Raw genomic sequence first — 56,130 nt, 5'->3', positions numbered from 1 at the left:
CCGCAACCGACACGAAGTCCCCGCAACACCAACGTCGCAGCCGCCTTTCTCCGGCCTTCGCATCGCAGCTCACGACGATCAGGGTGTTGTCCCGCACGCCATGGAGCGGTTCCTTGGCCTGACCCGGGCATCAGAGGCGCGGGCGGCCATGAGGGAGGTGTATCGCGAGCTGATTTGCGCGCCGCACTTCCTTCGGATGACCGGCAGCTATCTCCATTCCCTCGCCGACGCGGACGGCCCAACCCTGGTGCATTGCGTTGCCGGCAAGGACCGTACCGGGCTGGCGGTGGCGCTGTTTCAGTCGCTCCTGGAGGTTGAACCAGAGGCGATCAAGCGCGAATACTTGCTCACAAATGCGGGCGGGCAAGCCCGGATCGAATATCTCCTGTCGGCGCTATCAGGGCATGCGGCGATGTCGACACTTCCGCAGGACGTTATAACTGAGATGTGCGGCGTGCGAGAGGAGTACCTCGAGGCGGCCTTAGCTGTCATCTCCACCCAGTCTGACGGGACAGCGGATTACCTGCGTCGCCATGCCGGGATCGACGAAGATCTCATTACCCGATTGCGCCGAGCCTATCTCGTCCCGCATGCGCTCAAGCCGAATAGATGACCAATACCCCGGCCAGTACCATCGCGATGCCGATCGTTTCGCGTATGTCGAAGCCTTTGCTGTAGAATAGATAGTCTATCACCACGAGCGCGACGATCCCTACGCCCGACCAAACCGCATAGGCGACGCCCAATGGTACCTCGCGCATCGCGCGGGCAAGGCAAAAAAAGGCGATGCCATAGCCTACGAGCGCTAGGATGGTGGGAGTCAGCCGCGACATCCCGTCGCTAGCTTTCAGCGCAGATGTGGCGGCGACCTCAAACAGGATCGCGATGCTCAGGTAGATCCAGCCAGCACTCACTCGCGATAGCTACTGCATTGCGGATAGGGTTGGAACTGGGCCAGGTGCTGCCGCGCAAAGTCAAGATAGTTCCGGTTCCAGCAGAACTCGCACCAGCCAGTTCCCTCTTCTTCGCCCATCCGTACGCGGATTGCCGATTCCTTGAGCGCGATCATCGGATCGGCGCGAAATTCGAACTTGGCGAAGCGTTCGCATTCGATCAGCGTCGAACGACCCAGGTCGTCATGCACGGTGGCATTGATGACATCGTGGTGCATCTCTTCATCATAGTGGAATTCGTGACTGACGCGGGTTACCTGCGCCATGGCACCATCGCGGAACACGAAGCCGCGCAGATGCACCGCCCCGAACGAGTGCAGCTCGAAAAAATGCACCGCCTGCGTCGGCGTGGTAGCATGAAACCACTTATAGTGCTGGTTCAGCCCCCAGATCCGGTTGCCCCAGGCATGGTCGCGCTGGCCCAGCGTTTCGAAATCGAACGCCTCGCCATCGATTTCCATCTGCCCGCGGATCCAGCCATGCTGTTCAGTGCGATCGTCAGCATAGTATTGTGGACAACCGTCAGGGTGGGCGCTGAAGGGAAAGACCGGATGGAAGGCTTCGAAACGGCAGGCGATCTTCACCCGTTCGCCTTCAAATCTGTAATCGGCGCTGCGGTGGGGCTCATCGATCCTGTAGGTAAGGCCAGCCACTTGCCAGTCATAGAAATCCATCTCGGCCGGAACCGGCTCCGCTTCGAAGCGCTCCTCGATCGCTTCTGGAAGACCCGGGCCGAAGAGGCTGATCGATGCTCCAGCCGTGCCATCGGCATTGATCCAGGGATAGATGAATCCGGCGATCCCGCGCTCGGGCAATTGCAGCATGAGCGCAATCGCTTCACGAGAGTGCGGCTCCGAACGCAATTTGTGACGGTTGTCATGCGCAATATCGAACGCAGGGATCGTGGATTTGATCGATTCGAAAACCATCATTGTTGTCCTGTGTCAGGTGAAGCCTGTGCAAGGCGCGAGAGTTTGCGCGATAGTGTCGTCACGCCGATCACATCGGTAACGTTGCTGAAGCCGACGCGCTTGCCCATGGTCCAGCGGTAGAGGCTCTGGAAGGAAATGAAGCTGGGATAGGCCGAATGCCACGGTGCGGCGGCAATGGCAGCACCCGTCATTTCCCATTTCCGACCGTGCTCGTCAGTCAGCCTGATGACACGATGTATCCCCAGCATGCCAAGACTCTCTGCCTCCACTTCGGCGGCCACGATGGCACAGGATTGACCATCCACCACGGCATAACCGAAGCGGAAAGTGGTATAGACCTGTTGCCCACCGACTATGTCTAGGCTCACCACAAGGTGGAACGCCAGATCGTCACCGAAGGTCATGTGCATCCACGAAACCGGCGCACTGTTCCATTCGGCGCGCGGCCCCCAGCTGCGGTCAAGCCCGTCCACGCAATCGATGGCGAAAGTCTGGCCGTAGAGCGAAATCTCTCCGGTGATCCGGCCGACAAGATCGTAATGCCCCTTTGTCCAGGAATCGCCTGCGCCGGTCGATGCTTCGGGATCATTGTCGAAAACCTGAAGCATGGGGTTCTGCGCGGGGTCGAGCGGATCGAACGGATCCATCAGGCCCTTGAAATCGAGTTCGAACCGGCAAATGTCATCGCGCCCTTCATACCGCATGTAGTAGTCACGAGCATTGTTGCTGCCGCGCACGAACAGACCATTAGACAAGGTAAAATCGGCCATCGTTTCCGGGCATTTCACATGCATGGGCGCGTCGGAATAGTCTGCCGTCCAGGCATTGGCATGGAAGCCCTGGTGAACGTAGATGGATGACAGGCACACTCCGGCGTTGGGGCGGCACAGCACATAGGCATTGCCGCTTATCCGCGCTTCCGGAACGCTGAAGATCAGGAATAGCGTTTCCGCATGGTCGAATGCAGGTGAATCCGCGTGATGGAATTCAAGATCTCGATCGGTGATCATGCCGTCTCCGCCATCACCACGCGGGCGCTGGCAATTCCTCTGGCTTGGGCTCTAGTCCGAAAGGTAACGCCCATTGGCGGTACTGCGCCAACAATTCGCCGCTCGTGTCGAGCACGAGCCGGTCCAGGGCGGCACGATCTTCGCCCTCCGTCCGGCTGGCGAGCGCGGCCACCTCTTCCCGTAGGCGGCGAGTGATCTCGATATAGTTGCCGATGTCGGCCTCCGCATCGCGAAGCGCAGCCTCTCCGTCGCGGACCGCCGCATCGAGTGCGGCATCCTCGCCAGTCATCCGAGCCGCTGCCTCCGCGAGGTCGATGAAATGGCGAAGCTCCATTCGATAATAGCGGCGCGCTTCTGGCAGCCGGGTCTTGACGAAGGAGATCGTGGCCACCGCAAGGTGGAGCTGCTCGACAACGTGTTTTTCGGCCCCCTCGCCAAGCGCCGGCGCAACGACATCGGTGAGCGCACGCAACGCAACCTGGAGCTGGACGTCAAAATCGAGGTTCATCGTACCTCCTCCAGAAAGGCCTCGTGCAGATCGGCGAGGCCTACGTATCCGACCCCCACCACGTAGTTCACCAGCACGTCTTGGTGGGTGCCGCCGATCCGCGAAGCCCGCGCCGAGGCGGCCAGTGTAAGCACGCATAGCAGATAGCGATTGAAGATCTGATAGTATGCCAGCCGCGCGGGGTCGACGGGCAATCCCGATGCCTTTTCATACGCGGCATAGAGATCAGGTTCTGACATCATTCCCGAGGCGAGCAAGGTGCTGTCGTCTTCGGCGAAATGTGAGAATGACGGCATGCCGGCATAAGTCAGATCCTGGTGGCGGTCCCCTAGGGTTGCGCCCTCCCAATCCAGCCAAGCGGTGATCCGCCCGGCATCTTCGTCGAAGAGGAAGTTACCACTCCGATAGTCACCATGCACGATCGAGACATGATCGAGCGGCGGTGCGTTCTGGACCAACCAGCGATACACCACTTCGAGCAACGGCTCCTCTTCCACCCGATCTTCCTCCCACACCCTGCGGTAGGCGTTGACCTGGCGGATCACCGATGCGTTGGATCCGACTTCGGGCCGCTCGAAATGCTCGAGCCCATCCAGACTGGAAACGTCGATGGTGTGAAGGGCAGCGAGCATCCGGACGAAATCAGGTGCCAGCTTTGTCCGCAACTCTGGTCCGAAGTTTTGTCCAAGACCCGATACCTTGCCTGAGTCATAAGATGGCTTGGCGGCGCCGGTGACGAAGTCGTAGATCATCGCCGGGTAGGGAAGATACTTGGCATCGGCGTCGACCCAGTAAGGCTTTGGCGCAGGGATGATCCCTTCTACCGCGCGCAACACCTCGAACTCGCGGTTGCGACTCGATTCGGTCACCGATGCCGCCGGCTCCATGCGCAGGACCATCGTGTCACGCCGCTCGCCGGCCCCGTTTTCGCCGCGCCAGACGAGCTCGAACAGAACCTGCAGCTTTGACGCGCCGCCCGATAACCAACGGGCATTCTCGATCGAGACCGCGCCGCCGACCTCAGATTCTATAAGCGCTTTGCTCCCTTCTACGAGAAGGTCGAGAGTCACGCCCTGATAGCCTGGCCCATGCCGACGCCTCATCTTACGCGAATAGACAGCGTCGTGTTCGGCTTCGACAGGGTATCGAGCGCGAATGCTCGCGATCGTTTCCTCGTCGGGCAAGCGCCGCTGTTTCTCCGTGACGATTTGATATTCGCCAGCTTGGCTCACTCCCCGCTCCTCATTCATAGAGTTCGTCGGCCATCGCCTGGGAAAGTGCATACATCCCGACGAAATCGGCAATGTGACCGTGCCCCACGCCCTGCTTTCCTTCCCAGCGCAGGAGCACTTGATAACCACAGCTCGAAGGATTGAAATTATACCACGGACCTGCGGCGATTGTTGTGCCTCGCGCGGAGTAGACTTCGCCCCGATCGTCCTCGAACCGGGCGTTGGCGCTCGTAACCAGCATCGCGTAGCGTTTGGCGATCAGTTCGCCGGACAGCAGCGGTCGGCGTTCACCATTCACTAGGACGTAACCGTAGCGAAGTCCCCCATAGACCATTGCGCGGTCCTTGAAGTCGATGTCCAACACCATGAAGGCGCGCATCCCTTCGCCAAGGTCGACATGTACCCAGGTCGCGCCCTTGTTGCCCCAATCGTTGCGCGGGCCCCAACTCTTGTTGACCCCTTCCACGCAATTGACCCGATAGGTCTTGTCGCGCAAGCGCAGCGTTCCCTTGACCATGCCCTTGCCTTCCAAATGGCCGTTGTTCCACCCACTGTATCCTTGGACCTTGCTGTCACCGGCTTGCGGCACCTGCGCAGGGTCACGCGCGTCGGTCGGTTCGCAGATCGCAGTGTAATCAAGTTCGAGCGCACAGACTCCGTCGCGCGATTCATAACGCCACTCGTGCTCGCGTTCGTTGTGCGCCTTGAAGCTCAGGCCATTGGAAAGCGTGAAATCCGAATAGTCGTCCGGACAACGCAGATGCATCTGGGCGTCGTTGTGATGGAGTTGCCAGGGATGGAGGCACAAGCCTTGATGGATCTCGACCGAGCAGTGGGTCACGCCGAGATTGGGGCGCGATAGCACGTAAAGATTGCCGCTGATCGCCGCTTCGGGCACCGAGAAGATCTGGAAGATGGTCTCGGTCCAAGTATCGTCGCCTGGATCGCGTTCGTGGAAACGATAATCCTCTGCGGTGATCATCGGGTTGCTCCCCGAGAATCGCCAGCCCGAATGCTGCACCAGCCAATCGTTGGTTTTTCGATCATCCGTCCTCTCCGATCACATCCAGCCGGACGCACCCAACCGATATGCGCAAGCAATATAATAAACAAGTTTATTAGTTTGGCAAGCTATTTTCCGAGATCTCGGCAGCAGCAAGCCGCCCTCGTTGGCTCTGCCGCTGTCGGGCGATGATCCTGATGTCATCGAACTATGCCTGCGTACGCCGCAGTGATCGGCGACTACATCTTCTCTGTTGGCCTCGTTGAGAATGTCGTGGCACGCGCAGGTAGATTCGGCTCTCGATTGCAAGACCGGCCGCACGATATCGTTCGATCAGCGGCTGCAGCGCGCCGAGCATTTGGAGCAGGGGATCGGCATCGCCCGACGCTATCCAGATCGGCGGATCTTTCGGCAAGGCGGCGATCCGTACGGCATCGGCAAGCGTCTCGCCCTGCCCGAACAGTTCCTCCATCGATCCCGACTGAATCGAAAAGCCGCGCAGCGGGTCGGCAGCTTAGCGTTCCACCTCGGCCTGGTTGCGGCTCAAACAATCGAACTCAGTAGGGCCGGGCTCAAACGGAGTGTTCATCGCACCAAATCGGTCAGGCGTTTCCGCGCCCTTGGCCGCCACCACATCGACTGCGGCGGAGCCCGAAAGCACCAGCGCGTCGACAAGATGCGGGTAATCGAGGAGGAAAGCCTGAACAATCACCGAGCCCATCGAGTGTTCGAATAGGCCTAGCGGCACTCGTGGATTTTCCGAACGAGCCGCGCGCACCAAGGTAAGGAGATCGCCCATCATCCCAATCAGCAGAGCCATGACCGCCGCTAGGTCACGCCGGGTTGCGCCGAGCCAAGCAGGCTCAGGTAGGTCAGGCCCGAGACAGTAAGCGGGGTAGTCCGGTTGGCCTCGATCGCGATCTGAAAGGCGACTCTCGCGAGCGGCATCCGGTCGCTTGGCTCGGGTGCTTTACTCAGCACTACTGGCTGCCCGAGATCGACTCGCATTTGTCCCGTCGGCCGACGCAAGCTGCCTAGGTATCCGAGCAACCAGATTGCCGACTTAGGCTTCTTCAGCCGCCCGCGCTGCTCAAGCACATATTCGTCGACATCGTGGATCGGGTCCATGCTGGTGACGAAGGAGGCAATCTGGAGGTTTTCGATCCCTCAATAGTGCGCGGCTTCCAGCACGTACTTGAGCAATCCCTAAGGGGGCGGCATCAGCTTTCCAGGGCGTGAGCGCCTGCCCTAGAACGCCCAAGACATCGGAAAACGATTCTCGAGAAGATAGGCAAGGTGCCGGCAAAGAACGAGTTTATAGACCGGGTTATTCTGGAACGCCCAACGATTGAAGATCGAACCTGAACGGCGACAAGGGAACCCAAGTCCAAAGAAGGCCATGTTGATGCCGCCGATGGTGTGCGGCATCGGCAGATCGTTGTGATAGAAATAGAGCGTCGGCGCCGTGCCGTCGACAAAGGTCTGATGCATGAACAGCACGATCGTGGGAAAGCGACGGAAGGTTTCGCGCATCGCGCCACGTCCGATCCGTCTTGGCGCAGGCCTTGGTAACCCAACCTCATTATGAAGCGATCAAACCGCGCGCAGATCGATCATGAACCGCGTCGGACAGGGGATAAGCCCTCGGCAATACTTTCGGGCCTTCCCTTTCACTTCCGTTTAGGAGCACCCGAGATTGGGGGCCAGATGGCGTATTCGTTCCTGAAGGACCGAAGGCTGCTCTACCCGGCTTTTCACATCGAGAACGAACAGCAATTGGACGGCGCGTAATCGGACAACGGCCATGAAGAGCCTCCTAAGACACCGACCGCCGGCGAGCGCAAGGTGTCGGCGCTGCGCACTAACCGCCGGCCACCTTTTCTCGAAGAACTGCCATCACCATGCCGACTCCATAAATATAAACTAGTTATCTACCTTGGCGATAAAGCTAATGCGGTACCCGGAGGGGTCTCGGGCCGTCGGCCTCGCGCATTGGGTGAAAAGGCCAAGAATGTGGCCTGTTAGCGCGTCTCTCCGACTGGGCGAAATGATAAAGAGGTTGACGAATTTAAGGTCTGCTGTATTCCGAGACTAAAGTCAGGAAGCCATCGCGTAGGCCGGATAGGGGTGCGCGAGTCACGGTGGGAGAGAAAAATTGGATGACTTCAGGCACGCGGTCTACCTCGCGTTGGGCGTCGCAGCGTTTTTCCTGACCTGGCCGCATGCGATCGACTGGATGCGCGATGGTGGAAATATTCTTAACCCGTTAGACTTCTTCGGCGACGCCGTCGTTCACGGGGGAACTGCTGCATTTCTGAGCCTCGACATCCTCTTCATGTGGGTCACATTTATGATCTGGGTCGTTGTGGACGCCGGCAGGATTGGGCTGGGATACAGGTGGGGCATCTTCTTTGTATTCTTTTCCTATGTCGGGGTGTCGCTGGCATTCCCGGTGTATTTGGTTGTGCGCGAAAGATTCATTGATCGTCGCGACCAGTCTTCGGTCTGAGCGGTTGGTCCCGACGCCAATGCGTTTGTAGAGCGGCGCCAGGACGGTGGCATGGAGGAAAAATGATGTACCAAAAGGTAAGCTTGGTTACCAACGCGACGGGTTATGCGGGGCCCGGCGCGACCATGGGGCTGCATGAGGATAAGTGGATTGTCGCCGCCGCTGACCCCTCGTTCGTTGACCCGAACGAGGCGGCCTCTTTCGTCGCCGGGCGTGCCGACCTTCACACATTCTACGAAACGGACCCGCTTGCGCTGGTGGCAGCGGTGCTCAAGCGGTTCGGCAGGATAGACGCTCTGATCTCCAACGACATCGTCCCCGATCCGATCCGGCCGATTGACGGCTCAAGCGCGTCGGAGCTGCGGGAGGTGCTGGAACAAGGCGTTGTATATCCGTTCGAGTTGAGTCAGGCAGTACTGCCCCACATGCGTGAGCGAGGTTCCGGCGCCATTATCTTCGTGACGTCGACGACAGCGCGGTTTCCTATGGCTCAGGTCGGAATTTATGGGGCCGCGCGCGCCGCAGCCACCGGCTATGCGATTTCACTGGGCCAAGCGGTCGGGCCAGAAAACATCCAGGTGAACGTCGTCGGACCCAACTGGATGAAGAACCCGACCTATTTTCCCGATGGCTGGGAAGAATTGATGCCTGGCTTCAAGCCAAAACTCGATAACGAGGTTCCGTTGCGCCGTCTCGGACGACCCGATGAATTGGGTGCGCTTATTGCCCTCCTCGCGAGCCAGAAGGCCATGCCGCTGACAGCCCAGTACATCAACTTCGCGGCAGGGGCATATCCCTGACTCAGAGAGGACAGCCTACGCCGTCCACTCATTCCAAGCCCGGCATATGGCGCCGCCCCCGATCGGAGAGATTGAAATGAACCTTGAGCATGTGACCCGTTGGATCAAATCGTTCAGCCGGAGTGCGGACGAGGCCGTATCGTATTACGCGGAAGATTTCGACTTCGCCGATTATCCGCTCGAGCAGTTCATAAGGAATGACAAGGCCGCTCTGCGCCGGGCATTCCTACCATTTGCCAACCAGGACCCGTCGAGCGGCTTCGGAATTCACGAGTTCTCTGTCGACGAGTACATCGGCAATAAAGACGCGGGTCTTATTCTGTTCAGCTGGAAGGCGACGCACTGCGGCACGTTCTTCGGCCTGCCGGTCAAGGACGACCGCGAGATCGTGACCAATGGCATGACCTATCACATCTACCGCAATGGCAAAATCGCGCGGGAAATCGTGCACAGTGACCAGATTCATGTAGTCCAGCAACTCGGGTATCCAGTTGAAATCGCGCATTTTTGGGAAGATCCGGCTTTCGGGAGATAAGCCCACAGCGCCACATAAAAATAAACCAGTTGACTACTTGATAAACTAGTTTAGCATATTCCTCACGCCGGGCTATAGGGTGTCAATGTGCCCCCCTTGTGACCGGGCTGAAAACGGAGGTTCCGCGCCGGTTCGGTGGTCGGAAATGGGTGGAGGATTTCAAATGAATAAGCGCTTTGTACTTCTCGCCGGAGCTACGGCGATCGTGGCTGCAACTCCAGCATGGGCGCAGGATTCGAACGACACTGTCGTCGATGGGCCGGTAGTTGACGCGACCGAAATGTCGCTCGAGGAACCGGACAAGGTGAGTTCCTCTGACTACGCGGCGGGCGATATTCTCGTCACCGCCCGGCGGCGCGAAGAGTCGCTCCAGCGCACCCCCGTTTCGGTAGGCGTGCTTACATCAGACACTCTTGCCGAGCGTGCAATTGTCTCGGAATCCGATATACAGGTAGCGCTGCCCGGTGTGACCGTCCGCGCCTCGCAGAACTCGAACAACCTCAACTATTCGATTCGCGGTCAATCGCTGGATGTGTTCAGCAATATCCGTCCTGGCGTTCTACCTTATTTTAACGAAGTGCCCATCGCAGGGGGCATCGGCGGTTCGTCGGCATTCTATGATCTTGCCTCGATCCAGGTATTGAAGGGGCCGCAGGGAACACTGTTCGGCCGCAACGCGACAGGCGGTGCGGTACTTCTGACTACCGCAAAGCCAAATTCGGACTTCGGCGGTTATGTGCTGGGCCGACTCGGCAATTACGACCTGCGTTATATCGAGGGTGCGATTAACCTGCCCATCGCGGATACGATCCAGTTACGGTTCGCGGGTGTCCATCACGAGCGGGACGGTTTCCAGCGAAACGTCCATCCTTTCTGTGCCTCGCCGCGTCCCTTATTCCCGATTCCATCCGATCCAGTCGTGGGGCCGGTAACGCCTCCACCAGCGAAGGGATGTCGGGTTGGCGATGTTGATCGCACCGGCGCAAGAGCGACCTTGGCGATCCAGCCAACCGATGGGATCGAAAACACCCTAGTGGTCGATTACCTGAAGTCAGGCGGTTCATCCACCTCTGCTGTCCTCTATAGCCTTGATCCGACTGGAGCGATCCCTCTGATCGCGCTTACTGACGTCACTCCAAGCGGCGCACCGATTTTCGAGGCAATCATCAGCGGCTTCGTGGAGGGCGCCGGTGGCCCACCGAATGCGGGCGCCGGGACCGCCGCGCTCTATCGTTCGCTCACCCCGCACTTGCCCGATGGCGGATTGGCAGAGTTCCTCCCCATCCAGCAGGAGCGCGGGCCATACACGATCGATCTTGACGGACCGCAGGATTACGACGCGGAAAACTGGCTGGTGTCAAACGTCACGACAATCGACGTTGGCGGAGGCGCTCAGATCAAGAACGTATTTGGTTACATCGATACGACGAGCGTTATCTTTAACGATGTCGATGCCGTCCCATTCGGTATCGACAACAATGGCTTCTTCCCAACCAATGCGGCAGGTGAACCTTACGGCCGCATCGACAAGTTCAAGGCTATCTCCAACGAACTGCAAATCCTGGGTGAGGGTTTCAACGGCCAACTGGATTATGTCGCGGGCATCTTCTTCTCCGACGAGGAGTTCACCGCAATAACCGGAAGCGACTTTTTCGATTTCCCGATCATCCGCACGATCCAGATCAATGCGGCGGTGACGTCGAACAAAACCTATGCTGGCTTCGCACAGGGTACGCTTGACCTAAGTGAGATCTCGGGCGTCGAGGGACTCAGCTTCACCGCTGGCGCGAGATACACTGACGAGAAGGTCAATATCCGGTACCTACCGCGTGATCTTTCATTCTCGGATCCGCCAGCTTTGCAGGCGACATACGATCCCGATCAGACACGGAAATTCGGTTCGTGGAGCTGGACCTTGGGTCTCCAGTATCAAATCGATCCGGATACGCTTATTTACGCGGCCACTCGCCGCAGTACCCGGCACGGAGGCTTTAACTACTTCCAGAAACCTGTTCCGGGCTTTGGGGAAGACGGCGGCAATGCGTTCCGTACCGAAAAGGTTACCGATGTTGAGCTGGGTCTGAAAAAACAGGGCTATATCGGCATCCCTTATCGCTTCAACCTCGCTCTTTATCAGAGCTGGATCGACAACGCACAGCGGGTCGCTTACACACTGCGCGGCGGCGCGCCGGTAGCTATCACCGTGAACGTGCCGGGTGCGGAGGTTCGCGGGTTTGAGTTTGACGCGGATCTGTCACCCGCGGACTGGCTGAAATTGGGCGGGCAGGTCAATTACACCGATGCCAAGTTTACGGACGGCCTTGTTTCGGTGGGCGGATCCGCACCGGTTTTGTTCGGGAACTATCCCGATACCCCCGATTGGTCCGGATCCGTCTTTGCCGACGTCAAATTCCCTTTGACCGACACTCTCGACTTTTCTTTTAGGAGCGACGTCTATCACCAAACCCAGGTGTCGACGGCGGCAAAAGGTCCTCGCGATCCGATCACAACTCTGCCGAGTTACACCTTGGTCAACTTCCGCGTGGGGATTGAAAACGACGCGGCAGGCTGGTCAATCGCAGGTGTGCTGCGTAATGCGTTCAAGGAATTGTACTACGTCGGCGGCGTTCCGCTTGGCCAGCTCTTCCAGGTGAACACGGCCGTTCCGGGCGAGCCCCGGACCTTCATGGTCGAGGCGCGTTACAAGTTTTAGCGTGCATTGCGGACAGTCGCAGACTGATACCAGAGGCGGAGGAGGGGGCGATACCACCTCCTCCACCTTCTCATAGACAGACCACGCAGCCTGACAACTGTGCTCATCGATGAGAAAATCGAAGGCTTTTCGGTCTACTGATATAACTGAATCTATCGAGGTTTATGCGCGGCCGGCTTAACATTGCCCGATAATCAACATCCATGTTGCGAGTGCGTTTCCCGAGCGTTCCGTTTGCGCGATTGAAGATGGTGCAACAATTTCATCGGAGCAGATTCCGATAAAGATCGAGATGACGCTTCTACAAGACTGGACCGATGCAGATCTGGGCGAGAAAGCTGCTCCCCGAGTGAAGGTTGCGGCGAGGGACCTCAATCTTATCGTCGGCGAGTAAGATGCCGAGGACCGAGCCTGATTTTATATAAGACCCTACGAAAGTTCGAGGATCCACGCCGAAGCAACTCTCGTTGCGCTCTAGCTGGCCCAAAAGTTCCAAATCCTCCGGCAAAAGCTCGATGTCGAGCATAGCCAAATTCTCGCGCATGCGCTCTGCACGGCTCCACTTCACTACCGGCAAAACTCCTTGTTTCGCCAGTCACGCCAGAATAACCTTCGCCGCAGATGCCTCGGGGCTGTCGTCGCTTGAAGCGAGGCGCGGATCGGTTGGGTCCTTCCCTCTGCCAAGCGGGCTCGATGCCTGCGTGCAAAGGCCAAGCCTTCGGTACACCTCGCGCAAACCTGCGTGCTGGAACGAGGGATGAATTTCGACCCGGTTGAGTGCTGACACTGCGCCTGTTGCGTAGATGATCCCCTCTAAGTGCTCAGGCAGAGAGTTCATACCATCAGCAGCATTCTGGACACGCAGCCTTTCTCCATCCGACAGCCCACCATGGCTAGTGACTCTCCGATCGCTACGCACCTTCTGAAAGAGGCGGCACGCATCATCTCGCAATCCGGGATCGAGAGTTTGAAGCAACGCGGCTTTGCCAAGGCGGCTGGCACATCTCCTTCGGTGATTGCCTACCATTTCGAGGACATGGAAAACTTCCGTACTCAGGCCATCTGGCACGCGCTGGTCAATGGGATACCCAGCCAATTCGACATGGACATTCCAGCTTCACCCCCGCCAGCCAGCTTGGCGGAATGGCTGAAAACCTTGAATGGCCTGCTCAAACCCGGAACCGACGAACAGCCGGCTGGCTTCTACATCGGATTCGCCCGCCTGACCGGACAAACTTGCCTGCTAGCAACCCGCGACCCGAGCCTGCGCCCGCTTGTGCGTTACCTGAGGGAGCTCGAAGGGTGGGGCTTTTCGGGTCTTAAAGCAAATTCCACATTTCGCCGACAATGTGGGCAGGGCACATGCGGCGGCATTTGGCCTGTGGGTCAAGGCAGAGGCCTTGTTACGTCGAGGGAACAATCTGGAGGCTGAAATTGGGCTCTTGCGACTGGACCAGAGCGCCAGCACAATTTTTCGTTCGCCGCCATGTTTTGCAAAGGATGAGGCCGCCTAAGGCAGATCCAACTTCCACATCCCAAGTCCACGGTCAGAGGCTTTGGCGACCCATAAAATAAGACCTCCGGCAGGCACGTTAGCCCGCCGGAGGTCATGATAAAGCTTGAGAAATTCTGTAGGTTAGAGCTTCTCGGTCAGTTCCGGCACGGCCTTGAACAGGTCGGCGACGAGTCCGATGTCGGCCACCTGGAAGATCGGCGCGTCTTCGTCCTTGTTGATGGCGATGATGGTCTTGGAATCCTTCATGCCGGCAAGGTGCTGGATCGCGCCTGAGATGCCGACCGCGATATAGACTTCCGGTGCCACGATCTTGCCGGTCTGGCCGACCTGGTAATCGTTGGGCACATAGCCTGCGTCGACAGCGGCGCGCGATGCGCCGATCCCTGCGCCCAGCTTGTCTGCCAGCGGGGTGATTACCTGTTCGAAGGATTCCGCATCCTTCAGCGCGCGGCCACCCGATACGATCACCTTGGCGCTGGTGAGTTCGGGACGTTCGCTCTTGGCGATTTCCGAACCGACGAAGCTGGAGATGCCTGCATCGCCCGTGCCCGAAACCGCTTCGACCGTGCCGCTGCCGCCCTCGGTCGCGGCCTTTTCAAAGGCCGTGCCGCGTACGGTGATGACCAGCTTCGGATCCGAGCTTTCGACCGTTGCAATCGCGTTGCCGGCATAGATCGGGCGAGTGAAGGTCTTGGGCCCTTCGACCGAGAGAATGTCGGAGATCTGCATCACGTCGAGCAGCGCGGCGACGCGCGGCGCGATGTTCTTGCCGGTGGTGGTGGCGGGGCAGACGAAAGCATCGTGGCTGTCCATCAGGCCTGCGACCAGCGGTGCGACGTTTTCAGCCAGCGCGTGTTCGTAAGCGGCATCGTCTGCCAGGTGAACCTTGCCCACCCCGGCGATCTTTGCGGCTTCTTCGGCCACTGCGGCGCAGCCCTTGCCAGCAACCAGCAGATGCACTTCGCCCAACTGCGAAGCGGCAGTGACGGCCGCCAGCGTGGCATCCTTCACCGATGCGTTGTCATGTTCGACCCAAACGAGAGTTTTCATGTCTGAAATCCTTTTCTGGCTTGGCGCTTACGCGATCCCGAGAGCCTTGATCTTGGCGACCAGCGCATCGACGTCGGCCACCTTTTCGCCAGCCTGGCGAACCGGCGGTTCGGATACCTTGGTGGTGGTGAGGCGCGGCGTGATGTCGACGCCGTAATCGGCGGGCGACTTGGTATCGAGCGGCTTCTTCTTCGCCTTCATGATGTTGGGCAATGAAGCATAGCGCGGCTCGTTCAGGCGCAAATCGGTGGTGATGATCGCGGGGAGCGAAAGCTTCACGGTTTCAAGCCCGCCGTCAATCTCGCGCTTCACGGTCACGCTGTCGCCTTCGACTTCGACGGTATTGGCGAAGGTACCCTGCGGGCGGCCCATCAGCGCAGCGAGCATCTGTCCGGTCTGGTTGGAGTCGTCACTGATCGACTGCTTACCCAGCATCACGATGCCCGGCTGTTCCTCGTCGGCAATCGCCTTGAGGATCTTGGCAACAGCGAGCGGTTCGACATCGACGTCGTCATCGACCTGCACCAGGATCGCGCGGTCGGCGCCCATGGCGAGCGCAGTGCGCAGCGTTTCCTGGGCTTTCGCCGGGCCGATCGACACCGCGACGATCTCGCTCGCCTTGCCCGCTTCCTTGATGCGGATCGCTTCTTCCACCGCGATCTCGTCAAACGGGTTCATGCTCATCTTGACGTTGGCCAGGTCCACACCCGAACCATCCGCCTTCACCCGCGGCTTGACGTTGTAGTCGATCACCCGCTTGACGGGCACGAGGATCTTCATGCTGACACCCTATAGTAAACTGCTTTACCTTTTACGTGACTCGCTGACTTATGCAACAGGGAAAATCGCCCTCACGTTGCGGTTCTTGCGGAAAGCTCTTTGGCCCAAAAGATGCGTTGGCCTGTCACAGCGTCTTGATGATCGCGGAGAAATCCAGCGCGCCGTTTTCCTTGGCGAAGGCGTCGTAAAGCTCTTCCGCATGGCGCCCGAGCGGGGTCGAAGCGCCCGATGCCTGGGCCGCTTCCATCGCCAGCTTGAGGTCCTTCAGCATCAGCGCAGTGGCAAAGCCGCCTTGGTAGCCGTTGTCGGCCGGCGTGGTCGGCCCGACCCCGGGCACGGGGCAATAGCTGGTCATCGACCAGTTCTGGCCCGAGCTGACCGAGGAAATGTCATAGAATGTCTGCGCATTGAGCCCCAGCTTCTGCGCCATCTGGAACGCCTCGCAGGTGCCGATCATGTGGATCGCCAGCAGCATGTTGTTGCAGATCTTGGCGGCCTGCCCGTTACCGATGCCCCCTGCGTGGATCACCGCCTTGCCCATCGCCTGCAGGATCGGCTCCGCCGCCTCAAAGGCGTGGATTTCGCCGCCAACCATAAAGGTCAGCGTGCCGGCATTGGCTGCGGCAATCCCGCCCGAAACCGGCGCATCGACCATCTTGTAGCCCTCTGCGTGCGCGGCATCGGCCACTTCGCGCGCGGTCGCGACGTCAATGGTCGAACAATCGATCAGGGTTGCGGCATGCGGTGTGTGGCCGATCACGTCATTGGTGTAGACGCTCTTCACGATGGCGCCGTTGGGAAGCATGGTGACGACCGCTTCCACGTCTCGCACCGCATCGCGGATGTTGGAGAAAGTCTCGCACCCGGCTTCCCTGGCGCGCGCCAGCGCATCCTCGGACAGATCGAACGCGCGCACCGTGTGCCCCACCTTCACCAGGTTCGCGGCCATCCCGCCGCCCATATTGCCGAGGCCGATAAAGGCGATCTTCATGAATGATCCTTTTTCATTACCCTCAACCCTGCCGCAACAGGTCCCGTCCCACGATCATCCGCATCACCTGATTGGTGCCTTCGAGGATCGAATGCACGCGCAAATCGCGCCAGAAGCGTTCGATCGGGTAATCCCTGAGATAGCCATAGCCGCCGAACAGCTGCAGCGCGTTGTTGACCACGTTCGATCCGCTGTCAGTCGCAAGGCGCTTGGCCATGGCGGAAAAGCGCGACTTGTCCGGCGCGTTGGCCGTGACCTTGCACGCCGCGAGGTAAAGCAGCGCGCGCGCCGCCTCAAGCTCGGTCGCCATATCGGCCAGCATGAACTGGGTGTTCTGGAAATCGGCGATCGGCTGGCCGAACTGCTGGCGTTCCTTGGTGTATTTGATCGCTTCGTCGAGGCAACGCTGCGCCCCGCCCAGTGAACAGGCCCCGATGTTGAGGCGACCGCCGTCGAGCCCGGCCATGGCGAAGCGGAAACCTTCCCCCTCGGCGCCGACGCGGTTCTCCACCGGTACCCGCGCATCCTCGAAGATCACCTGCGCTGTGGGGCTGGCGTTCCAGCCGAGCTTCTTCTCGGGCGCGCCGAAGCTGACCCCTGGCGTGTCCTTGTCCACGACAAGGCAGGTTATGCCCTTGGACTTGTGATCGCCGGTGCGCACCATGGTGACATAGACGTCATTCACGCCGCCGCCGGAGATGAACTGCTTGGTGCCATTGAGCACGTAATGGTCGCCATCCAGCCGGGCCGTTGTTTTGAGTGCGGCCGCGTCCGAACCGGAACCGGGTTCAGTCAGGCAATAGCTGGCGATCTTATCCATGGTGATGAGATCGGGCAGGTACTTCGCCTTCACCTCTGCCCCGCCGAAGCAGTCGATCATCCACGCGGCCATGTTGTGGATCGAGATGAAGGCGCTGGTGGCGGGGCAGCCATAGGCCATCGCTTCCATGATCAGCGCGGCTTCGAGCCGGCCCAGGCCGATCCCGCCCGATTCCTCGGACACGTAGATCGCGCCAAAACCGAGCTCGGCGGTCTGCCTGATCACGTCGCGCGGGAAATGGTGCTTCTCGTCCCATTCAGCAGCATAAGGCGTGATGTTGTCGGCGGTGAAGCGCTGCGCCATCTCCTGGATGGCGAGCTGATCGTCGGTAAGCTGGAACTGGTCAGTCATGGCGTAAAGTGCGCCGTCGTCTTGGCGGCGATTTCCTCGGCGGTTACGCCGGGTGCCAGTTCGATCAGGCGGAACGGGCTGGAATGGTCGGGGCGGTGGAACACGCCGAGGTCAGTCACGATCATGTCGACCACGTTCTTCCCCGTCAGCGGCAGGGTGCATTCGGGGATGAACTTGGGGCTGCCGTCCTTGGCGTTGTGGTCCATCACCACGATGATCTTCTTGACTCCCGCGACGAGGTCCATCGCACCGCCCATTCCCTTGATCATCTTGCCCGGGATCATCCAGTTGGCGATGTCGCCGTTCTCGGCCACTTCCATCGCGCCCAGCACGGTCAGGTCGATATGCCCGCCGCGGATCATCGCAAAGCTTTGCGCGCTGTCGAAATAGGCGCTGTGCGGCAGCTCGCTGATGGTTTGCTTGCCAGCATTGATCAGGTCGGGATCAACCTCGTCGTCATAGGGGAATGGCCCGATCCCCAGCATGCCGTTCTCGCTCTGCAGCGTCACCTGCATGCCGGCCGGGATATGGTTGGCGACCAGCGTGGGAATGCCGATGCCCAGGTTGACGTAATAGCCGTCCTGCAGTTCCTGCGCCGCGCGCGCGGCCATCTGGTTGCGATCCCAGGGCATTATGCGATCTCCCTTTCACGGACCGTTCTGAACTCGATCTTCTTGTCGTACGGCGCACCCACGATCATCCGGTTCACATAAACGCCGGGCAGGTGAATACAGTCGGGATCGAGCGATCCGGCGGGCACCACTTCCTCCACCTCGACCACACAGACCTTGCCGCAAGTGGCAGCCGGCACGTTGAAATTACGCGCTGTCTTGCGGAACACGACATTGCCGGTTTCGTCCGCCTTCCACGCCTTCACGATCGACAAATCGGCGAAGATGCCGTGCTCGAGGATATAATCCTCGCCGTTGAACTGCTTCACTTCCTTGCCTTCGGCGACCTGGGTGCCGACACCGGTCTTGGTGTAGAAGCCGGGAATGCCCGCGCCGCCAGCACGCATGCGTTCGGCGAGCGTGCCTTGCGGGCAGAACTCGACCTCCAGCTCGCCCGACAGGAATTGCCGCTCGAATTCCTTGTTCTCGCCGACATAGGAGGAGATCATCTTCTTCACCTGCCGCGTGCGCAGCAACATGCCGATCCCCTCGTTGTCGATCCCAGCATTGTTGCTGGCGAAGGTCAGGCCCTTCACCCCGCTGTCGCGGATCGCAACCAGCAGCCGCTCAGGGATGCCGCACAGGCCAAAACCGCCGCTGGCAATCAGCATGTCGTCGCGCAGCAGGCCGTCAAGCGCGGCGGCGGCATCGGGGTAAAGCTTTTGCATGATTTCTTAGCCCATCGTGGGGATGATGAAAGCGTTGCTGCCGTCGCCGCCGCCATCGGGCCAGCGCTGGGTGACCTTCTTGGTCCTGGTCCAGAAGCGCAGGCCTTCCATGCCGTATTGGTCGATGTCGCCGAAGCCGCTGCGCTTCCATCCGCCAAAGCTGTGATAGGCCACCGGCACCGGGATCGGCACGTTGATGCCGACCATGCCGACATTGACGCGGGATGCGAACTCGCGCGCGGCATGGCCGTTGCGGGTGAAGATCGCGACACCGTTGCCGTACTGGTGCTCGCTGGGAAGGCGCAGCGCGTCCTCGAAGTCCTTCGCGCGGACGATCTGCAGCACGGGGCCGAAGATCTCTTCCTGATAGCTTTTCATCTGCGGGGTGACACGGTCGATCAGCGTCGGGCCGATGAAGAAGCCTTTCTCGTAACCCTGCAGGCTGAAGCCGCGCCCGTCGATCACGATCTCGCCGCCCTCTTCCTCGGCAGTGGTGATCCACTGCTCGACCCGTGCCTTGTGCTCGGGCGTGACGACCGGGCCGTAGTGGGCGTCGGGATCGGTCGAGACGCCGACGCGCAGTGCATTGATCGCCGGGATCAGCTTCTCGCGCAGCTTGTTCGCGGTATCCTCGCCCACCGGCACCACCACCGGCAGCGCCATGCAGCGCTCGCCCGCAGAGCCGAAGGCCGCGCCAGCCAGGTCATTCACCACCTGGTCGAGATCGGCGTCGGGCATCACGATGCCGTGGTTCTTGGCCCCGCCAAAGGCCTGCACGCGCTTCGCATTGGCCGTGCCGCGCGAGTAAATGTATTGCGCGATGTCGGACGAACCCACGAAGCTGATCGCGGCAATGTCAGGATGGTCGAGGATCGCATCGACCATTTCCTTGTCGCCATGGACAACCTGCAGCAGCCCTTCGGGCGCGCCTGCTTCGACGAAGAGTTCGGCGAGGCGCACCGGCACGCTGGGGTCACGCTCCGAAGGCTTGAGGATGAAGGCATTGCCCGCCGCGATCGCCATGCCGAACATCCACATCGGGATCATGGCCGGGAAGTTGAACGGCGTGATGCCGGCGCCGATGCCCAGCGGCTGGCGCATCGAATAGACATCGATGCCGGGGCCTGCGCCCTGTGTATATTCGCCTTTCAGCGCATGCGGGATGCCGCAGGCGAACTCGATCACTTCCAGCCCGCGCTGGATATCGCCATGCGCGTCTTCCACGACCTTGCCGTGCTCGCTCGCCAGCAGTTCGGCCAGCGCCTGCTTGTTCGCCTCGACCAGTTCCTTGAACCTGAACATCACCCGCGCGCGGCGCTGGGGATTGGTGGCGGCCCATTCCGGCTGCACCTTGCGCGCGGTGGCCATCGCCTCTTCAAGCAGGGCCGCATCGCCCAACACCACTTCCGCCTGCACTTCGCCCGTCGACGGGTTCCACACCTGGTGCTTGCGAGCCGAAGCAACGCCAGCCCCACCAACGATGAAATGATCAATCTGGCGCATCGGAATGTCCTTGAATGATTGCAATCTGGCAGTTTGATGCAGAGAAGCACAAATGCAGACAAGAGAGAAGAATGCAGCTATGAGCTGCAATTATGCATGATCTTAACTGGAACGATGTCAGAGTATTCCTTGCAGTCGCTCATGCGGGGCAGATCGGCCGTGCAGCGCAAACAATGAAACTCGATCCGACAACCCTGGGCCGGCGTCTCAAACGCCTCGAGCAACGGCTTGAAGTTACTTTGTTTGAACGCACGCGAGAGGGGCAGGTACTGACCGAGGCCGGGGAATTGTTGCTGACCAAGGCAGAGGGGATGGCGGAACTCGCAAGGCTCATCGACGATACCGCAGTGTCCCACTCTGGTTTGAGCGGCACTTTGCGAATTAGCGTTTCAGAAGGCTTCGGGAGCCAATTCCTCACGTCCTATCTCGGGAAATTTGCCGGTGCCCATCCGGCGCTGACTATCGAACTGGTGGCCAATAGCGGTTTTCTGAGCCCGTCTCGCCGCGAAGCGGATATCTCGGTAATGCTCTCCCGCCCGAAAGCCGGCCCGGTCCTCTGCCGCAAGCTGTCAGATTATCGCCTGAAGTTGTATGCGAGCAAATCCTACCTCGCAAAATACCAGAGGCCACGAGCGCCGGCCGACCTGCAGCATGGCCACACTTTGATCAGCTATGTCCCCGATCTGCTCTACGCACCTGAATTGAATTACCTCGACGATTTCGAGGCCGGTCTGAAGGCGCAGATCCGTTCTTCGAGCATAAATGCACAGGTTCGTCTGGTTGAAGAGGGTGCAGGCATAGGGGTCCTGCCGTGCTTCATCGCCGAGAAGTCGCTTGGCCTCGAAGCTGTTTGCCCGGAAATGGCGATCGAGCGCACCTTCTGGATTGTCACTCATCGCGACACGCAAAACCTTGCCAAGGTGAAGGCCGGAAAGGAATGGCTGCTGCAGTCAGTGCTGGATGGCAGAGAGCAACTCAGTCCAGTCGATTAGGTTCTGATATGCATGCTAATCGTACGAAAGTGACAGGCTGCAGTCTTATGCGACTTCAGATATCTCGCGGTTTTGAAGAGGCCGTTCTCATAGAAAGCAAAGCTGGCTGCTCAGTCGTGGTTGGCAATTGAAAGATGAATTTGTCGGCTTCGGGACCGCTGGCCTGAGTGCGGTTCCAGTCACGCTGGCTCAAACGCTTCTAGGGTTCGCGAAAGCTACCGCGTCATTCCCGTTAAGCGAGACACGGGAATTGGGCCTGTAAAACCGCAGAACTGCGCGGGGTTGGGCCCGGTAGATTGCCAGAGAACCGGTAAAAACAGGCAAAATTCCCGTTAGATTCCCGTTAAAACGCGAAAATGAACGACTGAGACGCGTTCGCGCAGAACTGCGTCGCCCACCATCCCCACTTCGAAATCGCCACCCAGCCAGCAAAAACTATTTTGCGCAGGCATGGCACAATTGTAGACCTTGCGCGTTGGGCGGTTTAGGGCGGAACTGCCCTGACAGAGATAGAAGGAAAGGGAGTATCGTGCGGAAGACAAATTATGGTCTCGGCGTAGTCGCCGCATCCCTACTGGTCGCAGCCTGCGGCGGTGGTGAGAGCGAGCCTGCAGCAACCGAAACAACCGAGCCGGCAGCAGAGGCTGCTCCGGCAACCGAAGAAGCAGCACCGGCAGCCCCCGCTGCCGACGATGTTGCAACCGTTGACGGTACTACACTGGCTGATTTCACCGGTGACGCTGCCGCTGGCGAGAAGGTGTTCATGCAGTGCGCTTCATGCCACGTCGTCGAGCCGGGCGTGAACCGCGTTGGTCCGTCGCTGGCAGGTATCATCGGCCGCGCAGCTGGCACTGTCGAAGGCTTCAACTATACCGACGCCAACAAGAACAGCGGCATCACCTGGACGCCAGAAAAAATGTTCCAGTATCTGGAAAACCCGCAGCGCGTGATCCCTGGCACCCGTATGGCCTTTGCTGGCCTGAAGAACGGCCAGGACCGCGCGAACGTGATTGCTTATCTGCAAACCAAATAAGCAAGCGCGTGACAAACCAGAATGGGCGCGTCCTCGCGGGCGCGCCTTTTCTTTTTTGGCACTTCAGGATCAGGCGGCCATCGATCCGCGCGCCAGTTCACATTGCGACCAGATGTCGCTCAGCGCTTTGATCAGACGGTCGATATCCCCGTCCGAATGGACCGGCGACGGGGTTAGCCGCAAACGTTCGGTGCCAACCGGCACCGTGGGATAGTTGATCGGCTGCACATAGATGCCGTGGTTGTCCATCAGCCAGTCGCTGATCATCTTGCACTTCTTGGCATCGCCCACCATCACCGGGATGATATGGCTGGGATTGGGCAGGTGCGGGATGCCCAGCATGTCGAGCTGGCGACGCACGGTCGCCACGCGGTCGCGTTGCATCTCGCGTTCGACCTCGCTCTCCTTCAGGTGCCGGATGCTGGCCGCCGCGCCCGCCGCGACTGCCGGTGGCAGCGCCGTCGAGAAGATGAAGCCGCTGGCGAAGCTGCGCACGAAATCGACGAGATCGGTCGAAGCAGCGATATAGCCGCCCATCACGCCGAAGGCCTTGCCCAGTGTGCCCTCGATCACGGTAATCCGGTCCATCAGCCCTTCGCGTTCGGCAACGCCGCCGCCCCGCGGGCCATAGAGACCAACCGCATGCACCTCGTCGATATAGCTCATCGCGCCATGCGCCTCGCATACGTCGAGGATCTCCGCGATCGGGGCAATGTCGCCGTCCATCGAATAGACGCTTTCAAAGGCAACCAGCTTGGGCACGTCCGGCCCGAAAGCTGACAAATGCCGATCGAGATCTTCGGGATCGTTATGCCTCCAGATCTTGTATTCGGCCCGACTGTGCCGAATGCCCTCGATCATAGAGGCGTGGTTGAGTGCGTCCGAGAACACGACGCAGCCCGGAATCTTCGACGCCAGCGTGCCGAGCCCCGCCCAGTTCGAGACATAGCCCGAGGTGAACAGCAGTGCGGATTCCTTGCCATGCAGATCGGCAAGTTCGCGCTCCAGCAGGACATGGTGATGATTGGTGCCAGAGATATTGCGCGTGCCGCCAGCGCCGGCGCCGCATTCGTCGAGCACTTCATGCATGGCCTCCAGCACCACCGGGTGCTGGCCCATGCCGAGATAATCGTTGGAGCACCACACGGTGACTTGCTGTGTCTCGTCTTCAATGAAGCGCGTGGCGTGCGGGAATGAGCCACGGTGGCGCTTGATATCGGTGAACACGCGGTAGCGCCCGTCCTCCCGGATTTCATCAAGCTGCTCCTTGAAAAAGGCATCGAAATCCATGGCTTAACTTTCCTCTTCCAACATCAGTTTGGGCGCTGCGGCAATTGCAGAAGCGCGTGTTTTTGGTAGGGCCCAGCCCCACAAGGCGCCGTCACGAAACGGCAAGGCGAGAAACATGTGCTCAAGCGCGCCAAGCGCTGCGAGCGCGAACAGCAGGCTGGCCCCTACCGCCTCAGCGCTGCCCGCGGGCGCGGCCATTGCCAGTGTGCCGAGCCAGGCGGCAAATGCGGCGATGGTGCCGATCGATATCAGTAGGCCGGCCCCCAGCCGCTTGGGACCATAGTAGCTCTTCAGGTATGAAAGGTGCGCCGGAAGTATATCGGTCGCCGAATTGGGCACACCGGCAAAGATGTTGAGCTTGGCCGACAGCCGCAGCACATAGAGCAGCGCAAAGGTCATCGCACCGATCTGGTTGGGCGCCATCCAGCTGAGCGAGATCAGCATCAGCGCGGTCAGCGCCAGCGCAATCTCATGATAAATAACCGTGGCGCTTGCGTGCGAAAAGCGCGCCCAGCCTTGCAGGCCTGGTGGGCAGGGCTCGCGCCGCGGGCCGGCAGCCGCACCGGTCAGGAAGGCGATCTCATGCCATGACCATACCATCAGTGCGCCCAGGAAGCTGAGATAGACCGCCCAGATCGAAACCCAGTGCAGCGCGGCGAGGATCGCCGCCAGCCCCGCCAGCCCGATCCCGGCACCCAGCATCAGGCTGCGCGGGAAAGTCTCGCGTTGGCGGTTGTCGAGCCAGGCAATCAGCCCGGTCGCCAGGAACCAGATCGCCACAGTCACAAGTACCGGCAGGATATGGCCCTGCCAGCTTACCACGCGGGTTGCAGCCTGATCGATTGCGGCAGGGTGTTTGGTTTGGCACGATGGAAATAGAGCCGCGCAAAGTTGAACCCCGCACCGGCCATTCCGCTCACGCGCTTGGCAAAGCCGCCAATTCCGCCTTCCGCCTTGCCTTGCTCGATCCGCAGAGCTGCCTGACGCAGTGCCTCCATTGCAGCACGGAATTTCGGGCTGTCGATATCAAGCTCGACCGGATAGACCTGCCGACAGATCTGATTGCAGATCGAAAACACCCGGTAATCATATTCGGTCGGATCGACGCCCAGCGCCTTGTGGAAGGCCGGCCGATTGTGATCGCGCACATACATGGTGGCGTAGACCGAAAGCAGGAAGAAGCGGATCCACAGCTTGTTGTGGCCTTTCAGCAGTTTGGGATCGGCCCGCATGAGCATCGCGAAGGCCTCGCCGTGGCGGAACTCGTCGTTGCACCATTCCTCGAACCAGTCGAAGATCGGGTGGAACTTGTTCTGCGGGTTCGCAGCCAAATGCCGATAGATCGCAATATAACGCGAATAGCCGATCTTCTCCGACAGATAGACAGCGTAGAAGATGAACTTCGGCTTGAAATGGGTATACTTCTTGGTCTTGGTCAGAAAACCCAGATCGACCCCGATCCCGGCATCCTTTAGGCTTTCGTTGATGAAGCCGGCATGGCGGCTTTCGTCGCGCGCGAGTAGCTTGAACAGCAGCTTTACGTCCGGGTTCTTGGTGCGACGGGCAATCTCTGCATAGAGTACGCAGCCGGAAAACTCCGACGTCATCGAGCTGACCAGGAAATCGGTGAACTCCGCCCGCAGTTCCGGCTCCAGCCCTTCGATGATGCCGGCAAAATCGTTCTTGTGGCGAAAGTGCGTCTTGTTGGGATCGCTCACCATGTCCGCCATCAACTGGTCCCATTCCTCGCGCACCAGCGAAACATCGATCGCATCCAGCGCATCGAAATCGGTGGTGTAGAAGCGCGGCGTCAGCACGGTGTCCTGCGTGGCGAGGGCCATCGCTTCTTCGCTGGTCATCATGCCATTGTGCCGGGCAGCGTCGATTTTGGCAGGCGCGTTCATTTGATCCTCCCTGGGTTGAAGCTGACTTCGTAAAGTTCCTTGAGGTCGAAATAGGCCGCGAGGCGCGTTAGCGCGCGCTCGAGCGGCCCGGCTCTGGTAACGGTCGCGGTGCGGTGGAACACCTCGCGCCGGCCGAATGGAATGGAAATGGGATCGCCATGTACGCGCACCTTGTCGCCCGGTTCCATTTCGATGCCGTCGGCAAGTTCGACATGCGCGTGGAAGTGGTTTTCGCTTTGCTCGACCGCGATCCGGCAGGGAATGTCAAAGCTGCGCGCCATCATGCGCCCTCCCCGTCAAGCAGCGCAACGAACACCGCGCGGTTGTCACCGCCAAACCCGCCCAGTTCGACTTCGCGGCCGGTGACGCTGTCACTGAGCGAGAGCGATCCGTCCTGCCACAGAGTCAGCGTGAAAGGTGGCTCGGCCCCGACCCCGCGCATCTTGCGATCGCGCGCGAGCCCGCGCAGCACACCGCGGATAAAGCCGCCGCTCTGCGTCTCCTGCTCAACCAGCTTGACCAGTTCGCCTGTGGCTGCGTCGGTGATCCGCACCGTGCCATCGGCCCCGTCTGCGAACCGCAAGTCACGCGACTTCGCCGGCGCGACCGCCGCTGCTGCCCGTTCCACACCGGGCACCGCTTCGCGATCGAGCAAGCCCTGGCTTACCGCACCGGTCAGCACGAGCGAAAGGCCAACCAATGCCCCCGCCATGACCAGTGCCGGGCGCGGCACTGTGTTTTCATGACTGTGGGCGTGCGAATGGCTATGGGCATGGGCGTGGTTCATGCGGTCGCTTCCTTCATCGTGGCCCGTGCCGGTGTGCGTTCGCCAGCTTCGGTCCGTACAAGGGCGGAGCAGGCATCGGCCAGGATTTGCGCCACCCCCGCGGCATCGGGCACCGCCCGAAGCATCGGTTGCGGCAATCCGAACTTGAACGGGCGGGCATGCGGCCACAGCATCAGATAACCCAGGCCATGCGGCGTCGTGGGGCACAGCGCGATGTCCCCATGATCGCCGCCCAACACGCGCAAGTCGGCACTGCCGACCAGCTTCAAGGGCAGGTTGATGCATTTGTTCAGCGCCACGCCGATGCGCAGCACCACGCGGCGGTTGGTGATGGTATAGACCGTCGTCTTTGCCACCAGCTTCGCGAACAGCGCCAGAAGGCCATAGGTCACGAAACCCGCGATCACGCTTGCCAGCGCCCCGCCGAAACCGCCATTGGCGATGGACCACAAGGCTAACAGCGCGAAGTAGCCTGCGATCCATCGCCCATAGAGCGCGCTGCGGACAAACACGCGCCAGTCAGGCGCGCCCTGCCACAGGATCCGCTCGCCTTCGGGCAGATTGCCCGGCAGCCCGCGGATCGGCTCCGATTCGTATTCCATCATATGATCGGCTCCTGCCGGTCACGATTGGCGTAAAGGTATCCGCCGCCGAAATAGCCGCAGATCTTGTCTTCCTCGAGCCGGGTGACCTGGCCGGGTGTCGCCACCTTAGGTGCATCGGCGAAATCGGCTGCGTTGATTGCATCGATCTCGACATGGCTCTTGTGAACCACGGCCATCGCCATCGGCGCGAGCACTGTTCCGCTGCCGGTGTCGATTTCGAGATAGCGGGCCATGCTTTCGGCACGATCGACCCACAGGTCGGACACGGTGCCGGCAACCTTGCCGTCAGCGCCGGTGACCTTCATCCCAACCGGATCGCGGCTGAACATGAAGGAAGCGACCGAAAAGCCCGCTGCGCTCTTCATCGGCACGATCCGCGGATTGCCGTGGGCATCCTGATCGGGCCAGTTGGAACGTTCGGCATAGGCTGCCGGGCCAACCCCGTCCTTCAGGGGATTGCCAGTCGGCACATAGGGCGAGCCGCCGAAATTCTCGAACCGCTTGGCGGCGATTTTCACCGGTTCGCGGCCCTTGGTCGGTGCCGTTACCGTGCCCTTGCCGAAGGGGAGCTTGAAGCTCTTGGTCGGTGCCGTGTGAAGCGGGCCGCCGGGCGTTTCGACCGCACCGGTCATCTCGTCTTCGAGCGGATAGCCCTCTCGCCGATCCTCCCGCCTCAGCCAGAATATCAACCCCAGGAAGAACAGGAAGAACAGATAGAGCGCCACTTGGGCGACATCGATCGATCCCACTATATCACCTTGAAACATCTCAACTTCCTTTCGCGCGCTGTCATGTCGGAAACTCTTGCAGTCCGAACCGGCCGGAATGGCCGCTTAACTCCCCCTGACCGGTCGCGCCCGACCAGCGGCCCGAGCACGACCAGCGTGCCCAGCAGGAGGAGAATCTCGATGGCGTAGACCAGGCCGTAGCCGGTCGAACGGTCAGCCAGGGTCGCGCCCAGCCCGTCAGCCAGGGCAATGGCGGTGGTGAAATCGCGGATCAGCCCGCCAAGCGCGATGCCCAGCCCTGCGCAGCTTGCTTGCACTGCGCCCCAGGCCCCCAGCGCCAGCCCGGCCGCGCCTTCGCGGGCGAGCGCCATCGCTGCGACCATGGTGCCAACGGAAAAGAGCCCGACGCCCAGTCCGATCGCGATTGCGCCGGTGTAAAGCAGCCCCGGCGCATTGAGCGGGGCAGCGAACATCACCATCGCAAAGGCTGAGATTCCTGCCACCGCGCCGAAGCCTGCCATCCGCAACGGATTGCTGCCGCGCCCCAGCACACGCGCAGCCAGCATGAAGCCCAGCAGCGCGCCAAAGGCCCAGCCGCCGGTCAGGCTGGTCGTCGCCCCAACCGACATGTGCAGGATCTCGCCGCCGAACGGCTCCAGCAGAGCGTCCTGCATGGAGAACGCAGCCGTGCCCAGCCCGATCGCCAGCAGCAACCGCGCGGTGTTGGGCCGCGCCACGAATTCGCGCCACATTTCCGCGAACGGCGGGCGTTCGGTCGTGGCGGAAATCACCGCCTCGCTGCGACCTTCCTGTTTCCACAGTGCAACAAGGTTGAGGAGGAAGGTGAGCACCGCCGCGCCCTGGATCACCTGGACCAGCCGCGTCGGCGTGAAATCGTGCAGGATCGCGCCCATCGACAGCGCGGCAAGCATCATGCCGACCAGCAGCATGACGTAAAGCAGCGCCACCGCGCGCGGGCGCTTGTCCGCCGGGGCCAGATCGGTCGCCAGCGCCAGCCCTGCAGTCTGCGTGGTGTGCAGCCCCGCCCCGGTCAACAGGAACGCCACTATGCTGGCGCCTAGGCCAAGCGTGAAATCGTCGGGCCGGCTCATCAGCAGCAGGGCGAAAGGCATGATTGCCAGCCCGCCGAACTGCATCAAAGTGCCGATCCAGATGTAGGGCACACGCCGCCATCCCAGCACCGAGCGGTGCGTATCGGAACGGTGCCCCATCAGCACCCGCATCGGCGCGACCAGCAGCGGCAGTGCAATCAGCAGCGCGACCAGCCAGGCCGGAATACCCAGCTCGACGATCATCACCCGGTTGAGCGTGCCATTGAGCAGCACTGTGGCCATACCCACGCTGACCTGGAACAGCGCCAGCCGCAGCAGGCGAGGCAAGGGAAGTTCGGCGCTCGCCGCATCGGCAAACGGCAGCCAGGTGACTGCCACCCGGCTCCAGTTCACCAGAAGGGTTTGGCCGTTCCGCATCAGCGCCTCACCAGCTCCATTGCCTGCGAAGTGTAGAACCCGCTCGAAATCCGTTCCGTCCGCCCGATACGCCAGCCGGAAAGGCTGCCGAGCCGCCGTCGCAGATCCTCCTCGGCGACCGGCACAATGGCCGGGGAACGGTCCGAACGCGGGAAGAACTTGCCAACCTTGTGCATCGCGCCGAGCGCGCGGGTGTGCGGGGCGAAGGTGAAGACCATCGAACCGCTGCAGCGCTCGGAAAGCCTGGCCAGCGTCGCGACAATGTCTTCGGCCGGGTAATGGATCAGTGAGTCCATTGCCACGATATATGCGAACTCGCCCAATGCGGGATCGAGCATGTCGCCGGCGTGCCAGTCGATCCTGCCATGGCCGATGAAGCTGGGGGTGCGTTCGCGTGCAATGTCGACCAACCCTTCGGCAACGTCGACCCCGGTCACTTCCGCGCCGCGGCAGGCAGCGGCCACGCTCAGCGCGCCGGTGCCGCATCCGGCGTCGAGCACGCGGGTACGGCGCAGGTCTCGCGGCAACCAGTCGAGCAGCGTCTCGCGCATCCGTTCACGCCCCGCACGCACGGTGGCGCGGATACCGCTGACCTTCGCATCGCTGGTCAGGTCGATCCAGGCCTTGCGCGCAGTGCCGTCAAAATAGGCGGCGAGCTTCTCGCGCTGGAGATCGTAATTGGAGGTTGCGCGCGTCGCCATCATTCGAACCCCAGGAAATCGAAGATGTCGCGATCCTTCATCGGCTTCGCTTCAAGCGGATCGACCCCGTCCCACAGCAATTGCGCCAACCGCAGATATTCCTGCTGCGCGGCGGTCACTTCCGGACTGTCCTCCATTTCGAACAGCGTGCATTTCTTTAAGCGGCTGCGGCGGATCGCGTCGAGATCCTGGAAATGTGCCAGCCGCTTCATCCCGATCGCATCGCTAAAACGGTCGATCTCGTCGGTCTCGCGCGAGCGATTGGCGATTACGCCGGCCAGCCGCACGTCGTAATTCTTGGCCTTGGCGCCAATCGCGGCGACGATCCGGTTCATCGCGAAGATGCTGTCGAAGTCGTTCGCCGCCACCACCAGCGCGCGCTCGGCATGTTGCAAGGGCGCGGCGAACCCGCCGCACACCACATCGCCCAGCACGTCGAAAATCACCACGTCGGTGTCTTCGAGCAGGTGGTGTTGCTTGAGCAGCTTCACCGTCTGCCCGACGACATAGCCGCCACAACCGGTGCCCGCAGGCGGGCCGCCCGCCTCGACGCACATCACACCGTTATAGCCTTCGAACATATAGTCTTCGGGGCGCAATTCCTCTGCGTGGAATTCGACCGTTTCCAGCACGTCGATCACCGTCGGCATCAACTTCTTGGTGAGGGTGAAGGTGCTGTCATGCTTGGGATCGCAGCCAATTTGCAGCACGCGGTGGCCAAGCTTGGAGAATGCGGCCGAAAGGTTCGACGAAGTAGTCGATTTGCCGATCCCGCCCTTGCCGTAGACCGCAAAGACCTTCGCGCCCTTGATCGCGTCGCGCGGGTCAAGCTGGACCTGCACCGAGCCCTCGCCATCGGGGGGCTGAATTTGGTTCTGGGGTCGAGCAGGTTCATATTATCATCCTCATTCGGCGGCGATCACGCCTTCGAGCCGGTCTTCAAGATCGTTGCTGGCTTCGCGCAGCGCGGCGAGCGTTGCATCGTCGGGTTCCCACAGCTGCCGTTCGCAGGCTTCGATCAGCCGGCTGGCAACGCGTGCAGAGCTCTTGGGGTTGAGTTTGGAGAGACGCTCGCGCATCTCCTTGTCGAGCACGAAGGTCTCGCTGATCTTCTGGTAGACCCACGGCGCAACCTGGCCGGTGGTCGCGGACCAGCCCATCGTGTTGGTCACATGGCCTTCGATCGAGCGCACGCCTTCATAGCCATGCTTGAGCATGCCTTCGAACCATTTGGGATTGAGAGTGCGGGTCTGCGTTTCATGGCCGATCTGCTCAGCCAGCGTGCGCACCTTGGTCCGGCCATGGGTCGCGTCGAGGATATAGACCGGCGCTTCGCTCCCCCGCGCGCGGGTGATCGAACGGTTGATGCCGCCGAGCCCGTCGAAATACTGGTCGAGGTCGGTGATGCCGACTTCGACGCTTTCGAGATTCTGATAGGAGAATTCGACTTCGGCCAGCGCGCTGCGCAGGATTTCACGCTGCGCCACCGGCGCGCCCTTGACGCCATAGGCATAGCCCTTCTGCGTCTCGAAGGCGTTGGCCAATTCGTCCGGGTCGGTCCACACCCCGCCATCGACCAGCTGGTTGACATTGGCGCCATAGCTGCCTTCGGCATTGGAGAAAACACGCAGCGACGCGACCTCGAAATCGCACTGGTGTGCTTGCTGGTGTGCCAGGCTGTGCTTGCGCACGAAATTCATTTCCAGCGGCTCGTCCGCTTGCGACGCAAGCAGTGCCGCTTCGGCCAGCATCCGCGTTTGCAGCGGCAGCAGGTCGCGGAAGATGCCTGACAGTGTCATCACCACATCCACCCGCGGCCGGCCCAGTTCCTCGAGCGGGATCAGTTCGGCCCCGGCCAGCTTGCCATAGCCATCCAGCCGCGGGCGCGCGCCGATCAGCCGCAGCGCCTGACCGATTTGCACACCCTCGCTTTTGAGGTTGTCTGTTCCCCACAGAACCATGGCCAGGCTTTCAGGGAACGGCTCGCCGCTTTCGATATGCTGCGCGAGCAGCCGTTCGGCCTGCGCCGCGCCCTGTTCGCAGGCAAAGCGGCTGGGAATGCGGAAAGGGTCGAAGCCGTGAATGTTGCGCCCGGTCGGCAATACCTCGGGGTTGACGAGGATATCGCCGCCGGGCGCTGGTGGAACATAGCCCGCGTCAAGCGCGTGGATCAGCCCCCCCAATTCGTCGCAAGCATCGATGCGGATTGCAAATGTTTCAGTGTCTGCTGCGGGATCGACTTCGGCCAGCGAGGCCTGCCAATCGCTCCGCTCGATCTCCGATGGCCGCTGCCCCAGCACGTGCAAGCCATTGGGAATAAGTGCGCTTTCAAGCTCATAGAGCCGCTCAGCAAGTTCCTCGAGCGGCACGCCATCCAGTCCGACATCCTCGGCCTGCTCGGCCAGCAGCGCGGCCAGCGCGCGGCGTTCCTCACCCTCTTCCATCGCCCGCCAGCGGTCATGGCTCGCCTTCAGTTCGCCCAGCCCCTTGTAAAGCCCGGCCTTGGCCAGTGGCGGGGTGAGATAGCTCACCAGTGTTGCGCCGGAACGTCGCTTGGCGAGGATCCCTTCTGACGGGTTGTTGGCCGCATAGAGATAGAAATTGGGCAAGTCCCCAATCAGCCGCTCGGGCCAGCATTCGCCCGACAGGCCCACCTGCTTGCCGGGCATGAATTCGAGCGCACCATGGGTGCCGAAATGCAGCACGGCGTGTGCGCCGAAATCCTGCCGGATCCAGCGATAGAAGGCAGCAAAGGCATGCGTGGGGGTGAACGTGCCGTCGAACAGCAAGCGGACCGGATCGCCCTCGTAACCGAAGGCCGGTTGTACGCCGACGAAGACGTTGCCGAACTGCGCGCCCAGTACCTGGATGCCCGAGCCGTCTGCCTGCTGGCGCCCGGGTGCTGGGCCCCATTGGCGTTCAATTTCGGCGAGATGCGGTTCGCGCCGGACGTAATCGTCGGTTGCAATGCGCGCGGCGACATTGGCCTCGCTGCCGAACCGCTCGGCATTGCCCTTGAGGATCGCGTCGCGCAGCACCTCGACGCTTTCGGGGACATCAACCGAATAACCTTCTTCGCTGAGCCGCTGCAAAGTGGCATGCAGCGATTCAAACACCGCAAGGAACGCCGCTGTGCCGGTCGCCCCGGCATTGGGCGGAAAGTTGAACAGCACCACCGCCAGTTTGCGTTCGGCGCGTTGGCTGCGGCGCAGCTCGATCAGCTTGACCACCTTGGCGGCCAGCGCCTCGGCCCGCTCTGGGCAGCCCTGCATCGCTTGCAGCGCGCCCGCTTCGGGCTTGTGGCAATGGCGCTCGCAACCGGTGCAAGTCTCCCCGCCCGCGCCCGAACGCCCGCCATAGACGCTCGGTATGATCGCTCCGTCGAGCTCGGGGATCGCCACCATCATGGTCGCTTCCAGCGGCATCAGCCCCTGGTGCCGACCGCGCCATTCCTCGACGCTCTGGAATTCCAGGGCATGCGCCGCAACATACGGCAGGTCGAGCCGCGACAGCAGCTCGATCGCTGCGTCGGCGTCATTATAGGCCGGCCCCCCGACCAGCGAGAAGCCGGTGAGGTTGACCACCGCATCGACGCTCGGGCGTCCGTCTCGATCAACGAAGAACTTCTCGATTGCGGGGCGAGCATCGAGCCCGCTGGCAAAAGCGGGGATCACCCTGAGCCCGGCTGCCTCGAAGGCTTCGATCGCCGCGTCATAATGACCGGCATCGCGGCCGAGAAGGTAGGAGCGCAGCATCAGCAGGCCAACCGTGCCTTGCTTGCCGGGCTTGCGCGGCAGCAGCCGCAGGCTTTCGGAAATGCGCTGCTGGGTTCGCGGGTGATAAACCCCAACTTCGGGATATTCGAGCGGCGCCTCGGCCGGCGTCATTCCGCGCCGGGTCAGCCGGTCACCCGAGGCGTAGCGATCGATCAAACCGCGCACCATCGCCGCAACGTTCTCGTCCGAACCCGCCAGCCAGTATTGCAGGGTGAGGAAATAGGCCCGCACATCCTGCGCGGTGCCGGGGATGAAACGCAGGATCTTGGGCAAGCGGCGCAGGATCTTCATCTGCCCCGCGCCCGAACTTGCCCCGGCCTTTTTCGAACCGCGCAGCTTCTTGAGCATGGCGAGCATGCCCTTGGCCGGCTTGTTCATGTCATAGCCGCCCATCCGTGTCAGCCGCACGACCTCGCCCGCCGACATCAGCCCCAGAATGGCGTCGCAATTCTCGCGCCGCGCCTCCAGCGCGGGCAGCACCATACGGATATGGTCATCGAGGAACAGCATGGTGGCGATGATGATGTCAGCCTGCTCAATCGCTTCGAGCGTGCGCTCATAGGCGCCGTCCTCGCGCTCCCAGTCGGACGCGGCATGCAGGCTCAGCACGACATTGTCGCGCGCCAACTCGGCGCCGGCACGCTCCACCGCCCCCTTGAGGTGGTTATCCAGCGTCACGATCGCGACGCGGACCTTGGGGCGCGCTCTACCGTGCATAATGCGCCTTCGCATCGTAAAGCGTTTCGAGGTCGATCTCGGCCCGGCCTTGCTCGGCGGCGAACAGTTCGGTGTTGCGGCGCGCCTTGCCGCGCACGAAGAACGGTATTTTCTTCAGCTCGCGCTCGGCTTCGACGGTCCAGTTCGCCTCGTTTGCTGCAACCGGAGTTTCTTCGGGCGCAGAAGTTGGGACCTGCGATTTGGGCGCATGCGCCGCGTGATGCGAAGGCCCGGCTTCGTCCGAAAACTCGAAATCGTCGCGGAACATTGTGAGCAAATGTTCTTCCAGGCCCATCACCAGCGGATGGACCCAGGTGTCGAAGATCACATTGGCGCCTTCGAAGCCCATCTGGGGCGAATGGCGTGCCGGGAAATCCTGCACATGGACCGGGGCGGAAATCACTGCGCAGGGCAGGCCCAGCCGCTTGGCGATGTGCCGTTCCATCTGCGTACCCAGCACCAGTTCGGGCGCAGCCGCGGCAATCGCATCGTCAACTGCCAGGTGATCGTCGGTGATCAGTGGTTCGACGCCATATTTGGCCGCAGCGGCACGAATATCGCGCGCAAACTCGCGGTTGTAGCAGCCCAGGCCGCACACCTCGAAGCCCAGCTCTTCCGCCGCGATACGCGCCGCGGCGACGGCATGGGTGGCATCGCCGAAGATGAACACGCGTTTGCCGGTCAGATAGGTCGAATCGACCGAGCGGCTCCACCACGGCATGCGCGAATTGGTGTCCGCCAGCGCCGGTTCGGGATCGACCCCGGCCAGCTCTGCCACCTCACGGATGAAATCGCGGGTCGCGCCCACTCCGATCGGCACAGTGCGGACCGCTTTCTGGCCGAAATTGCGCTCGAGCCAGCGGGCCGCTTCCTCGCCGATCTCGGGATAGAGCACGATATTGAAATCTGCCGCTCCGATAGTGCGAATATCGTCCGGTGCAGCGCCGAGCGGCGCGACCATATGCACATCGATCCCCATCGTATCGAGCAGCTTGCGGATCTCCACCACATCGTCACGATGGCGAAAACCCAGCGCGGTCGGGCCGAGCAGGTTCGCGCATGGGCGGCGGCCTTCGCGCGGCGCCGGTTTCGTTGCTGGATCAGCCAGCTTGCGCACGATCTGGTAGAAGCTTTCCGCCGCGCCCCAGTTCTCCTTGCGCTGGTAGCTGGGCAGTTCAAGCGGGATCACCGGGCAATCGAGCCGCATCGCATCGGCGAGGCCAGCCGGATCGTCCTGGATCAACTCTGCCGTGCAGCTAGCCCCCACCATCAGCGCCTGCGGCTTGAACCGTTCGATCGCATCGCGCGCCGCCTGCTGGAACAGATTGGCGGTGTCGGTGCCGAGGTCCCGCGCCTGGAAGGTGGTGTAGGTGACTGGCGGGCGCGCGCCGCGCCGTTCGATCATCGTGAACAGCAGATCGGCATAGGTATCGCCCTGCGGCGCGTGCAGCACATAGTGCATGCCCTTCATCGCGGTCGCCACCCGCATCGCCCCCACATGGGGCGGGCCTTCGTATGTCCAGACGGCTAGCTGCACCGCTACACCTGCAGCAGGTCGCGCCGCCGCAGCGGACGCGCAAAGAGTTCAGCAAGATCGGCGGCTTGTTCGAAGCCATGGATCGGCGAAAAGACCAGCTCGATCGCCCACTTGGTGGCAAGGCCTTCGGATTCGAGCGGATTGGCGAGCCCCAGCCCGCACACGGTCAGGTCAGGCTGTTCGGCGCGCACGCGGTCAAGCTGGCGGTCGACATCCTGCCCTTCGCTGAGGCGCGTGTCAGACGGCAGGGCCAGCAGCTCATGCGCCAGATGCGTGCGGTGGAGATAGGGTGTGCCCACTTCGAGCGGTTGCATGCCCAGCTCGCTGGCGAGGAAGCGCGCGAGCGGCACTTCGAGCTGCGAATCCGGCATGAAGAAGATGCGCTTGCCATCGAGCCGCTCACGCAGCGGCGCCAGCGCGCGCTTGGCTCGCTCCCGCCCCGGCGCGATCACGCGGTTGAAGTGCAGCGCATCGATCCCGAAAGCATCGGCCGCAGCCTTGAGCCATGCGGTGGTCCCTTCCGCCCCGAACGGAAACAGCGCCGGCAGATGCACAGCACCGCGCCGCTCAAGCGCAAGGCCGGTCTCGCCAAGGAAAGGCTGCGCCAACAGGAATCGCGTGTTGGTGCCAACGGCGGGCAGTTCGCCCGATTTGCGCGCGGGCAGCACGCCAACCCGCTCGATCCCCAGCTCTGCAAAGAGGCGCAGGAACTGGTCTTCGACGATATCGGGCAGCGAGCCGACCAGCAGCAGTTCCGGCGCAGCATCGGGCTGCGACGCGGGCATTTCCGGGACCAGCGCGGCAAGGCAGGCATCCTCGCCCTGGGTGAAAGTCGTTTCGATCCCGCTGCCCGAATAGTTGAGGATGCGTACCTGCCCGGCATGGCGGGCGCCGAGCGTTTGAGCAGCCTTGGCCAGATCGAGCTTGATCACTTCGGACGGGCACGAGCCGACCAGGAACAATGTCTTTATTTCTGGACGCCGTGCCAGCAACCGCTCGACCACACGCTCCAGCTCGTCATGGCAGTCGGCCATGCCGGCCAGGTCGCGCTCTTCGATGATCGCCGTGGCAAAGCGCGGCTCGGCAAAGATCATGACCCCGGCAGCGGATTGCAGCAAATGGGCGCAGGTGCGCGAGCCGACGACGAGAAAGAATGCGTCTTGCATCTTGCGATGGAGCCAGATGATCCCGGTCAGCCCGCAGAAAACCTCGCGCTGGCCCCGTTCACGCAGCACCGGTGCGCAATCGCCCTGCGGCTGGCTGGCAGGAGCAAGCCCACTCATCCCGCCACCGCCAGTGCAGGCCTGGCCGCTTCGAGTCGCGCGGCGCGCAGTTTGAACAGGAACTGCGCAGCGTTGATGAGATAGGCGGCATAAGCGGCCAGGGCCACCAGCATCCGCTCTTGCACGCTGCCAAGCCCGCCGAACAGCATGGCAAGATAGGCGGTGTGCAATGCCAGCACGAGCATTGAAAACACGTCCTCCCAGAAAAAGGGACGTGCAAACAGCCACTTGCCGAACACGACCTTCTCCCAGATCGAGCCGGTGATCATGATCGTGTAAAGCACGAAAGTTTTCACAACGACTGACAGATCGGCCGAAAAGGCGCCTTCGCCTGTCAGGAGGAATCGGACGACAAGCCCCAGACTCGCCAGAAAAACCATAAACTGGATGGGCGCCAGCACGCCTTGCACCAGAGTCCAGCCGGATTCGTCCCGCCGCCGGCGCTCTTCCACTGTGTAGAGCGCCACTGCCTTTTCCCAATTCCGCCAGTATCTTGAGCGGTATGAGAGCCGAATGCTTCCCCTCTTACGTGCAAAGTCTTCTGCCTCTGCTGGATCAGAAGGGAGACTACGCCTTGACGCACCCAAGTGTCAATCTGTCTTGACGACAAGAATTATTGACAGCTTCGTTTGCTTTACACCTTCAATGGGCGTAGGCTTGACACTCTGACGCGAGTCGAGGTGTCTTGGACAAACTCCGCCCTTGACGCGATCCGCGCCAACCACAGACTGGGGAGGTCTGGATGGATTTGGTGAACGGTGCTGGCATTTCCGGCCCCCGACGCAAGGCCCCGGGCCTCAGTGCGTCCGATCAGGCAAACGACAATCGCCCAGGATCGCAAGTCGCGAACCAGGCAGGCGAAGGAAAATCACTCAGCAGCCTCATCGAAGAGGAGATCATTCCGCGATTGCTGCTGGTTCATTCGTCGGAGCGAAAGATACCCACCTTCTTCGATGGCCGACGGGTCAAGCCAAGCGAAGCAAAGCGCTTCGCGGCGCTGCCGATCGAGTTCGAGACGGATGAATTGATGGCAGAGGTCAGGGCGCTTCAGGCCGCCGGAGTCAGCACCGAGGTCGATCTTCGTGGACTTGCTCGCACCTTCCGCCCGCGCACTTGGCGAATTATGGGAAGCGGATCGGTGTGACTTCGTCGATGTAACCGTCGGCTTATGGCGCCTGCATGAGGTGATGCGCGAATGCGGCCTCAACAGCGGGGTTGAAATCGATATACCAGGCAAGAACCACTCGGCGCTGTTTTCGCCGATGCCGGGCGAGCAGCATAATTTTGGGACCTTGATGGTCGAAGAAGTGTTCGCCAATGCCGGCTGGCAGACCGAGGTTTTGCTGGAGCCGCAACGTCACGAACTGATCCATCTGTTGGCCGAAAGGCCGTTTGACCTGGTCGGATTGACCGTCAGTTGCAATTGCCCTAGCGCGATCCTGACTGACCTGATTACAGCAATTCGAAGCGTGTCAAAAAATTCTAAAGTGCGTGTCCTTATCGGTGGTCCCAGGATCAATGCCGAACCTTCCCTGGCGCTGGGGGTAGGTGCGGATGGTACTGCCGAGGATGCGCGCTCAGCCCTGGCACTGGCGGAGAGACTTGTAGCAGGATCGCAGCCTGTCATTTCGTCCGTGCCCTAACCGGAGCAGCGCATGCCCCCCAAGCGCAGCAGCGCAAATCATCGCGTTTTCGATGATGCGGCTGCTATAAAAAGAGAGATCGGCAGCGACGATGCGCTTCATCTGGCGATGAACGCAGGCGACATCGTGCTGATTATCGATGACGCGGGGCAGATTGTAGACGGCTCAGCGAACCTCAGCGCTTTTCCCGATTTGCCCGACTGGATCGGCCAGAATTGGCGCGACACGGTGACCAGCGAATGCATCGGCAAAGTCGATGAATTGCTGCAGGAACAGAGCAATGGACTAGAGCCCTCCGCCCGGCACCTCAACCAAAAGGGCGACAGCGGGGAAATTCCGGTCAGTTACCGCATGATGAGACTGGGTGACGGCAAGCGCCGGCTAGCCCTGGGGCGCGACATGCGCGACGCTGCTGTACTGCAACAACGCCTGCTCCAGGCTCAGCAATCGCTGGAGCGCGACTACCTTCGCTTGCGCCAGCTGGAAACGCGCTATCGGCTGCTGTTCGAAATGTCGGGCGAGCCAGTGCTTATAATCGACAGCGAAAACCGCCGGATCGTCGAGGCCAATCCGGTGGCGCACACTTTGCTGATGGCGAAGCCCGGTACGCTGGTTGGCAGCAAGTTCCTGGCCCTGTTTGACCGCAATGAGAGAGAGGCCTTGATCGCGTTTCTTGGCGCAGCGCTGACCTCAAGCTCGGTATCGCCGGTCGAAGCAAGGCTTGCAGACCAAAATGCTTCCCTGACGCTGACCGCGACAGGCTTCCGGCAGCGCGGCAAGCTGTTCGTGCTGATCCGGATCGATACCGGTGAACGCAGCGACTCGACGGAAGCCAGCGCGATGCTGAGCACGCTCGAAAGCATGCCCGATGCCTTCGTGCTGACCGATGCCGACTGGCGCATCGTCGCGGCCAATCTCGCTTTTGCCGAACTTATCGGCGCGGCCAGTATCGACCAGGTCCGTGGCCGCCTGCTTGGCGAATTCGTAGGCCGCCCCGGCATCGATCTGGAGCTGATCCAGGGGCAGCTGCAGAAGCAGGGCTATGCCCGGAATGTAAACAGCGTGATCGGCGCCAGCGACTCACTGGAAGGCGAGCCGATCGAATTGTCTGCCGTGCGCACAGGCGAAGACGAGCCGCATATCGGCGTGGTGATTCGCCCGATCGCGCGGCGCCTGCGCGATCTACCGCCTATGCCGCAGGAAATGCCGCGCTCGGTCGAGCAGCTCACTGAACTGGTCGGCCGGATGTCGCTGAAAGACATCGTGCGCGAAAGCACCGATTTGATCGAGCGCCTCTGCATTGAGGCCGCGCTGGCCTATACTTCGGACAACCGCGCTTCGGCCGCGGAAATTCTCGGCCTGAGCCGCCAAAGCCTCTATTCGAAACTTCACCGTTATGGCCTGGGCAACCTGGCCACCGAGCCCGAGTGATGTCGCACCTGACACCATGAGTGTCAAAACAGTTTGACGCATGATGCTGTCAGGCATAGCCTGACCCTATGGCTCATCCGGCTGTCACGACTCCGCCCGCTCCGCCTCCGGCGGCGCGCGATGTGCTGGAGCTTTTGAAGCCGATCACCTGGTTTCCCCCGATGTGGGCCTTCATGTGCGGGGTCGTGTCGTCGGGCGCGGGGTTCGATGGTCGTTGGCTGTTCCTGATTGCGGGGATCGCGCTAACGGGTCCGCTTGTTTGCGGTACCAGCCAGGCGGTGAACGACTGGTTCGATCGGCATGTCGACGCGATCAACGAACCGCACCGCCCGATCCCGTCCGGCCGCATCGCCGGAAACTGGGGCCTGCGGATCGCGATAATCGGAACTGTCCTGTCGCTGATCATTGCCTGGGTAACCGGGCCATGGGTGCTGGTCGCGACGATTTTCGGCCTCATCTGCGCCTGGGGTTACAGCGCGCCGCCGTTCCGCTTCAAGACCAGCGGCTGGCTTGGCCCGGCAGTGGTCGCGCTGACCTATGAGGGGCTGGCCTGGTTCACCGGTGCGAGCGTAATGGCGGGCGCCCTTCCCCGCACCGAAATCCTGGTTACGCTCGGCCTCTACAGCCTGGGTGCGCATGGCATCATGACGCTCAATGATTTCAAAGCGGTCGAGGGAGACCGGGCGACCGGCCTACGCTCGCTGCCGGTCACTCTGGGCGTCAGCAACGCCGCACGGCTTGCATGCGCCACCATGGCATTGCCGCAAGTTGCGGTGATCGCCCTGCTGCTGAGCTGGGGCCATCAATGGTCCGCCGCCATCGTCATCGCAGTGCTGCTGGCGCAGCTGGCACTAATGCCGCGCCTGCTACGCGATCCAAAGGCCAACGCACCATGGTACAGCGCCACCGGCGTGACGCTCTACGTGTTGGGCATGCTTGGTTCGGCGCTCGGGCTGGGAGGGTATCTCTGATGGCGAACGCGAAGGGCTTTGGATGGCTCGCGATCGTTCGGCTCGGCGCAGTCCAGGCCTCGATCGGGGCGATTGTGATGCTCGCCACCTCGCTGCTCAACCGGGTGATGGTGGTCGAATATGGCTTGATCGCCGCCATTCCGGCCGGCCTGGTCGCCTGGCACTATGCTGTGCAATTATCCCGCCCGATCTGGGGCCACGGCTCAGACAAGGGGCGCCGCCGCACCCCCTGGATCATCGGTGGCCTGGGCATATTGGCGCTTGGCGCGCTGATGGCCGTGAATGCAACGGTGATCATCAACGAAAGTCCGATCCTGGGCGGCGTGATGGCCGCGCTGGCCTTCACCTTGATCGGCGCGGGCGTGGGTGCTTCGGGGACGTCGCTGCTGGCCCTGCTCGCTTCGGGCGTCGCGCGAGAACGCCGCGCGGCAGCCGCTGCCGTTACGTGGATCATGATGGTGGCCGGGATCGTGATTTCCGCAGCCACCGCTGGCGCCCTGCTCGATCCATTCTCCGAACAGCGGCTGGTGATGGTTGCGACAGGCGTGGTCCTGTGCGCCTTTCTGCTGACCTGCGCAGTGACATTCCGGCTGGAACAGCAGGCGCTGGTGGAAGCCGAAACCGATCGCGCAGGGCCGCCGCCTGACTTTGCCGAAGCAATCCGCGAAATCCTGAAAGAGCAGGCAGCGCGCCGGTTTACCCTGTTCATCTTCGTCTCGATGCTGGCTTACAGCATGCAGGACCTGATCCTCGAACCCTTTGCCGGGCTCGTGTTCGGGATGACGCCGGGGCAATCGACTTCGCTGGCAGGGATCCAGCACGGCGGTGTATTGGCCGGCATGATCGCAGCGGGCATCGGTGGCAGCGCCTTTGCCGGGCGGATGCCGGTAGAGCTGCGGGTGTGGATCGTGACCGGCTGTGTCGGGTCAGCACTGGCGCTGGTGGGCCTGGCGACCGGCGCACGTGTTGGCGCAGGCTGGCCCTTGCAGGCCAATGTCTTTGCTCTCGGCTTTTGCAACGGCGCCTTTGCGGTCGCTGCGATCGGCGCGATGATGGGCCTTGCCGGCTCAGGCGAACGCACCCGCGAGGGCGTGCGCATGGGCGTGTGGGGTGCGGCGCAAGCGATCGCCTTCGGTATGGGCGGCCTGCTCGGCGCACTCGGAGTCGACTTTGCGCGCCGCTCGGGCGGCAATGATGCCGCCGCCTTCCAGCTGATCTTCGCTATCGAAGCGGGCGCCTTTGTGCTCGCAGCATTTCTTGCCATGCGCGCCACCCGGCGCGTGCCCGCACTCTCACAAAGGATGGCCAGCACATGACCGAGCAGCACTATGACGTCGTGGTGGTAGGTGGCGGGCCGTCCGGAGCAACCGCCGCCAGCACGCTCGCGCGGCTAGGCCGCAAAGTCCTGCTGCTCGACCGCGACGGGCGGATCAAGCCCTGCGGCGGAGCCGTTCCGCCGCGCCTGCTCGAGGATTTCGACGTGCCGCAATCGCTGCTGGTCGCCAAGGCGCGGTCCGCACGGATGATCGCACCGTCCGGGCGCAAGGTCGACATGCCGGTGGGTGAGATCGGCTATGTCGGCATGGTCGACCGCGACGTGTTCGACGAATGGCTGCGCCAGCGCGCCGCCAGCGACGGTGCCGAGCGCCGCACGGGCATGTTCGACCATATCGAGCGCGACGAGGCGGGCACGGTGGTCTGTTATCGCGCACAACGCGGTAGCGAGCTCGAACGGGTACGCACGAAGCTGGTGATCGGCGCCGACGGCGCCCGTTCGGCAGTCGCCCGCCAGAACATCGAAGGCGCGGAAAACATGAAATGCGTCTTCGCTTATCACGAGGTGATCGAAAGCCCGGCGGCGAACGACAAGGGGTTCGATCCGGCGCGCTGCGACGTCTTCTATCAGGGCAAGCTCTCGCCCGATTTCTACGCCTGGATCTTCCCGCACGGCCACACCTCCAGCATTGGCCTGGGCAGCGCGAACAAGGGGTTTCCGCTGCGCGAGACGGTGAGCGAGATGCGTGACGAGCTCGGGCTGGATGACTGCACGACCATCCGCAAGGAAGGCGCGCCGATCCCGCTGAAGCCGCTGAAGCGCTGGGACAACGGGCGCGATGTGATCGTGGCTGGCGATGCGGCGGGAGTCGTCGCCCCGGCTTCCGGCGAAGGCATCTATTACGCCATGACCTGCGGCCGGATCGTCGCCGAAGCGGCCAATGAATTCGTCCTGAGCGGCCAGCCGGCAGCGCTGAGGCAGGCGCGCAAGCACTTCATGCGCGAGCATGGTCGGGTGTTCTGGATCCTGGGGATCATGCAGCATTTCTGGTATTCGAGCGACAAGCGGCGCGAGCGCTTTGTGGACATGTGCGCCGACCGCGATGTCCAGCAACTGACCTGGCAGGCCTATATGAACAAGCGGCTGGTGCGGGCAAAGCCGCTTGCGCATGTGAAGATTTTCCTGAAGGATTGCGCCCATCTGTTGGGACTGAGGCCGATGACCGGATGAGCAAGAGCTGGGTGATACCGGTATCGATCGCTGTAATCGCGGCGATGGGGGTGGCGATGCTGGGGGCGACGATCACCGATCTCGGCCCGTGGTACCGTTCGCTCGACAAGCCTTCCTGGACGCCGCCGGGCCCGGTTTTCCCGATTGCTTGGACCACGATTTTCGCCCTCGCCGCCATGGCAGCGGTCACGACCTGGCGGTCTGCCCCCTCACGCGCGGCGCGCGATTGGGTGATCAGCCTGTTCGCGCTCAACGCTTTCCTCAACGTGCTGTGGAGCCTGCTGTTTTTCCGCATGCAGCGGCCCGACTGGGCTTTTGCCGAAGTGCTGCTGCTGTGGCTCTCGATCCTGCTGCTGATCGTCTATTGCGGACGGATCTCACGGCTCGCGGGGCTGCTGCTGCTGCCCTATCTGGCTTGGGTCAGCGTGGCGGCCGCGCTCAATTGGCAGGTGGTCGAACTCAACGGCCCGTTCGGCTGAGAGGCACCGCGCGGTGCAGGAATTCTTCGCGAGCGGGCTGGCAGCCGATGTGGTGCTGGCGGTACTGGTGATCGAGTTCGTGATCCTGTGGCGGCGCGGCTGGCAGCCGGCTGACGCAATGCTGCTGCTCGCGCCCGCGGCGTTGATTGTCCTTGCCTTGCGCGCGGCATTGGTAGGGGCAGACTGGCCATGGATCGCGCTGCCGCTGGCGCTTGCCTTTCCCGCGCACCTTGCCGATCTTGCGCGCCGCAAACGCTAGCGCACCAATAGCGAACGGCCCGATCGCAGATTGCGACCGGGCCGCTGCAAAGCCCCCTGCTAACAGGAAAGCCGTATCAGGTCGTCGTCTCCGCTGGCTCGGCTTCAGCAGCCGGTTCAGGTGCCGGCGCAGCTGCAGGAGCTGCCCGCAAAGCCGGATAGTCCTTGGCCATTTGTGCCCCGCCCATCGGCTTGTTCACGCCCTGGTGGCAGGTGGTGCAGTTGACCTTGTAGGGATCACCCTGCGTCCCCAGCCGGTTCTCCGGGAACACCGACGTCAGCGGCGTGATGTAACCGCCGTTGATGTCGCGAACCATCCGGATGCCGTGCCATGCGGTTGCACGCGGCGCCGGGCTGAGGTTCCAGGCACCGAAGCTCTGCGTGTTGTGGCAGAAGGTGCAATTCACCCCGAGCGAATCCGAGAGATGCATCATCAGCGAATAGGTGTTCTCGGTCGCCATGGTGCTGAGTGTATTGTCCGCGCTCGGATGCATCCCCGTGGAGGCAACGCGGATATTGGCTGCGCTTTCCTCATCCTTGAAATACATCGCCACGGCATTGACCGGCAGCGAGGAATAGGCGGTTGCCGGCACCGGACTGTTCTGGCCCTTGCGGGTGATCTTGACCGAACCGTCCTTGCCCGGATCCGGCATGGTCCAGATGTTTTCCGGTACCGCATTACCACGGTGGCAAGTCCAACAGGTCACTCCCGTCTCGGCGACATGGGTCTTCCAGTTCGCATTCAGATTCTGGTTCATCTGAATCATCCTGCGGGCAACGACCTTGGTATAAACCTCGTCCGAAGCCATGTTGGCCGGGTTGTGGCAGTAATTGCAGCCAGCCTCCGGGGCGACCCATTCGGTGATCGCCGCCATCAGGTAGTTGAACTCGTCCGCCGAAACATTGTTCAGCACCTGGACGTTTTCGTAGACCTCGCCCGCAGTGGGCCCGCCCGAAGCCGGAAGCTCATAAGGCGGCGGCGGCACGTCATATTCAGCCTCCGCGATCGAAGCCAGCCGGACCTGGTTCATGCCAGTGCCTCGATAGCCGTTCTGCTCCGACACCTTGGGGGCGAGCTCGCAGGCGGTCAGCGCCAGCGGAAAGCTGGCAAGCGCAATCCATTTGATCGTCTGCGTCATGCTACTCACTCCCAAGTGTAGTGGGATCGATCGTCCCGGTGTCGGGATAGGCCGGGGCGAAGCCGTGTTGCTGCGCCCACAGGTACCAGTTGTCGACCACCGTGCCGGTCAAGAGGATGCCGATCCCGCCGGTCAGCGTGGTCAGCACCGCAAACCACCAGGCCCAGCGGTGGATCGATTCCATTGTGGCGTTGAAGCCCATGGTCCAGCGCCAGAACAGCGCCGCACGCTCAGAGGCCGTACCACGATCGGTGATCTGTTCGATCTCGCGCTCGCCGCCATATCGGCCCACCGCCAGGATGGTTGCGCCGTGCATCGCGAAGAGCAGGGTCGATCCATACAGGAAGGCGATCGAAAGTGCGTGGAACGGATTGTAGAAGAGGTTTCCGTACCGGATCGAGAACGCCGCGGTCCAGTCTAGGTGCGGGAAGATGCCGAATGGCACCGCCTCGGCCCAGCTGCCCATGAACATCGGGCGGATGAAGCCAAGCACCAGGAACAGCCAGATCGCCGACAGGAAAGCCCAGGCCACATGCGTACCCATGCCCAGCGCGCGCGCCCGGCGATAGGTTCGCACCCACCACAGCAGGATCGACACGGTCAGGAATGCGCCGGCAAGGATCCACCAGCCGCCCTTGGCCAGCGGCACGAATGGCGTGAAGCCGTATTCGGGGCCAGGCGGCTCAAGCGAGAGCCACGGCAGCATTCGGACGAACTGCACCGGGTCCCAGCCGACCGAGGCCCACATGTTCATGCCCATGATGAAGATGGCGAACAGGCCGAAGGCGAGCGAGGCCATGCCGGTCCAGCCAAGGTAGAATTGGCCGATCTGCGCATGGCCGATCATGCCCATCCAGCGGTTGATGAAATTCGCCTTGATCCGCTCCTCGTCACCGGGGGGAAGCGCAATGCCTTCCTCCGGCGGGTGGTTGAGCTGAACCTGAGTGAATATGTTCTGATAGGTTGCCATGGCTCAGTTCTCCATCATGCCCAGATCGGCAGGTTGAGCCACCAGGTCCACCATTCGGGCCAGCCACGGGTCCACAATGGGCCGCTGATCACGATGCAAACCGCGCTCCAGAAGCCGGCATTGAGCGCCAGCAGCAAGCCGACGCGGTGGATCCCCAGCGTGCCGACCGAGTAGCCGATCAGGTCGCGGAAGAAGGTGTCTTCATATTCAGGCGTCTTCACTTCCTGTCCCTTGGCCGGATTGACCGCCGAAAGGACCAGCGCGCCGTGCATGGCCAGGGCCAGTGTCGTGGTGAAGAAGAAGCTCACCGCGATCATATGCGCCGGGTTGTAGTGGAAGTGCAGGTATTGGTACCCGGTGTTCGATACCCAGTCCAAGTGGCTGAATATTCCGTACGGGAAGCCGAAGTGCCAGCCTCCCATCAGCACCGGGCGGATCACCACCAGCGTGACATAGGCGAAGATCGCGAAACCGAATGCGATCGGTACGTGATATCCCATGCCCAGCTTGCGGCAGATCTCGACCTCTCGCAGCGCCCATGAGACGAAGGAGATGATCGCGCAGACGGTGATCACCTGCCAGAAGCCCCCTTCTTTCAGCGGGGCCAGCGACAGGCCGTATTTAAGGTCAGGCGGCGCGATCGAAATCAGCCACGGGTTCCAGGTCGGGCCTTGCGACGCGGCGTAGAATATCAACGCCGTCCCCAAGGTTGCAAAGATCGCGGTGACGACCCCGAAGAAGCCCACATAAAACGGACCGACCCAGAAGTCGAACAGGTCTCCGCCGATCAGCGTGCCGCCACGCACGCGATATTTTCGCTCAAAACTGAGGAGCGCCATAGCCCAATCCTCCCCCACCCTTAACGGGCAGGATCAATGTTGTTCAGCTATCCGACCCGGTGAGGCGGGGCCGGCCTGGCCGACCCACGCCCCTCGCACAGTCGAATGGTCTATCCCTTCGCTGTGAGCGGTCAGCCCCCAAGCTGGGCAGTGGCGGCCGCATTCGGACCGTCAAGCCAGTTGTAGGTGTCTGTGCTCAGCAGGATGAAGTGGATGGTGAACGCCAGCACGGCCAGGAAGACATGAAGTCCAACCAGCGCCCTGCGCGGTTCAAAAATTAGCCAAGATCTCCACATGGTATGTATCCTTGTGCAATTTGCTGAAAGTTATCAGCGGCCCGTAAAGGCCCCTGCGCTAGACCGTAGTCAGAGCCACGGACGCCATGCCCACACCAACAGGTGCGCCACGACGGCAATCGCCGTGAAACCCATGAATGTGGTCATGAACAGTTTGTGGAATTCCTTGGCCTCTTCTGGCGTGAGGTAAGTGCTCATGCCGAAGCGATCGTCAGAATCGCTCATAACGTGCTCTCCAGTTCTGGTTGTTGTGCGAGAGGCGGTATTGCCTCCTTCGGTATCCACACGGGTTGCCCCGCGAGGATTGCTGGGCTCGCATCGCTGCGAGCGATCTGGTTCAGCGCGCTCATGCGCCGTGTCCTTCAAGTAATGCGTCGGCCAGCCGGTCGGCGGTGACGCGGGTCTCGCCTGCGCGCCTTGAAGCGCGCTCGGCGGCGTCACGCAGCCGCTTGGCGGCGGAAATGCGGATCAGCACCGGCTGCGCCTCGACCAGCTCATCGAGCTTGGCCTTGGCGTCATCGTCCCACTCGAGCTCGCGATAGTCGCGCGCGGGTGTCGCTTCGCCTGCATCCATCTGCGTCGAGAGCGGCAAGATATGGAACAGCGCGTCGAACAACGCATTGCACACTTCCTGCACGAGATAGGTCGCACCCGAATAGCCCATGAAGGGGGTGCCGGTATGCCGACGGATCGCCGCGCCGGGGAAACTTGCCGGGATGTAGATTCCCCGCGCGCCGCACTCCGCCATGTACATCCGTTCGTTATAGCTGCCGAACACCACCAGCGGAGGATTGGCATGGATCGCCGCGCGCACCGCCTGGTTATCCGGCTTGACCCCGGCAGATCGGCCAAAGGCGAAGCTGCAGGGCAGGCCCATGTCGCCTTCCAGGAAATTCCGGATACCGCGGGCGTAGGTTTCGTTGGCGACGATGCCGAAGCTGGCAGTGCCGAAGAAGTCCTGCGTAACCGAGCGCCACAGGTCCCACAGCGGCTTGATCGTGGTGTGCTTCTCACGCTCGATGAACGACGCGGGATCAAGGCCCAGTTCGGCGCCGAGCGCCTCCAGGAACTTCGTGGTGCTGTCGAGCCCGATCGGCGCCTGGAAATAGGGCCGCTCAAGCAATTCGCACAGGTTCCGTCCGAACTCTCGGTACAGGCAGATATTGGCATCCGCCATGCCAAGCTTTTTGATGTCGGCCAGATGGCTGCCGAGCGGGAACACCATGTTCACCTCGGCGCCGATCCCTTCAACTAGCCGGCGGATCTCGGCGAGGTCGGACGCCATGTTGAACATGCCGTATGACGGGCCGATGATGTTGACCTTGGGCTTTTCGCCTTCCTTGCGCTCGCGCCGTGCGGGCATCTTCTTTGGCCCGAATTCGGTCCACAGCCAGCTGAGCGCACGGTCCGCGCTTTCCCACTGATCCTCGTCAATCGTGCGCGGCAGGAAGCGCTTGATCGTCGTGCCTTCAGGCGTCACCCCGCCGCCGATCATTTCGGCGATCGACCCGGTCACCACCACCGAAGGCAGATCGGGATCGAGCGTTTGCCAGGCGCGCTTCATCGCGCCTTCGGTGCCGGTCTTGCCCAGCTCTTCTTCGCCCAGCCCGGTCACCACGATCGGCAACTCATGCGGCGGCAACCCGTCAGTGTAATGCAGGACAGAGGTAACCGGCAGGTTCTCGCAGCCGACCGGCCCGTCAATCACCACTTGCAATCCCTTGATTGCGGTGAAGGCGTAGACCGCGCCCCAATAGCCACCGGCCCGGTCATGATCGAGGATCAGGCTCATTCGCCCACCGCCTCGGCCGCCTTGCGGGCCGCAATGTTCTGCGCTGCAAACTTTTTCTTGAACAGCGGGCGATCCTGCGGGACGTCTTCCCACACGCCTGCGCTCATGTCCTTGCCCACCCCTTCGAAAAAGGCGGTCATCCGGGCGAACCGTTCCTTGTTGCCGATCGCAGCGTTGATCACCTGCGCCAGGCTGCCAGCACCCGCTACGCCCATCAGCGGACGAGCCGAGATGAGGTTGGTGAAGTACATTGCGGGCAGGCCTGCCTGCTTTGCATGCTGCACTACCGGGGTGGTGCCGACCGCCAGATCGGGTCGGTATTCGTCGACCGCAGCGATATCCTGTTCCAGGCTAGCGCGATATTGCACCCGCACGCCGCGTGCCTCGAGCCATTCGCGATCGGAATCGGACCAGCGCGTCTTCGGGCAGGCGGTGCCGACGTAGGGGACATCCGCCCCGCTTTCGATCAGCAGCCGCGCGACCAGCAGTTCGGAGCCTTCATAGCCCGAGACAGTCACCCGCCCCTTGATCGGAGCTGCGGCCAATGCCGCTTCGATTGCCGGGAGTGCGCCGTTCTTCGCGGCGTCGATCTGCTTCTGAGACACACCGCAAGCGGCACCAATGGCGTCAAGCCAGGCAGCGGTACCTTCGCGCCCGACCGGGGCGGAACCGACCACACTGCGGCCCGCCGCTTCGAATTCGCGCACGCTGGCGGTGTAGAAGGGATGGATCGCGGCGACCGCGGCACAATCGAGCGCGCCGTAAAGCTCACGCCATTCGCGCGTCGGCACGACTGGCCCCGCGGCCAGCCCAAGTGGTGCCAGCAATTGGGCAAGCCCAACCGGATCGGCCGGGAACATCTCTCCGAGCAGAGTCACTGTCGGTCGATCCGAGCGCTGTTTCGGAGCGGCGACAGGACCCTGCTCGGCCTCACTGCGCGCATATTGCAGCATAGCGCCAGCGAGTACGTCCTTGGCTTCGGCATGGGTTGGAATGCCGAAGCCAGGTACGTCGATCCCGATAATGCGCACTCCGTTGATCGCCTTGGGCAGCAGCCGCAAGGGCACGCCGCTGGCAGTGGGAACGCACAGATTGGTGACGACAATCGTGTCGTAGTTTGCAGGATCGGCGAGCTGTTCGACCGCTTCCTTGATGTCCTCGAACAGCTTGCCGGTCACAAGCGATTCTGAATTGAACGGGACGTAGCCGACCGTGCGGCGCGCGCCGTAGAAATGCGAAGTGAAGGTCAGGCCATAAACACAGCAGGCCGAACCTGAGAGCACCGTCGCAGTGCGCTGCATGCGAAGGCCCACCCGGAGCGACCCGAAGGCCGGGCACATCGATTGCGGCTGGTCGTGCGGCCCGCGCGCGGGATCGACCGGATAATCGGCGGCATAGCGATCCAGCACGTCGCTATTGCCCGCCTTGCGCGCCGCTTCGCGCATGGTGTCCTTGCTCGAGCAGGCCCCTCCTTCGGACGAACCAAAGTCGAGCGTGTCGCGTTCGCGCATCGGGGCGCCGAGGTCGGTCATCCGTTACACCTCGTCATAGATCACCTCGAGCGACGGGCGCGGTTCGAACGAGCCGCCGCGCATATCGGCCTGGGTCGCCGGGACGAGTTGGATATCGCCTCCGGTGTCTTCGGGGGAGAAGAGGCCAAGCAGTCCATCCTGGTCTAAGGGAGTGGGCCGGCGCGGCGGCGCCTTGGCGACATTTTCTGCAAGCTGTTCAAACAGCCCGCTCCATTCGCCGCCCGGCTTTCCGATAATCTGGTAATTGGCTGATTTGCGGCGGATGTCCTCGTCCGCCGGTATCGCGCAGAGCACGGGAATATCGACCGCCTTGGCGAAGGCGGCGGCTTCGCCGGTGCCGTCATCCTTGTTCACGATCATGCCGGCTACGCCGACATTGCCGCCCATCTTGCGGAAATATTCCACCGCATGGCAGACGTTGTTCGCGACATAGAGCGATTGCAAATCGTTCGAGCCGACGACGATCACCTTCTGGCACATGTCGCGGGCGATCGGCAGGCCGAAGCCGCCGCACACAACGTCACCCAGGAAATCGAGCAGGACGTAGTCGAAACCCCATTCGTGGAAGCCGAGCTTTTCGAGCAGTTCGAAGCCGTGGATGATCCCGCGCCCGCCGCAGCCGCGGCCGACTTCGGGACCGCCCAGTTCCATTGCGAACACCCCGTCGCGCTGGAAGCAGACATCTTCGATCCGTACTTCCTCGCCCGCCAGCTTCTTCTTGGAGCTGGTTTCGATAATGGTCGGGCAGCTCTTGCCGCCAAACAGCAGGCTGGTGGTATCCGATTTCGGATCGCAGCCGATCAACAGCACGCGCTTGCCCTGCTGCGCCATCATGTAGCTGAGGTTGGAGAGGGCAAAGCTCTTGCCCGACCCGCCCTTGCCATAAATCGCGATAACCTGCGTTTCGCTGGTTACTTCGCCTGTGTGCACGGGATCGGGCTCGATCGCCGCCTCCTGCCGCAGGGCTTCGGTATCAAGCATCGTCATGTGTAACTGCTCCAGTCCAACACCATCTTGAGACAGTCGGGTTCATTGAATGCCGCCGGATAGGCGGACTCGGCCTCACTCGCGGGCTGCACGTGCGAGATGAGACCATCGAGATCGAGCGCGCCGGTTTCGACCAGCGCCTGAGTCGAAGCGAGATCCTCGGGCGTCCACTCGGCCGCGATACGCAGCCGCGCCTCAGCTTGGAAAGCGGGCGCAAAGCCGAAGCTCAGCCGGTCGGAATAGAAGCCGGCGAGGACGATCTCGCCGCGCTTGCCGAGCCGCGAGATCAGGTTGTCGAGCCCGTGGGCATAGCCGCTGGCATCATAAATGGCCTTGTAGTCGTGACGGTCATCATCCTTGGGGGCGATGCAGACATAGCCGCGCGCGCCGCCGCGCCGTTCGGCCTTGTTGTCCCACACGACCGGCGCCGGTGCGCCCGACGCGATCGTGAGCCGCGCCAGCAAGCGCCCCAGCACGCCATGCCCCACGATCAGTTCGGGCGGGTCGCCCGCGCCGAGCGCATGCAGCGCGGTTGCAGCGAGAGCGATAAGCACGCCCTTTTCAGCGAGCGATTCGGAAATGGTGAGTGCCCGGGCAGAGGGAACGATCAGCCTGCTGGCTGTGCCGCCGAACAATCCTCGCGCTTCAGCGTAGCAATTGGCACCGGGGACAAAGACCCATTCGCCGATCCGCTCCTGCACATCCGCACCAGCATCAACAATCCGGCCAACCGATTCATATCCCGGCACCAGCGGATAGCCCATGCCGGGGAAGCGCGGCATTTCGCCGGACCACAGCAGCTTTTCGGTGCCACTGCTGATGCCGCTCCAGACCGTTTCGACAATGACATCGCAAGTACCCGCGGGATTCAACGCCAGCTGCCGAACCGACAGCCGCTTTGGCGCATCAAGAATCACCGCGATCGCGTCCATAAAATGGACATCCCCTTGAGTCGTCGCGACCAACCCTTTCGCGATGGATATAATTTCCCTCTGTCATCATAGCCTGACAGTACTGAGTGTCAATGATGCAAGACAACTTTGATGTCAGGCAAAAGCGACAGTGACACTTGTGATCAGCGGTTGAGCCGGCGAAAGGTGCTGCCAACGGCCGAATCCCGCCTTGCGCAGCATCGTTTCCAGCTCGTCGCGGGTGCGCGGCCGGCCAGAGCGCATTGTCCACAGGTAGAGGCCGAAATAGGCGTCACCCATCGCCTCGGCGCCGCGGATTCCAGCCATCGGCTCGGCAATCAGCAGCCGACCGCCTTCAGGCAGTGCCTTCCGAGTCGCGGCCAGGATCGCCTGCGCAGCATCATCGTCATGATCGTGCAGGATGCGCACGAGCGAGATGCAGTCATACCCTTGCGGCAATCGGTCTTTGAAGAAATCGCCTCCGTGGAGCTCGACCTGATCCACTCCCTGCCGCGCAAGTCGTTCGGCTGAACCGGCAACAACACCCGGCAGGTCGAAGATGCCGAGTCGCAATGCGGGGTAGTGCTCGGCAACCGCGCTGGCGAAGGCCCCGTGCCCGCCACCGACATCGAGCAGCGCCGCATGCCTGCCGAAGCGATAGGCGCGCAGCACTTCGCGCGCGACCATCGCCTGTGAGGCCGCCATCAATTGCGAATAAGGCGTGACCGCCGACTCGGCCTCCGCATCGGCGTCCGCGCGCGCGGCATAGCGCCAGAATTCTGACAGCTCGGTCGGCGCTGACCGGTCCTGCCGCAGCAGCGCCAGCGGATCGGCCAGGTCGCGATAAAGCAACGGGTGATGGCGAATCATCGCCTTCGCCCCTTCCTGGGTGCTCAACGCTGCGCCGCGCTGCCCCAGCATCCATACCTTTGGCGCGACTTCCTCGGCGAGATCGAGCGCGGCCGCCGCCTTGACGAGTCGCTCGGTCGCTGCCTCGCCCAGGCCCGCAACGGCCGCCGCGTCCGCAAGGCTGCACGGCCCCTCGCCCAGCCGATCGAGCAATCCGCTTTCCAGCACTGCCAGCAGGGTCTGCGTGTAGGTAAAGCCTGCGACCAGATCGAACACTTCACGTGCCTTGCGCCGCGCCACGCGGCGGGTCAGCCAGTTGCGCGCGGCCCAGTCCTGAAAGCGCGGATCGGCCAGCACACGATTGCGCCAGGCGATCCAGCGCAGTTTCCATCCGGAGGCGGCTCCAGAGGATTTTTGAGAGCTTGACGACTCCATGTGTCCATTTGATTGGACATCTGTTATGTAAAGGTCAAACACAATGCGTGGGAGGGGCGATTGGCCGGACGCGTGGTAGTGATCGGTGCCGGCATGGGCGGTCTCGCCTGTGCGGCGCTGCTTGCCGCGCGCGGATGCCACGTCACCGTGGTCGAGAAAGATAGCTGGGCAGGCGGCAAGGCACGCACCGTCGAGGTCGATGGCGCGATGATCGACGGCGGGCCGACCGTCTTCACCCTGCGCGATGTGTTCGATGGCATTTTCCGAGCAGCGGGCGCAGAACTGGACGATTACGTGTCGACCAGCCGAGCCTCGATCCTGGCGCGGCATGCGTGGGACGATCAAGCTCAACTTGATCTCTACGCTGACCCACAGCGCAGCGAGGAAGGGATCGGCGATTTTGCCGGAGCGGCTGCAGCAGCGGGTTACCGCGCATTCAGGGCCGATGCCCGGCGGATCTATGCGACGCTCAATGACACGATGCTGCGCGCCAGCAAGCCCGCCTGGCCGCCCGCGCTGATGTGGCGGATCGGCCTCGCCAATATCGCTGACCTGCACGCCATCCACCCCTACACATCGATGTGGAATGCGCTGGGCAGCCATTTCCCGGACCAGCGGCTGCGCCAGCTGTTCGCGCGCTATTCGACCTATTGCGGTTCATCGCCCTTTGCCGCGCCCGCTACGCTGATGCTGATCGCCCATGTCGAGGCGATGGGCGTGTGGCTGATCGATGGCGGGATGAGCGCGCTGGCCGCTGCGCTGCAAAAGCTGGGTGAGCGCCATGGTGCGCACTACCGCTTCGGCGAGGCGGTTGAACGGGTCGAGCTAACGGGCGGGCGCGCCAGCGGCGTGATACTCGCAAATGGCGAGCGGATTGCTGCCGATGCCGTGATCACCAATGCCGATCCGGCAGCGATTGCCGCTGGCCGGTTCGGCAATCACGCCGCCCGCGCGGTCAGCGCCTACCCGGCTGGCAAGCGCTCGCTCTCCGCCTTCGTCTGGTATGCGCACAGCAAATCGACGGGCTTTCCGCTGGTGCGGCACAATGTCTTCTTCTCGCCGGATTATCCGCGCGAGTTCGCCGACATCGCTGACGGCTCCCTGCCGTCTGACCCGACTGTCTATGTCTGCGCGCAGGATCGCGGCGCCGTGGTTGGTGCCCCCGAACCAACAGGCCGCGAACGGCTACAGATCATCGTCAATGCGCCAGCCGATGGCGACACCCATGCCTATACTTCCGAGGAGATCGAGCGATGCACCACCGCCATGACGCGCAGCCTCAGCCGCTGCGGACTGGAACTGGAGGAACCCTTCGCGCACCAGCTGGCGACGCCGAATACATTCGAGAGGCTCTGGCCCTCGACCGGCGGAGCGATCTATGGACGGGCCTCGCACGGATGGGCGGCGTCCTTCCTCCGCCAGGGCACACGCACGCGGATCCCTGCGCTCTATTGCGCGGGCGGCAGTACCCATCCCGGGGCGGGCGTGCCGATGGCGGCCTTGTCCGGACAGCTGGCAGCCGCGACGGTGCTGCAAGACCTTGCTTCGATGCGGAAATCCTACCCGGCGGCTATGGCTGGTGGTATATCGATGCCCTCAGCGCAGACCGAAGGCACGGGCTGACCATCATCGCCTTCGTCGGCAGCGTCTTCTCACCTTATTACAGGGCCAGCGGGCGGCACGAGCCGGAAAACCACGCGGCGC

At 61.9% G+C, this 56,130-nt stretch carries 59 protein-coding genes (2 of these 59 only partly in view); 18 read left to right on the top strand and 41 right to left on the bottom strand.

The features are described 5' to 3' along the window. A protein-coding gene (locus tag G6N82_RS11700; RefSeq protein ID WP_165196655.1) for a tyrosine-protein phosphatase crosses the window boundary here: on the top strand, positions 1–613 show its 3' portion. It extends 164 nt beyond the left edge of the window; only the last 613 of its 777 coding nucleotides appear in the window; its start codon lies off the left edge, out of view; the stop codon is at positions 611–613. Here G6N82_RS11700 and G6N82_RS11695 read toward each other — a convergent pair. From G6N82_RS11695 to G6N82_RS11650, 10 genes are all read right to left on the bottom strand, one after another. Beyond that, positions 597–914 (bottom strand): multidrug efflux SMR transporter, encoded by a 318-nt coding sequence (locus tag G6N82_RS11695; protein WP_165196653.1) that lies wholly within the window; start codon positions 912–914, stop codon positions 597–599. The two genes, G6N82_RS11700 and G6N82_RS11695, sit on opposite strands and share 17 nt — an antisense overlap. Beyond that, positions 911–1,885: a hypothetical protein gene (locus G6N82_RS11690; RefSeq protein ID WP_165196651.1), complete on the bottom strand. Its 975-nt coding sequence runs from the start codon at positions 1,883–1,885 to the stop codon at positions 911–913. The genes G6N82_RS11695 and G6N82_RS11690 overlap by 4 nt, the downstream gene beginning before the upstream one ends. Beyond that, positions 1,882–2,895 (bottom strand): hypothetical protein, encoded by a 1,014-nt coding sequence (locus G6N82_RS11685; protein ID WP_165196649.1) that lies wholly within the window; start codon positions 2,893–2,895, stop codon positions 1,882–1,884. The genes G6N82_RS11690 and G6N82_RS11685 overlap by 4 nt, the downstream gene beginning before the upstream one ends. A gap of 13 nt (positions 2,896–2,908) precedes the next feature. Beyond that, positions 2,909–3,403 carry a hypothetical protein gene (locus tag G6N82_RS11680; protein ID WP_165196647.1) on the bottom strand — a complete coding sequence of 165 codons (495 nt, stop codon included), beginning with the start codon at positions 3,401–3,403 and terminating at the stop codon, positions 2,909–2,911. Continuing rightward, complete coding sequence (locus tag G6N82_RS11675; protein ID WP_206520180.1) at positions 3,400–4,635, bottom strand: phosphotransferase family protein; 1,236 nt, start codon at positions 4,633–4,635, stop codon at positions 3,400–3,402. Before G6N82_RS11675 ends, G6N82_RS11680 begins: the two co-directional genes overlap by 4 nt. Before the next feature lie 10 nt (positions 4,636–4,645). After that, a complete protein-coding gene (locus G6N82_RS11670) occupies positions 4,646–5,617 on the bottom strand; it encodes a hypothetical protein (protein WP_165196643.1) in 972 nt (323 codons plus the stop codon). 229 nt (positions 5,618–5,846) lie between these two features. Beyond that, a complete protein-coding gene (locus G6N82_RS11665; RefSeq protein WP_165196641.1) occupies positions 5,847–6,110 on the bottom strand; it encodes a hypothetical protein in 264 nt (87 codons plus the stop codon). A gap of 42 nt (positions 6,111–6,152) precedes the next feature. Further along, a complete protein-coding gene (locus G6N82_RS11660; protein WP_165196639.1) occupies positions 6,153–6,458 on the bottom strand; it encodes an alpha/beta hydrolase in 306 nt (101 codons plus the stop codon). Positions 6,459–6,466: 8 nt separating this feature from the next. Next, entirely contained in the window at positions 6,467–6,766 is a 300-nt protein-coding gene (locus tag G6N82_RS15045; protein WP_165196637.1) for a hypothetical protein, read from the bottom strand. Positions 6,767–6,886: 120 nt separating this feature from the next. Then, positions 6,887–7,171: a hypothetical protein gene (locus G6N82_RS11650; RefSeq protein WP_165196635.1), complete on the bottom strand. Its 285-nt coding sequence runs from the start codon at positions 7,169–7,171 to the stop codon at positions 6,887–6,889. Positions 7,172–7,793: 622 nt separating this feature from the next. On the opposite strand from G6N82_RS11650, the gene G6N82_RS11645 reads away from it, so the two are divergent. The 5 genes from G6N82_RS11645 to G6N82_RS11625 all read left to right on the top strand — a co-directional run bounded on the left by G6N82_RS11645 (position 7,794) and on the right by G6N82_RS11625 (position 13,627). Continuing rightward, the gene (locus G6N82_RS11645) at positions 7,794–8,147 is read left to right on the top strand and encodes a DUF2834 domain-containing protein (protein ID WP_165196633.1); all 354 of its coding nucleotides are present in this window, start codon (positions 7,794–7,796) and stop codon (positions 8,145–8,147) included. Between the two features lie 62 nt (positions 8,148–8,209). Continuing rightward, on the top strand, positions 8,210–8,947 hold the full coding sequence (locus G6N82_RS11640; RefSeq protein WP_165196631.1) for an SDR family oxidoreductase: 738 nt from the start codon (positions 8,210–8,212) through the stop codon (positions 8,945–8,947). Between the two features lie 46 nt (positions 8,948–8,993). Continuing rightward, the gene (locus tag G6N82_RS11635) at positions 8,994–9,482 is read left to right on the top strand and encodes a nuclear transport factor 2 family protein (RefSeq protein ID WP_206520177.1); all 489 of its coding nucleotides are present in this window, start codon (positions 8,994–8,996) and stop codon (positions 9,480–9,482) included. 163 nt (positions 9,483–9,645) lie between these two features. Beyond that, positions 9,646–12,195 carry a TonB-dependent receptor plug domain-containing protein gene (locus G6N82_RS11630; protein ID WP_165196627.1) on the top strand — a complete coding sequence of 850 codons (2,550 nt, stop codon included), beginning with the start codon at positions 9,646–9,648 and terminating at the stop codon, positions 12,193–12,195. Between the two features lie 889 nt (positions 12,196–13,084). Beyond that, a complete protein-coding gene (locus G6N82_RS11625; protein ID WP_165196625.1) occupies positions 13,085–13,627 on the top strand; it encodes a TetR/AcrR family transcriptional regulator in 543 nt (180 codons plus the stop codon). A 204-nt stretch (positions 13,628–13,831) separates the two neighbouring features. Here the strand turns inward: G6N82_RS11625 and G6N82_RS11620 are convergent, their stop codons facing one another. From G6N82_RS11620 to G6N82_RS11590, 7 genes are all read right to left on the bottom strand, one after another. Beyond that, positions 13,832–14,761, bottom strand: coding sequence for an FAD-binding protein (locus tag G6N82_RS11620; RefSeq protein WP_165196623.1), 930 nt, complete (start codon positions 14,759–14,761; stop codon positions 13,832–13,834). Between the two features lie 27 nt (positions 14,762–14,788). Next, on the bottom strand, positions 14,789–15,541 hold the full coding sequence (locus G6N82_RS11615) for an electron transfer flavoprotein subunit beta/FixA family protein (protein WP_165196621.1): 753 nt from the start codon (positions 15,539–15,541) through the stop codon (positions 14,789–14,791). A gap of 124 nt (positions 15,542–15,665) precedes the next feature. Continuing rightward, the gene (mmsB, locus tag G6N82_RS11610) at positions 15,666–16,532 is read right to left on the bottom strand and encodes a 3-hydroxyisobutyrate dehydrogenase (RefSeq protein ID WP_165196619.1); all 867 of its coding nucleotides are present in this window, start codon (positions 16,530–16,532) and stop codon (positions 15,666–15,668) included. A 22-nt stretch (positions 16,533–16,554) separates the two neighbouring features. Then, positions 16,555–17,703: an acyl-CoA dehydrogenase family protein gene (locus tag G6N82_RS11605; RefSeq protein ID WP_165196617.1), complete on the bottom strand. Its 1,149-nt coding sequence runs from the start codon at positions 17,701–17,703 to the stop codon at positions 16,555–16,557. Beyond that, a complete protein-coding gene (locus G6N82_RS11600) occupies positions 17,700–18,335 on the bottom strand; it encodes a CoA transferase subunit B (RefSeq protein WP_165196615.1) in 636 nt (211 codons plus the stop codon). Before G6N82_RS11600 ends, G6N82_RS11605 begins: the two co-directional genes overlap by 4 nt. Continuing rightward, positions 18,335–19,042 (bottom strand): CoA transferase subunit A, encoded by a 708-nt coding sequence (locus tag G6N82_RS11595; RefSeq protein ID WP_165196613.1) that lies wholly within the window; start codon positions 19,040–19,042, stop codon positions 18,335–18,337. The genes G6N82_RS11600 and G6N82_RS11595 overlap by 1 nt, the downstream gene beginning before the upstream one ends. A gap of 6 nt (positions 19,043–19,048) precedes the next feature. Beyond that, positions 19,049–20,545, bottom strand: a complete 1,497-nt coding sequence (locus tag G6N82_RS11590) for a CoA-acylating methylmalonate-semialdehyde dehydrogenase (RefSeq protein ID WP_165196611.1) — start codon at positions 20,543–20,545, stop codon at positions 19,049–19,051. Between the two features lie 92 nt (positions 20,546–20,637). Here G6N82_RS11590 and G6N82_RS11585 point away from each other — a divergent pair, with 92 nt between their 5' ends. Continuing rightward, entirely contained in the window at positions 20,638–21,537 is a 900-nt protein-coding gene (locus tag G6N82_RS11585; protein WP_165196609.1) for a LysR family transcriptional regulator, read from the top strand. A 529-nt stretch (positions 21,538–22,066) separates the two neighbouring features. Next, positions 22,067–22,570, top strand: a complete 504-nt coding sequence (locus tag G6N82_RS11580) for a cytochrome c family protein (protein WP_165196607.1) — start codon at positions 22,067–22,069, stop codon at positions 22,568–22,570. A 69-nt stretch (positions 22,571–22,639) separates the two neighbouring features. On the opposite strand, the gene hemA is transcribed toward G6N82_RS11580, so the two are convergent. From hemA to bchF, 14 genes are read right to left on the bottom strand one after another with little or no spacing between them, the layout of a single operon-like run. Further along, positions 22,640–23,860, bottom strand: a complete 1,221-nt coding sequence (gene hemA / locus G6N82_RS11575) for a 5-aminolevulinate synthase (RefSeq protein ID WP_165196605.1) — start codon at positions 23,858–23,860, stop codon at positions 22,640–22,642. A 3-nt stretch (positions 23,861–23,863) separates the two neighbouring features. After that, complete coding sequence (gene puhE / locus G6N82_RS11570; protein ID WP_165196603.1) at positions 23,864–24,682, bottom strand: putative photosynthetic complex assembly protein PuhE; 819 nt, start codon at positions 24,680–24,682, stop codon at positions 23,864–23,866. Then, on the bottom strand, positions 24,676–25,764 hold the full coding sequence (gene acsF, locus G6N82_RS11565; RefSeq protein ID WP_241255086.1) for a magnesium-protoporphyrin IX monomethyl ester (oxidative) cyclase: 1,089 nt from the start codon (positions 25,762–25,764) through the stop codon (positions 24,676–24,678). Before acsF ends, puhE begins: the two co-directional genes overlap by 7 nt. Further along, on the bottom strand, positions 25,761–26,048 hold the full coding sequence (locus G6N82_RS11560; protein WP_165196601.1) for a hypothetical protein: 288 nt from the start codon (positions 26,046–26,048) through the stop codon (positions 25,761–25,763). Before G6N82_RS11560 ends, acsF begins: the two co-directional genes overlap by 4 nt. Further along, positions 26,045–26,551: a photosynthetic complex assembly protein PuhC gene (puhC, locus tag G6N82_RS11555; RefSeq protein ID WP_165196599.1), complete on the bottom strand. Its 507-nt coding sequence runs from the start codon at positions 26,549–26,551 to the stop codon at positions 26,045–26,047. Before puhC ends, G6N82_RS11560 begins: the two co-directional genes overlap by 4 nt. Next, entirely contained in the window at positions 26,548–27,156 is a 609-nt protein-coding gene (puhB, locus tag G6N82_RS11550; RefSeq protein WP_165196597.1) for a photosynthetic complex putative assembly protein PuhB, read from the bottom strand. Before puhB ends, puhC begins: the two co-directional genes overlap by 4 nt. Then, a complete protein-coding gene (gene puhA, locus G6N82_RS11545; RefSeq protein ID WP_165196595.1) occupies positions 27,153–27,923 on the bottom strand; it encodes a photosynthetic reaction center subunit H in 771 nt (256 codons plus the stop codon). The genes puhB and puhA overlap by 4 nt, the downstream gene beginning before the upstream one ends. Beyond that, a complete protein-coding gene (locus tag G6N82_RS11540; RefSeq protein ID WP_165196593.1) occupies positions 27,905–29,374 on the bottom strand; it encodes a BCD family MFS transporter in 1,470 nt (489 codons plus the stop codon). Before G6N82_RS11540 ends, puhA begins: the two co-directional genes overlap by 19 nt. Next, positions 29,374–30,075: a magnesium protoporphyrin IX methyltransferase gene (gene bchM, locus G6N82_RS11535; RefSeq protein ID WP_165198207.1), complete on the bottom strand. Its 702-nt coding sequence runs from the start codon at positions 30,073–30,075 to the stop codon at positions 29,374–29,376. The genes G6N82_RS11540 and bchM overlap by 1 nt, the downstream gene beginning before the upstream one ends. Continuing rightward, on the bottom strand, positions 30,075–30,944 hold the full coding sequence (gene bchL / locus G6N82_RS11530) for a ferredoxin:protochlorophyllide reductase (ATP-dependent) iron-sulfur ATP-binding protein (protein WP_165198205.1): 870 nt from the start codon (positions 30,942–30,944) through the stop codon (positions 30,075–30,077). Before bchL ends, bchM begins: the two co-directional genes overlap by 1 nt. Positions 30,945–30,980: 36 nt before the next feature. After that, on the bottom strand, positions 30,981–34,568 hold the full coding sequence (locus G6N82_RS11525; protein ID WP_165196591.1) for a magnesium chelatase subunit H: 3,588 nt from the start codon (positions 34,566–34,568) through the stop codon (positions 30,981–30,983). Further along, positions 34,558–36,105 (bottom strand): ferredoxin:protochlorophyllide reductase (ATP-dependent) subunit B, encoded by a 1,548-nt coding sequence (bchB, locus tag G6N82_RS11520; RefSeq protein WP_165196589.1) that lies wholly within the window; start codon positions 36,103–36,105, stop codon positions 34,558–34,560. The genes G6N82_RS11525 and bchB overlap by 11 nt, the downstream gene beginning before the upstream one ends. A 2-nt stretch (positions 36,106–36,107) precedes the next feature. Further along, positions 36,108–37,388, bottom strand: coding sequence for a ferredoxin:protochlorophyllide reductase (ATP-dependent) subunit N (locus tag G6N82_RS11515; RefSeq protein ID WP_165196587.1), 1,281 nt, complete (start codon positions 37,386–37,388; stop codon positions 36,108–36,110). Further along, positions 37,385–37,840, bottom strand: coding sequence for a 2-vinyl bacteriochlorophyllide hydratase (gene bchF, locus G6N82_RS11510; protein WP_241255085.1), 456 nt, complete (start codon positions 37,838–37,840; stop codon positions 37,385–37,387). The genes G6N82_RS11515 and bchF overlap by 4 nt, the downstream gene beginning before the upstream one ends. 290 nt (positions 37,841–38,130) lie before the next feature. Here bchF and G6N82_RS11505 point away from each other — a divergent pair, with 290 nt between their 5' ends. From G6N82_RS11505 to G6N82_RS11470, 8 genes are all read left to right on the top strand, one after another. Beyond that, the gene (locus tag G6N82_RS11505; protein ID WP_165196583.1) at positions 38,131–38,532 is read left to right on the top strand and encodes a hypothetical protein; all 402 of its coding nucleotides are present in this window, start codon (positions 38,131–38,133) and stop codon (positions 38,530–38,532) included. Further along, complete coding sequence (locus tag G6N82_RS11500) at positions 38,471–39,031, top strand: cobalamin B12-binding domain-containing protein (RefSeq protein WP_165196581.1); 561 nt, start codon at positions 38,471–38,473, stop codon at positions 39,029–39,031. Before G6N82_RS11505 ends, G6N82_RS11500 begins: the two co-directional genes overlap by 62 nt. Before the next feature lie 108 nt (positions 39,032–39,139). Then, the gene (gene ppsR, locus G6N82_RS11495) at positions 39,140–40,462 is read left to right on the top strand and encodes a transcriptional regulator PpsR (protein WP_165196579.1); all 1,323 of its coding nucleotides are present in this window, start codon (positions 39,140–39,142) and stop codon (positions 40,460–40,462) included. Positions 40,463–40,530: 68 nt separating this feature from the next. Next, positions 40,531–41,433: a chlorophyll synthase ChlG gene (gene chlG / locus G6N82_RS11490; RefSeq protein WP_165196577.1), complete on the top strand. Its 903-nt coding sequence runs from the start codon at positions 40,531–40,533 to the stop codon at positions 41,431–41,433. Continuing rightward, on the top strand, positions 41,433–42,749 hold the full coding sequence (locus G6N82_RS11485; protein WP_165196574.1) for a BCD family MFS transporter: 1,317 nt from the start codon (positions 41,433–41,435) through the stop codon (positions 42,747–42,749). The genes chlG and G6N82_RS11485 overlap by 1 nt, the downstream gene beginning before the upstream one ends. Next, positions 42,746–43,939, top strand: coding sequence for a geranylgeranyl diphosphate reductase (locus G6N82_RS11480; protein WP_165196572.1), 1,194 nt, complete (start codon positions 42,746–42,748; stop codon positions 43,937–43,939). The genes G6N82_RS11485 and G6N82_RS11480 overlap by 4 nt, the downstream gene beginning before the upstream one ends. Beyond that, complete coding sequence (locus G6N82_RS11475) at positions 43,936–44,418, top strand: TspO/MBR family protein (protein ID WP_206520175.1); 483 nt, start codon at positions 43,936–43,938, stop codon at positions 44,416–44,418. The genes G6N82_RS11480 and G6N82_RS11475 overlap by 4 nt, the downstream gene beginning before the upstream one ends. A gap of 13 nt (positions 44,419–44,431) precedes the next feature. Further along, positions 44,432–44,677, top strand: coding sequence for a hypothetical protein (locus G6N82_RS11470; protein WP_165192550.1), 246 nt, complete (start codon positions 44,432–44,434; stop codon positions 44,675–44,677). 76 nt (positions 44,678–44,753) lie between these two features. Here G6N82_RS11470 and pufC read toward each other — a convergent pair whose 3' ends face one another. The 10 genes from pufC to G6N82_RS11420 all read right to left on the bottom strand — a co-directional run bounded on the left by pufC (position 44,754) and on the right by G6N82_RS11420 (position 54,426). Continuing rightward, positions 44,754–45,815, bottom strand: coding sequence for a photosynthetic reaction center cytochrome PufC (pufC, locus tag G6N82_RS11465; RefSeq protein WP_206520173.1), 1,062 nt, complete (start codon positions 45,813–45,815; stop codon positions 44,754–44,756). Position 45,816: 1 nt separating this feature from the next. Then, positions 45,817–46,785 carry a photosynthetic reaction center subunit M gene (pufM, locus tag G6N82_RS11460; protein WP_165196568.1) on the bottom strand — a complete coding sequence of 323 codons (969 nt, stop codon included), beginning with the start codon at positions 46,783–46,785 and terminating at the stop codon, positions 45,817–45,819. Between the two features lie 14 nt (positions 46,786–46,799). Then, complete coding sequence (pufL, locus tag G6N82_RS11455) at positions 46,800–47,624, bottom strand: photosynthetic reaction center subunit L (protein ID WP_165196566.1); 825 nt, start codon at positions 47,622–47,624, stop codon at positions 46,800–46,802. A gap of 131 nt (positions 47,625–47,755) precedes the next feature. Next, complete coding sequence (gene pufA, locus G6N82_RS11450; protein ID WP_165196564.1) at positions 47,756–47,920, bottom strand: light-harvesting antenna LH1, alpha subunit; 165 nt, start codon at positions 47,918–47,920, stop codon at positions 47,756–47,758. A gap of 69 nt (positions 47,921–47,989) precedes the next feature. Further along, positions 47,990–48,145, bottom strand: coding sequence for a light-harvesting antenna LH1, beta subunit (pufB, locus tag G6N82_RS11445; RefSeq protein ID WP_165196562.1), 156 nt, complete (start codon positions 48,143–48,145; stop codon positions 47,990–47,992). A gap of 121 nt (positions 48,146–48,266) precedes the next feature. Next, on the bottom strand, positions 48,267–49,712 hold the full coding sequence (gene bchZ, locus G6N82_RS11440) for a chlorophyllide a reductase subunit Z (RefSeq protein WP_165196559.1): 1,446 nt from the start codon (positions 49,710–49,712) through the stop codon (positions 48,267–48,269). Further along, the gene (gene bchY, locus G6N82_RS11435) at positions 49,709–51,244 is read right to left on the bottom strand and encodes a chlorophyllide a reductase subunit Y (protein ID WP_165196557.1); all 1,536 of its coding nucleotides are present in this window, start codon (positions 51,242–51,244) and stop codon (positions 49,709–49,711) included. Before bchY ends, bchZ begins: the two co-directional genes overlap by 4 nt. Positions 51,245–51,247: 3 nt before the next feature. Beyond that, the gene (locus G6N82_RS11430) at positions 51,248–52,231 is read right to left on the bottom strand and encodes a chlorophyllide a reductase iron protein subunit X (protein ID WP_165196555.1); all 984 of its coding nucleotides are present in this window, start codon (positions 52,229–52,231) and stop codon (positions 51,248–51,250) included. Continuing rightward, a complete protein-coding gene (gene bchC, locus G6N82_RS11425) occupies positions 52,228–53,163 on the bottom strand; it encodes a chlorophyll synthesis pathway protein BchC (RefSeq protein WP_165196553.1) in 936 nt (311 codons plus the stop codon). Before bchC ends, G6N82_RS11430 begins: the two co-directional genes overlap by 4 nt. Before the next feature lie 114 nt (positions 53,164–53,277). Next, positions 53,278–54,426, bottom strand: a complete 1,149-nt coding sequence (locus G6N82_RS11420) for a methyltransferase (RefSeq protein ID WP_165196551.1) — start codon at positions 54,424–54,426, stop codon at positions 53,278–53,280. Between the two features lie 60 nt (positions 54,427–54,486). Here G6N82_RS11420 and crtD point away from each other — a divergent pair, with 60 nt between their 5' ends. Further along, a complete protein-coding gene (gene crtD, locus G6N82_RS11415; protein ID WP_165196549.1) occupies positions 54,487–56,049 on the top strand; it encodes a 1-hydroxycarotenoid 3,4-desaturase CrtD in 1,563 nt (520 codons plus the stop codon). Next, on the top strand, positions 55,983–56,130 hold the 5' end (the start) of the coding sequence (locus G6N82_RS11410) for a hydroxyneurosporene dehydrogenase (protein WP_346773761.1). Its footprint extends 755 nt past the window's final position; only the first 148 of its 903 coding nucleotides appear in the window; the start codon lies at positions 55,983–55,985; the stop codon falls past the right edge of the window. The genes crtD and G6N82_RS11410 overlap by 67 nt, the downstream gene beginning before the upstream one ends.

The organism is Altererythrobacter sp. BO-6, from assembly GCF_011047315.1.
Classification (GTDB): Bacteria; Pseudomonadota; Alphaproteobacteria; order Sphingomonadales; family Sphingomonadaceae; genus Erythrobacter.
This window is presented reverse-complemented; position numbering and strand designations above follow the sequence as displayed.

Bases quoted from the DNA above. Each gene is read 5' to 3' on its own strand.
- G6N82_RS11690 (WP_165196651.1), bottom strand. From the start codon at position 1,885: ATGATGGTTTTCGAATCGATCAAATCCACGATCCCTGCGTTCGATATT.
- G6N82_RS11685 (WP_165196649.1), bottom strand. From the start codon at position 2,895: ATGATCACCGATCGAGATCTTGAATTCCATCACGCGGATTCACCTGCA.
- G6N82_RS11680 (WP_165196647.1), bottom strand. From the start codon at position 3,403: ATGAACCTCGATTTTGACGTCCAGCTCCAGGTTGCGTTGCGTGCGCTC.
- G6N82_RS11670 (WP_165196643.1), bottom strand. From the start codon at position 5,617: ATGATCACCGCAGAGGATTATCGTTTCCACGAACGCGATCCAGGCGAC.
- G6N82_RS11665 (WP_165196641.1), bottom strand. From the start codon at position 6,110: ATGGAGGAACTGTTCGGGCAGGGCGAGACGCTTGCCGATGCCGTACGG.
- G6N82_RS11660 (WP_165196639.1), bottom strand. From the start codon at position 6,458: ATGGCTCTGCTGATTGGGATGATGGGCGATCTCCTTACCTTGGTGCGC.
- G6N82_RS15045 (WP_165196637.1), bottom strand. From the start codon at position 6,766: ATGGACCCGATCCACGATGTCGACGAATATGTGCTTGAGCAGCGCGGG.
- G6N82_RS11650 (WP_165196635.1), bottom strand. From the start codon at position 7,171: ATGCGCGAAACCTTCCGTCGCTTTCCCACGATCGTGCTGTTCATGCAT.
- G6N82_RS11640 (WP_165196631.1), top strand. From the start codon at position 8,210: ATGATGTACCAAAAGGTAAGCTTGGTTACCAACGCGACGGGTTATGCG.
- G6N82_RS11635 (WP_206520177.1), top strand. From the start codon at position 8,994: ATGGCGCCGCCCCCGATCGGAGAGATTGAAATGAACCTTGAGCATGTG.
- G6N82_RS11630 (WP_165196627.1), top strand. From the start codon at position 9,646: ATGAATAAGCGCTTTGTACTTCTCGCCGGAGCTACGGCGATCGTGGCT.
- G6N82_RS11625 (WP_165196625.1), top strand. From the start codon at position 13,085: ATGGCTAGTGACTCTCCGATCGCTACGCACCTTCTGAAAGAGGCGGCA.
- G6N82_RS11620 (WP_165196623.1), bottom strand. From the start codon at position 14,761: ATGAAAACTCTCGTTTGGGTCGAACATGACAACGCATCGGTGAAGGAT.
- G6N82_RS11615 (WP_165196621.1), bottom strand. From the start codon at position 15,541: ATGAAGATCCTCGTGCCCGTCAAGCGGGTGATCGACTACAACGTCAAG.
- mmsB (WP_165196619.1), bottom strand. From the start codon at position 16,532: ATGAAGATCGCCTTTATCGGCCTCGGCAATATGGGCGGCGGGATGGCC.
- G6N82_RS11605 (WP_165196617.1), bottom strand. From the start codon at position 17,703: ATGACTGACCAGTTCCAGCTTACCGACGATCAGCTCGCCATCCAGGAG.
- G6N82_RS11600 (WP_165196615.1), bottom strand. From the start codon at position 18,335: ATGCCCTGGGATCGCAACCAGATGGCCGCGCGCGCGGCGCAGGAACTG.
- G6N82_RS11595 (WP_165196613.1), bottom strand. From the start codon at position 19,042: ATGCAAAAGCTTTACCCCGATGCCGCCGCCGCGCTTGACGGCCTGCTG.
- G6N82_RS11590 (WP_165196611.1), bottom strand. From the start codon at position 20,545: ATGCGCCAGATTGATCATTTCATCGTTGGTGGGGCTGGCGTTGCTTCG.
- G6N82_RS11585 (WP_165196609.1), top strand. From the start codon at position 20,638: ATGCATGATCTTAACTGGAACGATGTCAGAGTATTCCTTGCAGTCGCT.
- hemA (WP_165196605.1), bottom strand. From the start codon at position 23,860: ATGGATTTCGATGCCTTTTTCAAGGAGCAGCTTGATGAAATCCGGGAG.
- acsF (WP_241255086.1), bottom strand. From the start codon at position 25,764: ATGAACGCGCCTGCCAAAATCGACGCTGCCCGGCACAATGGCATGATG.
- G6N82_RS11560 (WP_165196601.1), bottom strand. From the start codon at position 26,048: ATGATGGCGCGCAGCTTTGACATTCCCTGCCGGATCGCGGTCGAGCAA.
- puhC (WP_165196599.1), bottom strand. From the start codon at position 26,551: ATGAACCACGCCCATGCCCATAGCCATTCGCACGCCCACAGTCATGAA.
- puhB (WP_165196597.1), bottom strand. From the start codon at position 27,156: ATGATGGAATACGAATCGGAGCCGATCCGCGGGCTGCCGGGCAATCTG.
- puhA (WP_165196595.1), bottom strand. From the start codon at position 27,923: ATGTTTCAAGGTGATATAGTGGGATCGATCGATGTCGCCCAAGTGGCG.
- G6N82_RS11540 (WP_165196593.1), bottom strand. From the start codon at position 29,374: ATGCGGAACGGCCAAACCCTTCTGGTGAACTGGAGCCGGGTGGCAGTC.
- bchM (WP_165198207.1), bottom strand. From the start codon at position 30,075: ATGGCGACGCGCGCAACCTCCAATTACGATCTCCAGCGCGAGAAGCTC.
- G6N82_RS11525 (WP_165196591.1), bottom strand. From the start codon at position 34,568: ATGCACGGTAGAGCGCGCCCCAAGGTCCGCGTCGCGATCGTGACGCTG.
- G6N82_RS11515 (WP_165196587.1), bottom strand. From the start codon at position 37,388: ATGAGTGGGCTTGCTCCTGCCAGCCAGCCGCAGGGCGATTGCGCACCG.
- G6N82_RS11505 (WP_165196583.1), top strand. From the start codon at position 38,131: ATGGATTTGGTGAACGGTGCTGGCATTTCCGGCCCCCGACGCAAGGCC.
- ppsR (WP_165196579.1), top strand. From the start codon at position 39,140: ATGAACGCAGGCGACATCGTGCTGATTATCGATGACGCGGGGCAGATT.
- chlG (WP_165196577.1), top strand. From the start codon at position 40,531: ATGGCTCATCCGGCTGTCACGACTCCGCCCGCTCCGCCTCCGGCGGCG.
- G6N82_RS11485 (WP_165196574.1), top strand. From the start codon at position 41,433: ATGGCGAACGCGAAGGGCTTTGGATGGCTCGCGATCGTTCGGCTCGGC.
- G6N82_RS11480 (WP_165196572.1), top strand. From the start codon at position 42,746: ATGACCGAGCAGCACTATGACGTCGTGGTGGTAGGTGGCGGGCCGTCC.
- G6N82_RS11475 (WP_206520175.1), top strand. From the start codon at position 43,936: ATGAGCAAGAGCTGGGTGATACCGGTATCGATCGCTGTAATCGCGGCG.
- pufC (WP_206520173.1), bottom strand. From the start codon at position 45,815: ATGACGCAGACGATCAAATGGATTGCGCTTGCCAGCTTTCCGCTGGCG.
- pufM (WP_165196568.1), bottom strand. From the start codon at position 46,785: ATGGCAACCTATCAGAACATATTCACTCAGGTTCAGCTCAACCACCCG.
- pufL (WP_165196566.1), bottom strand. From the start codon at position 47,624: ATGGCGCTCCTCAGTTTTGAGCGAAAATATCGCGTGCGTGGCGGCACG.
- pufA (WP_165196564.1), bottom strand. From the start codon at position 47,920: ATGTGGAGATCTTGGCTAATTTTTGAACCGCGCAGGGCGCTGGTTGGA.
- pufB (WP_165196562.1), bottom strand. From the start codon at position 48,145: ATGAGCGATTCTGACGATCGCTTCGGCATGAGCACTTACCTCACGCCA.
- bchZ (WP_165196559.1), bottom strand. From the start codon at position 49,712: ATGAGCCTGATCCTCGATCATGACCGGGCCGGTGGCTATTGGGGCGCG.
- bchY (WP_165196557.1), bottom strand. From the start codon at position 51,244: ATGACCGACCTCGGCGCCCCGATGCGCGAACGCGACACGCTCGACTTT.
- G6N82_RS11430 (WP_165196555.1), bottom strand. From the start codon at position 52,231: ATGACGATGCTTGATACCGAAGCCCTGCGGCAGGAGGCGGCGATCGAG.
- bchC (WP_165196553.1), bottom strand. From the start codon at position 53,163: ATGGACGCGATCGCGGTGATTCTTGATGCGCCAAAGCGGCTGTCGGTT.
- G6N82_RS11420 (WP_165196551.1), bottom strand. From the start codon at position 54,426: ATGGAGTCGTCAAGCTCTCAAAAATCCTCTGGAGCCGCCTCCGGATGG.